The organism is Oceanobacter kriegii DSM 6294 (assembly GCF_000422845.1).
In the GTDB taxonomy this organism is placed as follows: Bacteria; Pseudomonadota; Gammaproteobacteria; order Pseudomonadales; family Oceanobacteraceae; genus Oceanobacter; species Oceanobacter kriegii.
This window is the reverse complement of sequence record NZ_AUGV01000020.1, coordinates 1-57,671: the sequence shown is the minus strand read 5'-3', so window position 1 is coordinate 57,671 and position 57,671 is coordinate 1. Positions and strand designations below refer to the sequence as shown.

Below are 57,671 nucleotides of genomic sequence, written 5' to 3'. Positions count from 1 at the left end.
CCGCCACAAGAAAACCCCACCGCAGTTCATTATTTTGTCGGGGGATGTGCATTACTCCTTTGCCTACGACATCACTCTGCGCTTCCGCAAACACAGCCCGCGCATTTTGCAGATCACCTGCAGCGGTTTGAAAAACGAATTTCCCCACAAACTGCTGGCCTGGTTCGACCGTATAAACCTGATGATTTTTGGCAGCAAGTCACCGCTGAACTTCCTCACCCGACGCCGAGATATGAAAATCGAACGCCGTCACCCCAATGGCCGCGAAAGCCGGGTGCTGCACAACCACAGTGGAGTAGGGGACCTGGCACTGGCGGATAAAATCGAAGACGTTCAGGCGATTGTGCATCAGGCGGATGGCAAGCGGGTAGTGTTTGAGGTGGAAGATTAGGTGCCAGAGGTTTAAATGACAGTGGCTTGGCTTCTAGAGGTTTAGGTCCTAGAGGTTCAGGTGCCAGAAGCTTGAAACCAAACACCCGAATAGATCGGGTGTTTGGCCGGTGTAGGTAAACAGTCGCTCAACTGTTTATAGCATCAAGCCAGCTTTTCCTTGAAAAAGCCCACCGTACGCTGCCAGGCAATTTTCGCCTGCTCCTTGTCGTAACGGGGCGTGGAATAATTGTGGAAGCCGTGACGGGTGCCCGGATACACATGCATCACGAACTCCGCCTTGGCCTTGGTTAACGCAGCCTCGTAGTCCGGCTTCATGGCATTGATACGTGGGTCTTCCTCGGCGTATTGCACCATCAAGGGAGCCTTGATGGCCGCGACGTCATTCAACGATGGCGCACGGCCATAAAACGGCACGCCAGCGTTCAGGCCGGTTCCCATATCCACTGCCAACTGGTTCACCACACCACCGCCATAGCAGAAGCCTGTGGCCCCAAGCTCGCCGGAAGACAGCTCATGCTGCTTGATGAATTTGGCACTGTTGAGCATATCGGTATACAGCCTGGCCGGGTCCAGATTGGCCTGCATCACCTTGCCTTCGTCATCATTGCCGGGATAGCCGCCGACCGGAAACAAACCATCCGGCGCCAGAGCAAGAAAACCTTCCACCGCAGCCCGGCGGGCAACATCCTTGATATACGGGTTCAAACCGCGGTTTTCATGCACCACTAAGACTGCCGGAAATGGCCCCTTGCCCTCGGGCTTCACCAGATAACCACGCATCTTGCCTGACGTACCACCGGGAGAATCGTACTCAACGTAACTGGCCTTGATGCGATCATCGGTGAACAACACCTCCTCGGCATTGGCGTAATTAGGCAGCAACGCCTGCGCCATCGCCACACCACCTGCTGTTACCACCGCAGCCTTGGCCAGAAAATCCCGGCGGCTCATACCGCTGTGGCAATACTCGTCGTACAACTCATAAATCTTCGGATCGATATGATCGCGTTCCATGGCACATCCTCGGAAAGTAGTTTGCTGGTTGTTATTGGTTAACGAACTCTGGACACGGTTACCGATAGTAGGTTCAGGCCGGAAACACAGCGATTGTTTTTTGTGCAGCGGGTGATAGAAGGGGGTTATTAATACCCCTGAAAACGAAAAAGGCTGCCAATTGGCAGCCTTTTTCGCGTTTAACACTTGGGTAATTACATCACCCGTCCTTACATGACTCGCATTCCTGGCTGGGCACCGTCGTTTGGTTCCAGCAGGTAGATTTCAGAGCCGCCAGGGCCTGCGGCCAGTACCATGCCTTCGGAGAGGCCAAACTTCATTTTACGTGGTGCCAGGTTGGCGACCATGATGGTGAGTTTGCCTTCCAGGTCTTCTGGCTGGTAGGCGGCTTTGATGCCGGAGAAGACGTTACGGGTTTCGCCGTTGCCGATGTCGAGTGTCAGTTGCAGCAGTTTGTCGGCGCCTTCGACGTGGTCGGCTTTGACGATGCGGGCAACGCGCAGGTCGACTTTGGCGAAGTCGGGGAATTCGATGGTGTCGGCGATCACTTCGTTACCGTCTTCACGCAGCTCGGGACCTTTCGACTTCTTCTTTTTCTCCTGCTTTTTGCTGTCAGCCGCTTTGGTTTCGGCAGCAGGTTTCTCGCCGTTTTCGATCGCCAGTTCGGCTTTGGTTTCTTCCAGAATGGCGGTCACCTTGTCCATTTCGGCACGAGCCAGCATCGGCTTGAACTTGTTGATTTCATGGCCCAGCAGGATATTGCTGCGGGAATCCCAGTTCATGTCGTCGAGGTTCAGGAACTCAGCGGTTTTCTCGGCGATTTCCGGCAGTACCGGTGCCAGGTAGGTGATCAGCTGACGGAACAGGTTGATGGCAACAGAGCAAACGTCGATCACTTCCTGCTCGCGGCCTTCTTCCTTGTTCATCGCCCAAGGAGCTTTTTCCTGAATGTATTCGTTGGCGCGATCGGCCAGTGCCATGATGTCTTTCATGGCTTTGCCAAATTCACGGGCTTCGTAGTGCGCGGCGATCTGGTCACCGGCATTGATGAAGTCCTGCACCATGGCTTCTTCAACGCAATTGTCGCTCAGTTTGCCACCGGCTTTTTTGATGAAGTTGGCGGTACGGCTGGCGATGTTCACCAGTTTGTTGACCAAATCCGTATTGGCGCGCTGAACGAAGTCTTCGAGGTTCAAATCGAAGTCGTCCACGCTGGAGCCCAGCTTGGCGGCGAAGTAGTAACGCAGGTAAGTCGGGTTCAGATGGTTCAGGTAAGTACGGGCCTTGATGAAGGTACCGCGGGACTTGGACATCTTGGCACCGTTCACAGTCACGAAGCCGTGAGCGTTTACTGCGGTTGGAGTGCGGAACTCGGAGGCGCTCAGCATCGCAGGCCAGAACAACGCGTGGAAGTTAACGATGTCTTTGCCGATGAAGTGGTACAGCTCGGCGTCGGAGCCCACTTTCCAGTAGTCGTCGAAGTTCAGACCGGCCGCCTGACCCTTGTCGGAGTCACACAGGTTCTTGAAGGAAGCCATGTAACCGATCGGTGCATCCAGCCATACGTAGAAGTATTTGCCTGGGGCATCCGGGATTTCAAAACCGAAGTACGGCGCGTCGCGGGAGATGTCCCATTCCTGCAGGCCAGCTTCCAGCCATTCGTTCAGCTTGTTGGCAATTTCGTTCTGCAGGGTGCCGGAGCGGGTCCAGTCTTTCAGGAAAGCGTCGAAATCCTGCAGCTTGAAGAAGTAGTGCTCGGACTCTTTCTCAACCGGAGTGGCACCGGAAATGGTGGAGTACGGGTTTTTCAGCTCGGCCGGGGTGTAGGTGGCACCACAGGCTTCGCAGTTGTCGCCGTACTGGTCGGCAGCAGAACATTTCGGGCAGTCACCCTTGATGTAACGGTCGGCCAGGAAGATTTCTTTTTCCGGGTCAAATGCCTGTTTGATGGAGCGCACAGCAATGTGGCCCTTGTCACGCAGGCGGGTGTAGATCAGCGACGACAGCTCGCGGTTTTCTTCACAGTGAGTGCTGTGGAAGTTATCAAAACCAATCTGGAAGGCGGCGAAGTCGGCTTCGTGCTCGGCTTTTACCGCAGCGATCTGTTCTTCCGGAGAGCGGCCTTCTTTCTCGGCGCGCAGCATGATGGCGGTGCCGTGAGCATCGTCGGCGCAAACGTAGGTGCACATGTGGCCGCGAGATTTCTGGAAACGTACCCAGATGTCGGTCTGAATGTATTCCAGCAGGTGGCCCAAATGGATGGAGCCGTTGGCGTATGGGAGCGCGCTGGTGACCAGGATCTTGCGTTGGCTGTTTGTCATGTTGCTACCGATTCGTTGCGATTCAATATCGTGGAAAAATCAAAGGGCGGTATTGTAGCGGGTTCGGCTGCGGCCTTCATCCAGTGGGACGGTATCAAGGGCTTTGAAAAGCGTGAAAATGACGAAATAAAAGTCAGTTCCAGGGAATCAGTAACAGCGAGGTGACCACGCAGTACATCAGCCCGGTTTGGGCGGTGCGCCCGAGCATGGGGTTGAGTGCGCGGCCGCGGGTATGGCTGATGTCTTTTGACAAGCGGGTGACGGCTTTGGTCAGCAGCAGTGGTGGCACAATGGCCAACAGCAGATTGGGCAGGCTGACCAGCACATGAATCAGCAGCGCCAATATCAAACTGGCCTGATACAGCTGCACGGTGCGGTCTGCACCCAGCCGAACTGCTAGTGTGTGTTTGCCCGTATGTTGATCGGTGGGAATGTCCCTGAGGTTATTCACCAGCAGAATCGCCACGCTGAACAGCCCAGCGCTGCTGCCATAAAGAAACGAAGTGGGTGTTAACTCACCGGTTTGCAGCCAATAGCTGCCCATTACCGCGACCCAGCCGAAAAACACCAGCACTGCTACTTCGCCAAGCCCGGCGGAAGCCAACGGTAAAGGCCCTGCGCTGTAGGCAAATACGGCGGCTATGCAGGCGAGCCCGAACCACAACAATGCCCAGTCGGTCATGGCGGCCAACATCAGTCCAGCGGCCATGGCTGCCAGGGTAAACAGCGCCAGAGCGGCCGACATAGCAGACGCTGAAATAAACCCGGAGCTGACCATGCGAGCGGGCCCCAGCCGTTCGGCAGTATCGATCCCCGCCAGACCATCGAACAGGTCGTTGGCCAGATTGACGGCAATTTGCAGCAGCACGGCGCAGGCCATGGCAAGCAGAAACAGCGGCCAGTGAATGCTTGAGGTTTGCGAGGCCAGTGCGGTGCCCAGCAATACGGGGCCAACCGATGCAGGAATGGTTCTGGGGCGAATCGCCAACAGCCAGTACTTCACCATGTTGTCCTCGCTCCCTGTGCGGATTGTCCGTTAGGAGCATGGCCGATTTGTATGACGTTTTCCATGACGTGTGCTGCACGGCTTGCAAAGAATCGGTTTGGGCTGATGTTGTACGGCCCGGGGTGGTGTTGGGTTGGGTTGGGTTGGCTCGGCTTTGGTCGAGCGGACAAAGATGGATTTTTGGTCGATAATAGAACCTTAATGGCGCTATGAATAACCCGGTGTTCGCTCTGGATAACGGGGCGTTGATCCGTCGTCACGGACGTGCAGCACAGATGCTGCCCTTCAGGTGTTGTATTGTCAGGCCGATAACGTCGGTTTTGTTGTTGGTTCAGGAGGGTTCCTGAGCCGTTGGTTGAGGAGATTAGCGATGCAGGAAGCGTTGTCTCAGGTAGTACTGCCGATTGTGCTGGCATTTATTATGTTTGCCATGGGGCTTGGATTGCGGCTGGTGCATTTCCGGGAAATCCTGCGCTCACCGCAGGCCATGTTGCTGGGCTTTGGTGCCCAGATGGTGTTTTTACCCAGCCTGGCGCTGATTCTGATTATTGCGTTGGGGCTGGATGGCCCGGTGGCGGCGGGGCTATTTTTACTGTCGTTGTGCCCGGGCGGTGCGACCTCGAACCTGTTCAGTTATCTGGCGGGCGGCAACGTTGCGCTCAGTATTGCGCTGACGGCGGTCACCAGTTTGTTGGTACCATTCACGCTGCCGCTGATGTTTGTCAGTTATCTGAATGCATCCGGCGACACGCTGGCGGCGTTTGATTTTCCGCTGGCGTTAACCATCAAGCAGTTGCTGGTGGTCACGGCGGTGCCGGTGGTGGTGGGGATGGCGATTCGTCATTGGGCGACGTCGCTGGCGAACCGGATTGAGCAACCCTGCAAGCGCTTGTCCACCATCGTTATGATGTTGCTGGTGCTTGCTTTGATGGGAACGCATTTGCCGATCATGGCCGATTTGTTTTCGATGAAGGGGCTGGCGGTGATGTTGCTGTCGGTGTTCGCGTTTGTCAGTGGCCTTACCATGGCGCGCCAGTTTGGTTGCTCGTCGGCGGACAGCCGAACCATTGCCGTTGAGGTGGGGATTCAGAACGCGGGTACGGCAATTCTGGTGGCGATGGCGTTTCTGCAACGCCCGGAACTGGCGATGATTCCACTGATGTACGGCATTCTGATGAACATCCCGGGTTTTGCGTTTATTGCCTTGCTGCGTTATCGCGATGGCCGTTCCTTACTGGGCCCTTCCTGATTTGCGGTTTCTTGATCGGTTTTCTTGAACGGCTTTTTAAGAGAAAAGCGATACGCCAGTGCAGCCAATAAACAGAGGCTGGCCGGAACCAGCAAGGCATTGAATTGCCAGTGATCAAACAGCCGGGTGGCCAGAATACCGCCGCTGATAAAGCCTGCCAGAATCAGCACAAACAACCGTGTCTTACGCTTGTCCAGTTGGCCGCTGCGGAACCAGTGGCCCAGCATAATGCCCAGGTCGGTGACGATGCCGGTAACATGGGTCGTGCGGATGATGGCACCGCTGAAAGTGGTGGCCAGGGCATTTTGCAAACCACAGGCCATCGACGCACTGAAATGACCCCAACCGGATTGTTGCTGCAACAGACAGATCGACAACAGCAGCAACCCGCCTTCCAGCAGTAGCAGCAATTCATAGGGTTTACCGGGCTGCAAGGCGCTGCTACCCAGTACCGCACCGGAAATCACGGCACCAACCAGAAAGCTCAGAAGCACGCCCAGTAAATGCCAACCGTGTGGTTGTGCCTCACTGATGCTGCTGGCCAACTGGCTGGCGGTGCCGGATAAGTGGGATATGGATTGATGGTCGAAGCCCAGCAGCCCCACCACGTTGATGTAGCCGGCAATGAAGGCTAACAAAAAGGCCCCGCATTCTGCCCATCGTGGTAAACGGGTGATCATACGGGGCCTCCGGAGTGTGATGGTGACTCAGTCAGATGGCAGGATCAGTCCTGCTGTTTGCGCTTGGAGTCCAGTGTTACGCGCACGGCTTTCACCATGTTGTCGCGGATTTCCAGAATCTCGAAACGGTACTTGTCGATGCGCAAACACACCGGCGCTTCGGGAATGTGTTCGATACTTTCTACAATCAAACCACTGATGGTTTTGGGGCCATCGGTTGGCAATTCCCAGCTCATCGACTTGTTCACATCACGAATGTAGGCGGTGCCGTCGACAATGTAGCTGCCGTCTTCCTGCGGGTGAACATCCGGCGTCGTGGCGGCGACCACGTCGGTGGTAAATTCGCCGACGATTTCCTCGAGAATGTCCTCCAGCGTACAAACACCCTGAACATCCCCGTATTCATCCACCACCAGTGCAATACGACGCTGGTTTTTCTGGAAGTTGAACAGCTGGGTGTGCAGCGGCGTGCTTTCCGGAATGAAGTAAGGCTCGCGGGTAGCGTCCTCAATGTCTTTCTTGGAAAAGCTCTCGCGGCTTAATACACGCGCCAGAGAACGGGCATGCAATACACCAATGATGTTGTTGAGGTTGCCACGGTAAATAGGCACTCGGGTGTGCTGGGCGGTACGCAGTTGCTCAATCAGGTCAGGCAGATCGTCATCAAGGTCGATACCGAATACTTCATTCTTCGGCACCATGATGTCGTTCACCGTCATTTTTTCCAGATCCAGAATGCTCAACAGCATGTGCTGGTGACGCTTTGGAATCATGGTACCGGCTTCACGTACCACGGTACGCAGTTCTTCGGTGCTGAGGTGGTCTGAGTTGGCGTTGTTCACGTCCATTTTGAACAGCTTGAGAATGCCGTTGGCAATGGTGTTCACAAACCAGACAAACGGGTGCAAGGCCCACTGCAGCCCCAACAGAATGCGCGATGCCGGGAAGGCGATTTTTTCGGGCGCAATGGCCGCCAGGGTTTTGGGCGTCAGCTCGGCAAAAATCAATACCACCAGCGTGAACAGAATGGTGTTCACAAACACCGCCAAATCCGGGTTATCAGGCCACAGGCGCTGGCTGATGATGGTTGCCAGGGCAGCCGCTGCGAAGTTCACCAGGTTGTTGCCGGTAAGAATGGTGCCGATCAGGCGATCTGGCTTATCGAGCAGTTTGGAAGCTCGTTTGGCGCCCTGATGGTCGTTCTTGGCCAGATGGCGGAGCCGGTAACGGTTCAACGACATCATGCCGGTTTCAGAGCTGGAGAAGAATCCTGAAAAGATGATCAGTACCACGAGTATGCCGAATAGCACACTTAAGGGAACCTCGTTCAAGGCGGTGTCCTTTGACTAAGAAGAAGTCGTCATCATAGGGCCAGCCGGTTTTCTGTCAACCAGACCTGTGGTCAGGGTCAATAGTTGGTCGAAAGTGAGGGGTTATTACCGTCTGTAGAGGGTGATGTTGCGGGGAATAGCTGGCAAGGGGAGTGTGGGATATCAGCGTATACAGAGGCTCATAGATGGCTCGTTAATTCCATGGGGGAAATAATGGTCAGGCTATTGATTGTTTTGTTTACCTTTGTTCTTGTTTATCTTTTGATCTAAAGGATTGTCCTACAATTTTGACACGCTTGTCAGTAGCCGACCACTTCGTGTCTGGCTTGTATTTACAACGGATGTATTCAGATGAATTTCCCAACCCGGGCGATTTTCCTGTTTTTTGGACTGTTGCTGTCGTCCCCCGCTTTTTCCTTTACTGAAGTCAATGTCAGTGCCACCAAGGATTTACCTTGTATGGCTGATAGAGACAGTAAAATCACTAACTGTACGGCCGGTGAGTTCGTGGTCAACGCGACATTCAGTGCCGCTGATAACACGCCACCGTTCTGTATGAGCGGCGAAGAATTTGAATTCGTCGTTGAGGTTGATCTGTCGGAATCCAATGCCAACCGTTACGACATCGGTTTTTTTGTGGGGCAAGAGGGCAACAGCCCGGTGGCATCAACGCCCAGCAGTATTTCCAGTACTGGTTTGGCGCAGTGTTCGGTAGCAACCTTTCCAACGTCGCTGTCACCATGGAGCGATCTTGAGACGCAAGGCAATAATAGTGATGCCTGTGGTGATTATCCCAGGAAGGCTGAAACGACCAATATCATTAACGAAATCAAGGTCATTTGCTCGGCGAACGCAGCAAGCTCTGTATCTACTTCTGCATTGGAGGTCCCATACATTCTAACGTATGTTCAGAACCGCGGTGGCCTTAATTGTTCTGGCCCGGCTGATGTTGTGGCCCTTTCACCTTCCAAATGTCAGTCCGGTGCTGGCTATGTTAATGGTGTCGTCGCTGTCGAGGTGGGTGTCTGGTTTGATATCACCAAGCAGACCACACCGGATCAGCAATCCATGACCGCCGACGGGTTTGCTCCGCAGGAATTTTCATACACTGCTACTGGCCCTGCGGGTACCAAGGTGATGGCTCTGGTAGGAGCGACATTGACGGATTCCGATGTTACAGGCGGGACGTATATTCCGGCATCTCTTGATGATGCGACAAACACCACCACGTTTACCCTGAGTGACGGTGAAACGGCACGAATATTTATGACGGTTGATGAGAATGATCAAACCATCACGGTAACTGAAGCGGCCACCACCGGTTGGGAAGACACGGCTGAAAGTATCGTTTGCAGTGGCGGTGTCGCCATCACCAGCGATACTGTCACCCGCACCATGACCGCCACTCTCGGTACCAGCGCAGTGTCTGCTGCCTGCACCATTACCAATATCAAGCAGCCGACCGTGCAGGTGGAGAAAGTCTCCGAGCAGGATGTCGGTACTTTTGAATTTACCGGCACCAACGGCTGGACCACCGAAACCATCACGACGACAACCGCCAGTACACCGGATACCGCCCCGGCGGTTGTTACTCCAACCCAGAGCACGGTGCAGTTGTTTTCAGTCGGAAATGCCATTGATATTGCCGAAACCGCAAACAGCGATTTCCGTTTCAAGGACGTCGAGTGTCTGGACTACCTGCCGACCTATTATGGTTCCAGCGCCACGAATGTCGGCACCGTGGATGCCACCAACGCTGCTCAAATTGGCCTCTCCAGCGTTGAAATGCAGGCCGGTGCGGAAATTCTTTGTACTTATACCAGTGTACGACAGCGCGACCTGTCAGTGACCAAGGTTCTGAATGACCCTTTCCAGCCTGGGCTGTTTGTGCTGAACGCTAACGGCACTGATTCTGTCGAAGGTGGCGACGGTACAACAGTCCTGGAACGGGTCGATGTGGCCAGCACCGTCACCGCTTCTGAAGTTGTGGGAACCTCCGCAATAGCGAGTGACCCCGATACTGGCGATATATTTACTGATATGGCCAATTACAATGCCAGTTTCAGCTGCGATACCGTGCCTGCAACGACCGCCGTTGCTTCCGGTTCGGGCACCAGCACCAGCTTCACCATGCCGAATAACGACATCACCTGTACCTTCACTAACGATCGCAAGAGTGCAGATCTGATTTTGACCAAACAGTGGGCGGTTGGCTTCGAAAACGATGAGGTGAGCTTAGCCAGCAGCGGCTTTGTTAATAACGCCAGTCTCGCCAGTTCGGTCTCCAGTGCTACTGGAGACAACACGGACTCTGGCGCGGCCAGCACGGTCTATGTGGGTGAAACCGCGACTCTTGCGGAGAATTGGACGACAGGTAATTCTGATTATTACAACACCAGCATCAGCTGTTCCGGAACGGATGGCCTGACGGATGCGACTCTGACGGTTGGTCAGGACGATACGGCCATCGACTGTACCTTCACTAACACCCGCAAAAGCGCCAATCTGGTGTTGCAAAAACAATGGGTCAACTCGGACAACGGATCGGTTATTCGTATCGGTGGCAGTGGTTTCAGCAACGACGCTGCGGTCACCCACACTTCGACATCGGCAGGGGATAACCTGACCACCAGTGATCCAGTCACCGTCTATATTCTGGAATCCGGCACTCTGGCTGAGAGCTGGGGGGCGGCTTCGACGACAGGCCTGGATTTATCCGACTTCGAGCAAGCGCTCAGTTGCACAGGCACCGCCGGTTTTGATGCGTCGACCAATACACTGACGATTGGCGTCGACGATACCGACATCACTTGCACCTTCACCAATGAGCAGCTGAAGCCTCGCTTGCAACTGGTCAAGACCAATCAGGTCATATGGGACCCGGTGAATGAGTCGGTGTCGCCAAAAGCCATACCGGGATCATTGGTGGAGTACACCATCGAAGTGGAAAACTCCGGTTTGGGGTCAGTGGGGCAGGACTCCATGGTGTTGACCGACGCCATACCGGACAACTTGCATTTTTATGTCTCTGGTAGCGAGGGGGGGGCAACTCCGCCGTTGCAAGTGCAGGAGGGCAGTATTAGCACCGGTTTGTCGTTGTCCGACAGTGAGGTTGAGTATTCCGTTGATAATGGGAGTAGCTGGACCGAAACGCCCACAGAAAACGTGACTCATGTGCGGGTTAGCCCTCCCGGTGTAATGGAGGGCCGAAGTGACTCAGGTAACCCGAGTTTTGAAGTGAAGTTCTGGGTGGTACTGGAGTGACGTTCGCCACCCCAGTTCCGGGCCTGTAAGAAACCAGACGAGTTACTTGATCGGAGCCTTTGCTTTCTTGCCATGCAGCCATTCGTACAGCACCGGCAGTACCAGCAGCGTCAACAGGGTCGATGACACGATGCCGCCAATCACCACGGTGGCCAGTGGCCGCTGGATTTCGGCACCGGTGCCGACGTTCAGGGCCATCGGTACGAAGCCGAGACTGGCAACCAGTGCGGTCATCAGCACCGGCCGTAGACGAATCAGCGCCCCTTCCACCACCGCATGGCGCAGGTCACCGGTTTGCTGCCACAGCTCGCGGATAAAGGCGATCATCACCAGACCGTTCAATACCGCCACGCCGGACAGGGCGATAAAGCCAACGCCAGCGGTGATCGACAGCGGCATATCGCGCAGCCACAGGGCCAGCACGCCACCGGTCAGCGCCAGTGGCACCCCGCTGAAGATGATCAGCGAGTCGCGCACCGAGCCAAAGGCGGTGATCAACAAGCCCAGAATCAGCAGCAAGGTGACGGGCACCACAATCGACAGCCGCTGGCTGGCGGATTGCAGCTGTTCAAATGTACCTCCGTAGTCGAGCCAGTAGCCGCTCGGCAGTTGCACTTCGCTGGCGATGCGTTGCTGGGTTTCTTCAACAAAACTGCCGAGGTCGCGGTTGCGCACATTCACCGATACCACGATGCGGCGTTTGCCGTTCTCGCGGCTGATCTGGGCTGGCGCGGGTTTGATCTCCAGCCGTGCCACTTCGGCCAGTGGAATCCAGCTCTGCTGCGTTTGTGACGTTCGGTTGTCATTGCTGCGGCTATTGGCTGACGTGTGCCATTGCTCGGTCAGCGCCGGGTCCAGTGGCACCGGCAGCTGGCTGAGGGCGTCGAGGTCCCGTCGCAGTGGTTCTGGCAGTCGTACTACCAGCTGGAAGCGGCGATCGCCCTGATAGATCAGCCCGGCAGATTCGCCGCCGACGGCGGTGGCCACCAGTTGTTGTACCTGTTCCAGCGTCAGGCCGTAACGGGCCAGAGCCGCGCGGTCAGGAATGACCGACAACATGGGCAAGCCGGTGACCTGTTCAACCCGGGCATCGGCAGCACCATCAATGGCTTGGACCACCGCCAGAATGCGGTTGGCGTTGGCATTGAGGGTGTCGAGGTCGTCGCCGTAGAGTTTGATGCCAAGGTCTGCACGGACACCGGAAATCAGCTCGTTAAAGCGCATTTGAATGGGCTGGGTAAACTCGTAGTTGTTGCCCGGAATTTCCTTGGCAGCAGCTTCCATCGCCGCCACCAGTTCGGCTTTTGGTAGCTTGGGGTCAGGCCATTGGTCGCGTGGCTTCAGAATCACAAAGTTATCCGCCACGTTGGGTGGCATGGGGTCGGTGGCGACTTCCGGGGTGCCGATTTTGGCGAATACCTTGTCGACCTGCGGGAACTTCTGCAGCCGTTGCTCCAGTTGCTCCTGCATGGCAACCGACTGCTCCAGTCCGGTGCCGGGAATGCGCATGGCGTGCAGGGCAATATCGCCTTCATCCAGCTGTGGAATAAATTCCGATCCCAGTGTGGTCAGTAACCACAGCGAGCCAGCCACCAGCAGGGCAGCCACCGATACCACCAGCCAACGGGCACGCAGTGCCAGTTGCAGTAACGGCCGATAGAGCGACTTGCTGACCTTGATGGCCGGGCTTTCTTTCTCGCTGACCTTACCGTTCATCAGCAAGGCGACGGCCGCGGGCACCAGGGTTAACGAGAACACCATGGCGGCCAGCAAGGCCATGACGACGGTCGCGGCCATCGGGTGGAACATTTTTCCTTCGACGCCGGTAAGCGAAAAAATCGGCAGGTACACCACGGTAATAATGGCAACACCAAACAGGCTGGGGCGAATGACCTCGCTGGTGGCTTCGTACACCAGTTGCAGACGTTCTTTGAGTGGCAAGCGGTAGCTGCCATCCTTGCCATTTATGTGAGCACTGGCGTGTTGGGCTTCGGCCAGGCGGCGGATGCAGTTTTCAACAATGATCACTGCGCCGTCGACGATCAGACCAAAATCCAGCGCCCCCAGGCTCATCAGGTTGGCGGACACACCAAACTGCACCATGCCGGTGACGGTTGCCAGCATCGAAAGGGGAATGACGGCGGCTGTAATCAGTGCCGCGCGAATATTGCCCAGCAGCAGGAACAGCACCACGATGACCAGTAATGCCCCTTCCAGCAGGTTTTTCTGCACCGTTTGGATGGTTTTTTCCACCAGTGTGGTGCGGTTGTACACCGCTTCAACCACTACACCTTCGGGCAGGCTGGTTTGAATGCTGGCGAGCTTTTCGGCCAAGGCATTGGCGACGGTTTTCGGGGTTTCCCCCACCAGCATCATGGCGGTGCCCATCACGGTTTCACGGCCATCGCGGGTGGCCGCGCCGGTGCGCAGGGCCTTGCCAATCGCTACCTCGGCAACGTCGCTGACTTTCACCGGCACGCCATCACGCAGACCAATCACCAGTTCGGCGATGTCATCGATGCCGCTCAGCTGGCCGGGGGAGCGCACCAGCAATTGTTCGCCGTGGCGTTCAATGTAGCCCGCCCCCTGATTGCTGTTGTTGCGGCGCAAGGCTTCGCCCAGCTCCGGCAAACTGATGCCGAAGGCCAGCAGTTTGGCCGGGTCCGGGGTGACGTGAAACTGCTTGTCGAAGCCCCCCATGGTGTTGATTTCTACCACGCCCGGCACCTGGGCCAGCTGCGGTTTGATCACCCAGTCCTGCAATTCTCGCAGCGCGGTGGGCGTGTACTGCTGTTCATAACCTTCGGCAGCCGCCACGGTATAGGTGAAGATTTCTCCCAGCCCGGTGGATACCGGTCCCATTTCTGGTTGCAGCCCTTCGGGCAGTTCCGACTGGATGCTGGCCAGCTGGTTGCTGATCAGGTTGCGGGCAAAGTACAGGTCGGTGCCTTCTTCAAAGACAACGGTGACTTGCGATAGCCCATAGCGGGAAATCGAACGGGTATGGTCGAGGTTTGGCAAACCATACAGCGCGGTTTCAACCGGGAAGGTAATGCGTTGCTCGGCTTCCAACGGTGAATAGCCGGGGGCTTCCGTGTTGATTTGCACCTGCACATTGGTGATGTCGGGCACGGCGTCAATCGGCAGCTTCTGGTAGCTCCAGATGCCGGTGCCGATCACCAGCAGCATCAGGCTCAGCACCAGCCAGCGGCGTTGTATTGAAAAATGAAGAATGCTTTCAATCATGGTGATGGCCTCAGTGTTCGTGGGCGGCACCGGCTTTGCCGATGTCTGCCTTGATCAGGAAGCTGTTGTTCACCACATAGCGCTCACCGGCTTGCAGGCCGTCCAGCACTTCCAGCTGACCATGCAGGCTGCGGCCAATGCGTACCGGGCGGGCCTGGTATTCGTCGCCGTTTTGCACAAACACCACGGTGTTGCCCTCGAGGGTTTGCAGGGCTTGTTGGTCGATGACCACGGCGGCTTGTTCGCTGCTTACCAGAATCTCACTGTTGAGCAATTCGCCGGGCAGCAGTTGCTGGCTGGCGGGCAGTTCGCGGTTATTCACAACGACGCGGGCAATGGCCCATGGGGCCCCGTTGCTGTTTGGCAAGATGGACTCGACTTTGCCGATAACAGGGCCATCAGCGCTTGCCAGGTTATGGGCTGCTGCGCCAGAGGTGCGCGACAGCGACACGGTTTGTCCGGGCATTACCTGTCCACGCTGGGCCGGAAATACCGGGATTTCGACCCACAGCTGGTCGGTGTTCTGGATTTCGAACAAGGGCTGGTCGTTGGCGAATTCGCCATTGCTGGCCAGTCGCTGTTGTACCACGCCGTCGATAGGGCTGGTGATGGAGTAGCGTTGCAGACTTTGGTTAGCTTCGACGACCGCCAGCACGTCACCGCGTTTGACCTGGTCGCCGGTGGCGACGGCCATGCGGGTAATCAGGCCGGGGAAGCGGGCCACCACATGGGCTTGCTGGTGGTGTGGCATTACAACGCGGCCATAACCGGATACTCGGGTGCCGGTTTCGCCGGGTCCTGCGGTGGCGATGACTATGCCGGAAGCGACGGCCATATCGGCGTCGATGCGGGTGCTGTCGCTGTGTTCTTCAGCGTGTTCATGTTCTTGGGGATGTTCCTCATGGCCATCTTCTTCGTGGTCGTCTTCTTCGTGATCTGAGTGTTCGTGATCCGCTTCTTCATCATGCTCATCAGCATGATCATCGTGGTCGTGCTCTTCTTCATGACCCTCTTCGTGACCCTCTTCGTGATCGTCATGCTCGTTGTCATGATCATGCTCGCTGGCATGGCTATGGCCATGGTCGTCTGTAGCTTGCAAATTGGTGGCGGCCACAGATGGCATGGTGATGGTCAGGCAGCCAAACAGGGTGGCGCTGGCCAGCCAGCCAAGCTGCAAAGGCAATTTCTGTACAGTATTCATGGTTGGGTTCCCGTGTGTGTTTGGCGAATGGCGGACGAAGGGAGAGTGTTGTTGGACATCTCGAAGGGCGCTGCGGTCAGCTGTTCCAGCCAGCTGCGGGCAATGGCCAGATCCAACGCATGGGCAATGCGCTGTTGTTGGGCGTCGAACAGGCTTTGTTGCGCTTGTTGCCAGGCGCTGTAGTCGTAGCGGCCTTGTTGGTAGCCGGTGCGGATGTCATTCAGTGCCTGTTGCAGACGCGGAATAACGCCTTGCTGGTATTGCTGCCAGCCTATCTGGGCACTGAGATAACCTTGCCAAGCCTGATAAAGGGCCTGCTGTTGCTGTTGGGCCGCGGTTTGTTGCTGGTTGTGCAGGGCACCCAACTCAGCTTGCTGTTGCTGCAATTGGCTGATGTTGCGGCTGCGTCTACCCAGCGGAACGCTAACCCCGAGGCTGAATGCGACGTCCCCTGTCGCGTTAAAGTGCGTGGCCCCCATATTCCAGCCAATGGCGCTGTCGGCGCTGGCGCGGGTTTCATCAATGCGGGCCTGTTGCACCCGCTGTTGTTGTTGCATCAGCAGTGCGGCGGGTGACTGCTGCCACTGTTGCAGCAGCGTTTGCCACTGGCCGCCGTTAGCAGATGCATTGTTGGATGTATCGACGGCTACCAGTTGCCCTTGCAGCGGCCTGTCGGTGGATTCTGCCAGTGGCTGAATCTGGCTGGCAGGGCGGCTTGGATAAACCAGGCTGAACACCTGATAGCGGGCTTGCCACAACTGCCGTTGGGCCAAATCGGCGGCCAGCTTCAAGCGCACGAGTTCGGCCTCGGCCTGCAATACATCGGCCTCGGCAACCGCACCCTGGGAGTGCTTGCGTTGAATAATGGCCAGGCTGTCCGCGGCTTGCTGCTGTTGGCGGTTCGCCAGTTGCAGTTGCTGCTGCTGCGCCAGTGCTTCAGCAAACTGCCGGGTCAGCTGGCCCAGTAGTGCCAGTTGGCGCTCTTGTTGTTGCAAGGCCCATTGCTGCTGGCGGGCATCCACGCTGGCAATGCGGCGTTGGCGTTGTTGTCCCAGTTCCAGCATTGAGGACAGGCCAATGGCCAGTTCGGTTTCGCTGGTGTCGGTGTATTCGCCGCTGCCGGTGAGGTTGTCGGCGGCCAGTTCCAGTGACAGAGCAGGTGTCAGTGCCGCCTGTTGGCGGGCCGCCTGATTGGCCTGCTGACGCCACTGGAAGACTTCCAGCTCGGGGTTGCCTTGCAGCATCAGCTGACTGGCCTGTTGCAGAGTCAGTGGCGACGTTTGTGGTTTGACCGCACTGTTCAGCTGGCTGGTCTGGGCTTGAGCCAGTCTGTTCTGGGCTTGTCTGGTCTGGTTTTGCTCAGACTCTGCATGGCTGTTCAGGCTGACGGTAGCCGTCAGTACAAACAGCACTGACAACGCCAGGACCTGACCAGCACGCAGGCATGACGGTGCCTGATGAAAATCGGGTTTCATGGGTTTTCCTGTGATTAACGAAATATCGCCCCGGCGCAGCGTTGGCTGGCCTATGGGGTGTGAAGTCGGGTCGTTAACTCAACAGGCGGGGAGGGCGGAACAAGGTGGTGGGCTGACCGATTGGAGCCTGCTGCAAGCGGGCAAGTGGCGATGAATAGCGGCCATTGGCCAGTAATTCGGGCAGCAAGGTCAGGGAAAATACGTGGGAGCCGTGGCAGTGACAGCAGTTGTCACAAGTTTCAGCAGAAGCTTCCGGGTGAGCGGCTGAGGCTTCTGGTGTAACGGAAAGGCTTGCATCCAACGGATCGACCGTCAGTGCAGCGGTGACTTGGCTATGGTGATGATCGCCAGCGTTGCTCAGCAGGCTGACCGATTCCATGCTGGCAGCCACGGACTGGCCCAGCGTGATGACGAGCATCAGGCCGACAGTCAGTAATGTGCGCAAGCGATGGAAGGTATTCATAACCGGTGTGTTGTTCAGCCTTTGATGAGATTGCTTTGGCAGCGCGCCAGTGTGACCAGAATGAGAAATTTTCTCAATGGCTATCTGTCTGGTCGTGTCGGTGCTTCTACTCTGTTTTTTACCTACGCGCTGGTTTCACAGCGTGCATTTATCTATCTGGTAGAGACAACGATAAACCTTGCAGTGGCTATAAGGTCAAGCGGGGCAAGGTCTATTGGGGTAAGGTCAAGCAGGCTCACTGATCGCAGCGGTCGACTGTCGCACCACCACGCTGGATTGCAGTTGCAGCTGCTGCACCGGCGGCTGTTTGGTTTTCAGGCTCTGCAACAGAATATCAGCGGCGGCAGCGGCCATTTCGGCCACCGGCTGACGCACTGTGGTCATGGCAGGCCAGCAGTGGGTAGCGAGGTCGTTGTCGTCAAAGCCGGCAACGGAAAGCTGCGCAGGAATGGCAATTCCCATTTCATGGGCGGTGCTGATGGCACCGGTGGCCATTTCGTCGTTGCCCGCAAAAATAGCGGTTGGACGCTGGGGGGCTTGCAGCAGCTGACGAGCGCATTCGGCACCGGTTTCAAACGAGCTGTAGCCCTGACAGGTGCTCGGGGTCAGGCCGTTTCTATGCATCGCATCTTCATAGCCTAGCTGACGCTGGCCCACCGCCAGGTGGTCCGGTCGGCCGGCAATAAAGGCAATCTGGCGGTGTCCCTGATCGATCAGATGCTGGGTCATTTCGTCGGCGACCTGACGGTCGTCGGTGTAGACGCAAGAGGCATCGCCGTTACAGGTGGCCGGTGAGATACGAACGAAGGGTTTGCCCAGGGTTTTCAGGGCATCGATCAATTTGGGGTCGTCAGACAGTGGCGGTGTCAGCATCAGACCATCGATGCCAGAGGCATTGATGAAACGTTCGATTTCTTCAATCAGGTTGGGCGCCTGATAGTTCAGCGGGTGAATCAGCAGTTCGTAGCCTTCCTGTCGGCAACGTTCAATTACGCCGCACTGCAAATTAACCACGTAGGCAGAGGCTGCCAGAAAGTTATCGTACAACAGGCTGACCAGATACGAGCGTTTGCTGGCCAGACTGCGGGCGGATAGATTGGGTTTGTAGCCCAGCTCGTCGATGGCCGCCTGCACCTTGTCGCGGGTCTGCTGTTTGACGTTGGGTTCCTGATTGACCACCCGGGATACGGTCTTGATGGATACGCCCGCCAGTTGGGCTACGTTATCAATGGTCGGATTGGCCACAGCAGAGTCTCTTGAGGTGTCGTCGGTCGTTATTGTCGTTGGTCTGTCTTTGTTACAGGCGAAGTATCTCACACTGCAGCAAAGTCATGGAAATCAGTCACTTGCCGTTTGCTGCCCGAGGCTGCGCAAGGGTTTGTTACAAACTCGTTGCGGTTATTGTTTGACAGCGTTGTCATAAATGGACAGTATGCGCGGCAATTTTGCTCGATGCTACATTTCAGGCCAACTCCGGATTGAGTGAGGCGGTGTGGCGAAGGTGAAAGGACAAACCAAACCGAGTTAATAACGATAAAACTGCTGCAAGAGGACCCCGTCATGGGCACAACTCCCGGTATCGGTTCACAGCCAAGCGCGGCTGAAGGCCAAGGCAATTTCCGTTTTGCGCTGGTGGCGCTGACGTCTCTGTTCTTCATGTGGGGCTTTATTACCAGCCTCAATGACATTCTGATTCCACACCTGAAAAACGTCTTCGACCTGACCTTTACCCAGGCCATGTTGGTGCAGTTCTGTTTCTTCGGTGCTTACTTTGTGATGTCGGTTCCTGCCGGCAAGCTGGTTCACCAACTGGGCTACAAAATGGGCGCGGTTGTTGGTCTGGTGGTTGCGGGCGTGGGTGCCTTGCTGTTTATCCCGGCGGCCAGCATGCAGGTGTATGGCTTGTTCCTGGCGGCGTTGTTTGTACTGGCCAGCGGCGTGACCCTGTTGCAGGTATCGGCGAACCCGTACGTAACCGTACTGGGCTCTGCCAAGACCGCTTCCAGCCGTCTGAACCTGACCCAGGCGTTCAACTCCTTGGGTACAACGGTGGCTCCGGCGTTTGGTGCGCTGTTGATTCTGGCCGCTGTGCCAGAAGCGTCCGATGCGGTTTCTGAAGCCGTACACGAAGCCGAAACCGTCAAGGTGCCTTACTTGATCATCGCAGGCGCGTTGTTTGTGCTGGCGGCAATTTTCACCATGCTGAAGCTGCCACGCCTGTCTGACGATGCCACCACTGATACTTCTGCGGATGTTGCCAAGGGCTCCCGTGATTCTGCCTGGCAGTACCCGCACCTGGTGCTGGGTGCCGTTGCCATCTTTATGTACGTCGGTGGTGAGGTTGCGATTGGTTCCTTCCTGGTGAACTTCCTCGGCGAAAGCCACATCGCAGGCTTGGCCGAGCACGAAGCAGCACACTACGTTGCTTACTACTGGGGCGGTGCCATGGTCGGTCGTTTCATCGGCTCTGCGGTGATGACCAAGGTGAACCCATCCAAGGTTCTGGCGTTCAATGCCACGGCGGCGGTGCTGATGATCCTGCTGGCGACCTTCAGCTCTGGCAAGCTGGCGATGTTCGCCATCCTGCTGGTGGGTCTGTGTAACTCGGTGATGTTCCCGACCATTTTCTCGCTGGGCGTTCGTGCACTGGGTGCTCACACTTCCCAGGGTTCCGGCATCCTGTGTATGGCGATTGTGGGTGGTGCTTTGGTGCCGCTGGTACAAGGTGTGGTGGCTGACTCTATAGGTCTGCAAATCTCCTTCATCGTACCGGCCATCTGTTACCTGTACATCGTCTTCTACGGTTTGAAAGGCTCTGAGCTGAAGTAAGTTCTGCTTTCAAAACCGTATCGCAAGACACAAAAAACCGGCCATGCAGTGACTGCATGGCCGGTTTTTTTATATCTCGTTGGTGCGTGTTCCAAGCAATGCCATCAGTCCGTTGGCGAGGTTGTTGCGCCATTGCAGCGAATCATGGTTGCCCGAAAATTCTTCATACACCACATCGTAGCCCTTGGCCTGCAGTACGGTACGCAAATGGCGATTGGACTCAAGAATGTCGATCGAAGCAAAACCGGTCTCGAACCGCCCAGCGTTGAGGTAGAAGCGTGATGTACCGGTTGCTGAGTTAGCCAGTTGGCGCGTCAGCCACTCGGGTTCCTTGCCGTTCGCTGGCCACCAGAAAGAGCCGGATTGGCTCAGTGCCAGACCAAAAACATCCGGATGTTTCCAGCTGCTGAACACCGCCGCCAAGCCGCCGTAGCTGGCTCCCGCCAGCAGGGTGTTTTCGGCGTCAAACTCCAATCCCGTGGTTTGCCGTAGCCATGGCATCAGTTCAAACGCCAGCATGTCAGCGAAGTGATCGTTGGCTGGCAGCTCGGTATTGCGTGCCTGCCGACTGGGGTTGTTGATAAACACGCACAGAGTGGCAGGAATCTCACCAGCGTCGATCAGGTTCTGGACGATATTGGCCGCCGGAATGGTGGACTGATGGGCTCGGCCGTCGAAGAAAATGGCGACGGCCGTAGGACGTTGTCCCTCGGCAAGGCTGGGCCAGGCAATGCTGACCCTGCGTTCGTTGTTCAGCCGCTGGCTGGTAAAGCGGTGGTGCTCGACGTGCGGTGGTGTCAGTGGCGCGTTTAACCAGGGAGACAGCGCGGCGTCCCTGAGCGCCAGCACAGACTCGGTATTGAACACATCGGCGTATTGGCTGGTGGTTCGTTGCATCGGGTTCATGGGGTCTTGCCGGGCGCTGGCCAGTAATACATTTGGCCCTGGCAGGTGCTTTAAACGGGTCGGGGTATCCGGTGCCAGTTGATAAGACAGCAGGGTATCGCTGGGCACATCAAAGCTTTTGAACCAGATAGCGGAGTTGGCCAGTTGGTCGAGAAACTCGTGGGTTCCTGATGGACCTCGCATCAGTTTGACGTTGTGCCGGGCACCACGGTACAGAAAGGTGACCCGGTCGGTGTTGCTATCGATAGCTTCTACACTTGGTACGCCGTTGGCCGTCAGTTGTTGCCATGCGGCTTGCTCATCCCGGTGTTGCAGGTAGTGCGAGAGTGCCTGTTTGACTTTGTCACTGAGGATTATGTCGCTGGGGCTTATGTCGCTGAAGGTTGTGTCAGTGGCAGGCGGCAATTCGGAAATAACCTTGCCGGCTGGTTGAAAGTAGTTGATGGCAACGGGCTGACGAATGCTCAGGGTCGCTTTGCCAGCAACGGGGCTGATGATGTTCAGCTGATAGCGACCCGTGGCAGGCACGGTGAAGATAAAGTCCGCTGAAGGGTATTCGCCGGTAAGCAACCAGCGTAGATGTTCGCCCTTAGAGGTTAATGACAGACGGGTGCCTTCAGGGCCGGTTAATAGTCCGGTTACGATATGGTTTGCGGGAAGCGATAGCTCTTGCGTAAGGACCTGCTGCGCTTCTAACGGCTGTTCCGTTTGCAGCAGCCATTCTTGTGCCTGACCCGACTGAGATAGAAAGATCGCCAGCGTGGTGAGCAGTTGCTGCCAAATGGTATGGCAAAGTCTTTTTTTCATGATGTGCTCTGATGGTGTGATCTGATGAGGTGGGAATGAACCTGGCTGAGCCAGCCGCAGCGCATCCATCCTTGATGGCGCTGCGGCTGCTCCCGTTGTGGATAAATCAGTAGGCCAGATCGACCGTCAGACCGATGGTGCGAGGGCCACCGACGTTGGCCTGGTTGTACTGGGTCTTGCGGTACACCACTTCTTCGTTGGTCAGGTTTTTGATGTAGGGCGACAGGCTCAGTTGCGGAATGACCTGCCACTGGGCATTCACCGCGATGGTGGTGTAGCCATCCAGTTTCAGATCGTCGTCGTTGCTGGCATCGGAGTAATAGCTGCTGACGTAATGGGCGTTGGCCGCAATGCTCAGGTCATCACCAATCTGCTGCTGGATTCCCAGACTGGCGGTAGCTTTGGGGGCGTAGCCGAATTCATTGCCTTCCAGCTCTTCGTAGCCTTCTCCGGCATCGGTGATGTCTGTTTTCAGCAAGCCCACAGAGCCAGACAGCAAGGTGGATTCAGACACTGCCGCGCGGATTTCCAGCTCAAGACCGGTGCTGGTGGCCTCTTCAAGGTTGGTGAAGCGTGGCATGACGTAGGCCAGATAACCGTCAAAGCGGTTGTGGAACACGGTGGTATTCAGCTCCAGCCGCTGCTGCCACAGTGACGAACGCAGACTGGCTTCAAAGGTCGTCACGCGCTCTTCATCAAAGGTGTAGAACTCGCTGCTGATCCAGTCGAGGGCGCCACCGCCAGCGTTGTACCCCTTGCGTGCGGTCAGGCTTAGGCTGGTGTGATCGTTGGCGGCATACATCACCCCCAGTTTCGGCAGGTAGATGGTCTTGGCGTGGTCGAGATCGACAATGCCCTGCCAGCTGGTGCCCGGCCAGGCGACGATGTCGCGTACCTGATGCTCGCGTTCGACACGGCCACCAGCAATGATCGACAGGGTATCCGTCACGGCAATATTGCCTTCGCCGTACAGCGCCCAGGTATCGATGTCGTCGGTGCCTTCAAAACCGCCATCCCAGATACGAATGTCTTCGGAGCGGTCGTAATAGTAGAGGCCTACCATGCCGTTGCTGGCACTGCCCATGGGCTCGTACACCAGACGAGCGTCCAGCGTCACGCTGTCTTCATCAAGATCCATGTAAAAGGTGGATGGCGACTGCACAAATTCCGAGTGATAGCTCTGGCTGCCCAGCAGGACTTTGGCAGACCAATCGTTGTTGATGGCGTAGTCGAGGTCGAGACTGATGGAGGTCTCGTTGGAATCCTGCAAGCGAGTGTTGTTGTCGTCGCCATCAAAGTCGTAGTCGCTGTAGTCCGGGCCGTTGATGTAGTTCAGGTATTCACCTTCGGCTTCGCGGTGACTGATGGTCAGTTTGGCGCTGAGCTGCTCAATCGAAGCGGGTTGCCACAACAGCTTGCCGCGCAGGCTGGTGGACTCTGAATGGCCCGGGTCGTCGGACCAGTCGCCGGTTTCTTCATCGTCGATGTGGTAGTCGATGTAGCTGTCACCTTGCAGGTGCTCGGCGGCCAGTCGGTAGGCCAATTGGTCTTCGACCAGTGGACCGGATACCACGCCAGCCAACTGATATTTGGCGTCCTGATTCTCATAACCCGCGCGCAGTTTCGCTTCCGGTTGCCAGTTTGGGTCGGCGGTGGTCATCACCACGGCGCCGCCCATGGTGTTACGTCCCTGAGTGGTGGATTGAGGGCCGCGCAGCACCTCAACCTGTTCGCTGTCCCAGACATCGGTGCTGATGTAGCGTTGGCCGGTCCAGGTTTCTGCCAGTCCATCGACCACGGTACTGACTCGCGGGCGGCCGCCGGAAATAAACGAGAACACGCCTTGGGCAGCCCCTGCGCCATCGACACCACGGATGCTGGGAACACCGAACGGATGTTCGATGGTGTTAGGCACCTGTTCGATGACTTCGTTGATTTCACGGTAATGCGCTTGCTGCATGGCGTCCCCATCCACCACGGTGACGGCGGTGGCGGTGTCCTGCAGGGAGCGTTTAACCTTCTCAGCCGTGACGGTGACCGGTGGCAGGGTGATCATGCCGTGGCTGTCTTCAGCGCTGAGGGTGATCTGTTTCGGGCCGCTGAATTCATACACCAGGCCGCTGCCGTTCAGCAGCTCTTGCAGGGCTGTGCGGGTGCTGTAGCTACCTTGCACGCCAGCGGTTGTTTTACTGCGGGTAAGGCGGGCATCAACGCTGATAAAGACCCCGGCTTGCTGGGCAAACTGGTTCAATGCCGGTGCCAGTGCTCCCGCTTCGATGTTGAAGCGCGTTTGCTGGCTGGCTTCCGCATGGACGGTTTGGCTGAACAGCAGCGGGCTTGCCAGCGTTGCAAACAGACAGCTTTGCCACAGCAGGTTGCTGGCGAAACAAAGTTGGCGACTTTTGGTGAGGGTTTGGTTCTTCAAGGCAGTCATGTCAGGACCTGTATTTTTGGAATAATCAGTCCCTTAACGGTTGAGCGCAGAAAAAGGGAAAGGCAAAAACAGGATTTATTCGGTTTCGAGCTCGAAGGTGCGCCACCAGGGCAGCGTGGTTTTGAGCCGGATTGGCAATGACAGGCTCAACATCCGGATGACCTGTTCCGGCTGTTGGAGCGGGAAAGTACCGACGACCTTGATGGACGCCGCAGCATCGGATACGCCCAAATGGCCACGAACATGAGGCTGAAGCTGCTCCAGCAGTTGCTGCAAGGGCATGTTCTCGGCCACCAGCAAGCCATCTCGCCAAAGCTCCCGGTTGATGTCGACGGGCTGTTCGGTCATGTCTCCCGAAGGTTGGATAACCAAGCCTCTGCGGGTGTTCACTATGCGGGTTTGACCATTGCTGAGAGTCACCTGCACTCGCCCATCAAACACATTCAGTTGCAAACCGGATGGCTGACTGGTGACGGAAAAACGGGTACCCAAGGCCCGGAACCGGATGCCCTGACTGACGACTTGCAGTGGGCGAGGGTCTTTCTTCTGACTGCTGGCAACATACACCTCGCCGCACAGCAGGTGGATTTGTCGCTGCCGAATGCCATAAGCCAGATTGACGGCGGATTCCGCGTTTATCCACAGTTGGCTGCCATCGCTGAGCTGATGCTGTAACGGTGTGCCGGAACGAGTACTGAAGTCTGCAACCAGTGCAGCCGGTGACCACAGACTTGGCTGCTGCCAGAGATAACGACCCAGTAGAGCCGTGCCAATTCCGGCAATGGACCAACTGAGCAAACGCCGACGTTGAGCACCAATACTGCGGCCTGCTTCCAGAATCTGGCGACTGCTGCCAGCCCCGGCGATTTGACCCAGGCCATGAAAGCGGGCGTTGGTGACCTCGACATAGTGCCAGGCCTTACGGTGATGACTGTCGGCAGCCAGCCACTCTTGCCACTGACGAGTGTCCTGTTCCGACACGGCTTCATCGGCCAGGGTGACGTACCACTCGGCGGCTTGTTGCAGTACCGGGTAGGGAATGTCTTTTTTCATGCTGGTGCCAGCACCTGATCCAGCTCGGCTTCGACTTCAATGCAAGCCAGCATGGCTTTGGCCATCCAGTTTTTCACCGTACGCTCCGTGACGTTTTGCTGTTCGGCAATGGCGCGATAACCCAGTCCCTCAAATTTATGGGCAATAAAAGCGTTGGCGATGTGGTCGGGCAGTGCCCGCAGGCGGCGGTCCAGATCGAGGAACGACTCGATGATCATGGTTTGGGTTTCGGGAGAAATATCCACGGCTTCCGGCTGTTGCTGGATGCTTTCCAGCCATGCCTGCTCGAGTGCCCGGCGTCGCCACATATCAATGCAAAGGCGGTCTGCCACCACTTTGAGGTACTTGCGTTCGGCTGCCGCTTGCTCAAACGTTGGCTGCTTGCAAAGCACTTTTACAAAGGTGTCCTGTGCCAGATCGGCCGCTTGTTCGTTACAGCCGGTCCGTTCCATCAGCCAACGCTTTAGCCAGCTGTGATGGTCTGCAAAAACATCGGCAATGCTGCGTTCGCGCGTTAACTCGGTCAAAGCCCGTACTCCATGGCTGATGAACAGTCGTGGTTATTTTCAAGAATGATAATTATTTTTATTTTATGGGTGGAACTTTGCCAAGTGCAAGTCGAGCCATGAACGGGGGCAAACAGGGGGCATTAACAGGGGGGAAATTGCCTTTAAGGGAAGGCAGTGGCAGGCCCGCAGACGCGGGCTGTGGGCAACCGCTGAAGATCAGCGGTTGTAAGGTTTGTTCGATGTCAGGTTTGCCAGACCCTTGACCAGTCTGAAAATGCTCCAGACAAAGGTCCCCAACAGAATCAGCCAGCCAATGAAAATAAAGGTGGTCACCATGCCGATGATGGTCAGACCAAGACCCCACCAGAACACGCTGATGATGTTGGCGTAGTGGTCTTCAAACTGGGTGCCACGGTAATCGCTGATTTTGACGATGGCCCAGATGCCACCAATAAACCAGCAGATACCGGTGAAGTACCCCAGCCCCATCATGATATAGGCGAACAGGGCGTTGGTTTTGGCGCTGTCGTCGCGGGCAGAAAGGGGCTGATAGTTACTGTCAGTGGTGTTGCTGTCGTGATCAAAGTCGGCCATGTCGTCTCCGTTGTCTGGCATCCATAGGGTTTGACCCCGTTCAGATGCAGAATACTCAAAAGCGGTGCTGATGTCTGGCTCGGGTGTCGGGAGTAGAGGGAGCGTGTAGGAGCAGGCTTGCCTGCGATGTTGCAGTTGGTGCGGGTAGTGCAGACTGTGTAGAGGGAGGGTGGGCACGAGTGCCCACCCTGCTGGTTGTAGGAGGTAGCTTGCTGCCGATGGTTTATCGAGAGCAAGCTCTCTCCCACAGTATTGTCCAGACCCCAGACCCCAGACCCCAGACCCCAGACCCCAGACCCCAGACGCTTCAGGAGTACGCCGCTTCGCTTTGTTGCTTCTGTTGCTGCTTACGCTGGCTGGCAACTCGCGCCTTGCGTTTGCGCCACCAGATGATCACGCCGGTCACTGACAGCATGGCCACCACCAGCCCCATAAACGAAATCAGGATGCGCCCCGGCAAGCCCAGAATGCGGCCCGAGTGCAGCGGGAATTGCGCTTGTACAAACAGGTCGGCGACGGTGCCTTGCCATGGAATGCGCTTGCCCAGAATCTCGCCGCTGTAGGCGTCTACAAACAGTTCTTTATGACCCGCACCAGCGGTGCCGTGGTCGTCTTCCGGGTGGTAAAGCTTGATGTCGTAGAAGCCAAACTGACGGGCGTAGAACACTGCATTGGCGGGTTCTTCCCAGCCCAGTTGTTCGGCTCGTTCGGAGGCAATGTCGATGGCTTGTTGCATGCTCAGCTGAGGTGGTTTGACCTCGTGCAGCTCAACGTAAGGGCGTTCGTCGTACGGCGTTGGGGTGACGTCGGAAATCGCTGACAGTGCCGGGAAAAACACTTCGCGGTACAGGTTCAGCGAGAACGCGGTGAAGGCAACAATCAACAACAGGCCCCAGGTCCACAGGCTGACCGCCTGATGCAGGTCGAAGTTGAGTTTGTAGCTGCCGCCGTTCCAACGGATGCCAAAGCGCTTGAACCAGTTGGAGAACCAGTTACGGGTCTTCTGGCTAGCGTTCTCTCCGCGTTGGGTTTTGGTTTTCGGGAAGGTCAGCACGATGCCGAAGAAGCAGTCCAGCGTCCAGATCATGGCAATGATGCCCAGTAACCATACGCCCCATTCATTGATGCCCCACATTTCCGGCAGGTGCAGGCTGTAGTGCAGTTTGTAGAGGAAGGAGACAAAGGTTTCAGTGCTGATTGGCCATACCGCTCCCCATTCGCGGGTGCCCAGTTCGTCGCCACTGACGGGGTCGACAAACACCTGATTGAAGTCGGCGTCGTAGGGTTTGTTGGTGTCCGGGTTCAGTCGTGGGGCAACGTAGAAACTGTAGGAGTGGCCCGGTTCCGAGGTGAGCGAGGTGTACAGCACCTGCATGGTCGGGTGACGTTGTTCAACCTGCTCAATCAGTTGCATCACCGGCTGTGGTTGGTGCTCAGCGGTGATGGGAGTTGTCGCGTCCAGCAAATGGCCATTCAGCCATTCATCCAGCTCGTGATCCCAGGAGATTACAGCTCCGGTCAGGCCGGTAATAAACAAAAACAGGGCGGTGGTCAGGCCGGCCCAGCGGTGCAGCAGTACAAAGGTTGCGCGCATCTTGTTCTCTCTTGAGTCGGTGATCAATTCGGGTTGCTGATGGTGATTTGCCGGGCTGTAAGCCCTTGGCTAAGTTGTAAAACAGCCCCGCTCATCGTCAGGTGAGCGAGGCTGGTTGTGCCCTGCCTTGGCAGGGTGCCCCTCTGACGGGGGCTTGATTGGCGTTGGCTCAGAAGCTGTAGCTGACCGCCAGATTCAGTTTGCGTGGCGCGCCGTAGCGGTAAATACCACTGCCAACCTGGCTGAAGTATTTCTTGTCGGTCAGGTTGGCAACGTTGAACTGGGTCGAGAATTGCGGCGTGATCTGATAACGAGCCATCAGGTTCACCAGTGCATAGGCTTCTTGCTCCAGGTCGCCGTTGTAGGTGCGGCCTTGCCAGTCGACACCACCGCCCACGGTCAGGTCGGCCATTTCATAGGTGGTGAACAGGTTGAAGGTTTCGCGAGCCTGATTGCTGTTTACGTCACCACCGTCTTTGTCTTCGGCGGTGAAGTGGGTGTAACCAGTGTGCAGCTTCCAGCTTTCGCTCAGGTCACCAACGACTTCCAGTTCGTAGCCCTGTGTGACTGTGCCGTCGGCTGAATAGCTGGCCTGACCACGATCCGTGTCACCATTGATGTAAACGATACCGCCACTTTCATCGGTCAGGTCTTGTGCAAGGTTGTCCTGATCGATTCGGAAGGCGGTAATGGTGGTGTGCAGTTGGTCGTTCAGCCAGCTGCTCTTCAGGCCAATTTCCTTGTTGCTACCTTCCAGTGGGTCCAGCTGGTCGCCGTTCGCTTCGAACGCGTTTTGCGGCATAAAGATGGTGGTGTAGCTGGCGTACAGGCGGTGCTGCTCATTGAGGTCGTACAGTACGCCGGCGTAAGGGATAAATACGCCGTTGTCGCCAAAGTTAGTATCTGCGCCCCAGCTATTACCGGAGCGATTCCAGCTGGCGATACGACCGCCAACAATGGTTTTCCACTCGTCAGTGATGTTGAAACGTACTGCTGCGTAGGCTCCTGTCTGGATGGTGCGCATGTTGAGTTTTTCGGTTGCAGTATCAGCCCAGTCGGGTTCCGTTACATTGCCATCCCACTCGTAGAAATTACCCGTGGTAGGGGTATCTTCTGGTTCGTCATATTCCCAGGTCTGGGCTTTCTGGATCGAACGCTGAATGCCCATGGTGAACTCGTGGTAGTTGCCACCCAGTTCAAAATCGCCTTGCAGCTGCAGATTGACGGTGTCCAGACGGCTGTAGCCGTAGGAGTTGATTGGAGAGGTGACCAGACCAGTACCAGTCTCTTTGTCGAGGCTGCCGTAGAGATACAGCAGTTTGGTGTCCTTGTCGTAAATCAGACGGTTGGCGTTGGCCTTGACCAACCAGCCATTGTCCAGCGTGTGCTCGACGTTCAGGAACAGGTTGGTGCCCTTGGTTTCCCACTTGGTCCAGTCGGCAGAGGTGGTTTTGGAACGGTCCCAGTCGGTCTGGCTACCGTCGCTGAAGTTGCTTGGCAGAGCACCCCAGGTCACGCCAGTTGGTTCGTGGTGGTCCATGCTGGCACCAATGCGTACCAGGGTGCTGTCGCTGATGTCAGCTTCGGCTGTGCCGTACAACACAGTGCGGTCTTCATGGTAAAGATCCTGCCAGGAATCCTTGCTGCCACGCTTGGCGACCAGACGGCCACGGATAGAACCGGATTCGTTCAAACCGCCACCAACATCAACGGACACTTCTTTCTTGTTCCAGCTACCCACGGAGGCATCGATGGTGGCGTGGAATTCGTCGCTGTCAGCGTGCTTGCGAACAAAGTTGATCGACGCTGACGGGTTACCGGCACCGGTCAGCAGGCCAGTGGCACCACGAACAAATTCAACGCGCTCGTACATGGAGACATCGGCAATGGTTTCACCGGAATCGCCGCCCAGCGACCAGGACAATGGCAGGCCATCGACCTGGTAGTTGGATACTTCAAAACCACGGGAAGAGAAGGTGTTTCGAACGGTGTCGGTATCGGTGCTGGTCAGACCGATGGTGCTGCTGATCACGTCCTGAATGGTTTCCAGCTGCTGGTCTTTCAGACGCTGGGCTGTGAATACGGTAACGGACTGAGGGGTTTCAATCGGCTTCAGACCCAGACCGGTGGCGGTGTCCAGTTGTTCACGCTCAATGTAACCACCCACGGCGAACACTTCTTCCAGCGGCTGATCAACGTAGCTGTACGGTTGCACTGGTGCTTCAACGACGTAGCTGTTGTTGCCAACCTTGCGTACGGTCAGTTCGGTATCTTGCAGCAAGGTCTGCAACGCCTGTTCAACGCTGTAGTTACCCTGAATGGCCGGAGCCTGAACACTCGGCAGGTCGACGCTGCTGGCGCTGATTTGAGTGCGCGTTTGAATGGCCAGCTGGTTCAGAGCCTGATCCAGTGGCTGAGCGGCGATGTTGATAGACTGGGTGCTGGCAGAGGCCGGAGAAGCCGCGGCTGCATTAGCTGGCAGGCTGCTAACGGCAACAGGGGACAACAAGGCGGCGCTGATGGCGAGGGATAACAACTGGCGTTGGGCATATACCGGGCGTTGCAAGGGGGGCTCCTTTGATACCTGAATGTGATTTTATGTAAATAAGAATCACAATTAATAACGAATAAAAGGAAGACGCAGCCGCCGCAGAAAACCCGTAAAAAAGTTTTTTAAAAGATATGTCAGTGGGATGGGGGCGGGGTGTATGTGGGGCGAGAGCGATAGCTTCTTGCTGGTGATGATGAGTTGCGTGTTGCAGCAGGACGTTGATTCCCGATGGGGCACCGGGAATCAATTTGGGAATGTCTTCGGGAATAAATTCCCTCCTACAGCCTGTTGGTTTCCGGCCTCAACGCCCAAGGCGAGCGCGCAGTACCAGCCGTGGGCCATCAATGCCGTTGCGCATGTCGGCCCGCAAATTGAACAGCTGCATCAGCGAGCGCACGGCTTCGTCGGTGCGGCTGATGAAGTAGGTGGCGCTGACCGGCGCTTCGGGGTTAGGCAGGAAGCGGGTATCAATCTGGTATTGGGTGTAGCGATTGATTTCGTCCAGTACGTCGGCCAGTGGTTGGCCGTCGAAAATCATCGAGCCCTGCTGCCAGGCAGTGGCTTGCAGGTTGGCCGAGGGGCTGACTGCGCCAGTTTGGCCATCGGTCACGGCGACTTTTTCGCTGGCATTCACCAGTGTGGTGGAGCGTGAGCTGCCGGTGACTGCGACGGTGCCTTCGGTGACCGCAATACGGGTTTTTCCGCTGTCGGCGCGTACATTGAAGGCGGTGCCAACGGCGCGCGCTCGGGCCTGTCCGGCACTGACAATAAAGGGTCGGCTGGTGTCGTGAGCCACTTCAAAATACGCCTCGCCCCGAATCAGGGTCAGCGAGCGTTGGCCGGCGCTGAAATTCACCGCCACTTCACTGTCCCAGTTCAGCGACACGGTGCTGCCGTCCGGCAGCGTGCGGGTGACGATTTCGCCGTACACCGACTGCAAGCGGGTTTGGTAATTGAGGTCCTGCTGGCGGTTGGCCTGACTGCTGGCTATGTTGGCGCTGCCAGTAGTTGCATCCGTGTTCCAGAATGACGGCACCAGAATGGCCAGCATCAGGATCACGGCAAATGCCGACCCGGCCTGCATCAGTCGAACGGGTGTCAGCCATTGGGCCAGCCAGCTGGCTTCTGCCTTGTGGGTGTATGGCGGGCGCTCTGCCACCTGGGACAATGCGCCCATCAGGTGCCATTCTTCACTGGCTTGTTCCATCGCCAAGCGATGTTGCTCGGATTGCTGGCACCAGGTTTCCATGTGCTGTTTGGTTACGGCGGCGGCACCATCGGTGTCGGCATCGTAGTAATCCCGGATCATCGCAAAGGCTTCATCGGCCAGGGCGTCGGGACAGGTTGCGTTATCCATGTGCTAATCGGTCTGCTATCGGTTGGCCGGGCGCGTGTCTGTCTGACGCAGACTTTGTCGCATGGTGCTGGTGGCATTGGCCAGGTGTTTTTCGACGGTAGAGAGGCTCACATCCAGAGCCTCGGCGATGTCTTTCTGACGTTGACCGTCGATCCGGTAGCGCCAGAAAATCTCCTGGGTCAGTGGCGGCAGCTGTTTCAGGGTGGTGTTCAGTTGCTGCACTTTCTGACGGGCCAGGGCGGCTTCCTCGACATTGTAGCTGTCGTTGCTGGCGCTGGTTTCCATGTAGTCGTGTTCGTAGCGGGCACGACTTTGTTCACTGCGAAAATGACTGATCACTTCGTTTCTGGCTGCCCTGTAGAGGTAGGCGGTTTCGTTATCGACCGGTTTGTCACTGGGTTGTTCTTTGCGTAACAGCTTTTCGGCCAGTTGCTGAAACAAATCGGCGGCGGTGTCCCGACAGCCGACTTTGCTGGTCAGAAAATACAGCAGGGAATCTTCCTGTTGACGCAAGGTGGCCAGCAACGAGTTAAACGGCTTCATGAATGGAGTCAGTTGGCGGTGAATAATGAAAACTGTTCTCATTATTCTATTAAATGAACAGCTTGTCAGCTAGCGCTGTGATCTAACGGCCGCAATACTTTGTTGCGCAATTAAGGTGCTTTTCAGACGCTTTGTTGATTTTGTTGCTGAATCAGCGCCAGCCAGTCGTCAATGCTGAGTGGTTTCGAGAATAGATAGCCCTGGGCGTTGGGACAGTTCAGCTCTTTCAGTTTTTCGGCTTGTTCGCGGCATTCGATGCCTTCGGCAACGGTGCCTAGCTTCAGTTCGCTGGTGAGTGTCAGCACTGAGCGGACAATGGCCAAATCCCGTTCGCTGGAAGCAATGTCCTGAATAAAACTGCGGTCCAGTTTGATGGTGTTGACCGGCAGGTTTTTCAGCAGTGCCAGTGACGAGTGGCCGGTGCCGAAGTCGTCGATGGCAATGCGGTAGCCTTTTTCGCGCAGCCGTTTGATGGTGGCGGCGCTGGTGTCGATGGACGACATCACATCCCGCTCGGTAATTTCCAGCACTAGCTGTTCCGGCTTGCAGTCGGTGGTGGAAATCATGTCGGTTAACTGTTCGACCAGCTTTTCATCGAGGAATTTGCGGCCCGAGAAGTTGATGGCAAATTTCAGACCCTCGAGGCAGATGCCCTGTCGTTGCCATTCGGTAATCAGGCTTGTCATCTGACGGAATACCCAGTCGTCGATGAGGTTGATCAAGCCGGTTTTCTCGGCAACGGCGAGGAACGACATCGGCCCCAGATAGCCGTGCTCCGGATGGTTCCAGCGGATCAGGGCTTCGGCACCAATAATGGTTTCAGTGCTGAGTCGGTATTGCGGCTGGAACACCAGTTCCAGTTCGCCATTGTTGATGGCGCGGTGCAAACCGGCACTGACGTCGATATGGTCCTTGGCTTCCAGAGTCATGTCGTCGTTGTAAACACAATACTGGTCGCGGCCGCGCCGCTTGGCGTGGTACATGGCGGTGTCGGCGTTGCGCACCAGGGTATCGGCCTGGTTACCGTGCTGCGGGAACATGCAGAGGCCAATGCTGGCAGATACAAAGACGGTTTTGTCTTCCAGAAAGTAGGGACGGCGCAGGTTGCTGTTGATGCTGGCGGCAATGTCTTCGGCTTCTTGCTGGTCGCGGATATCCGGCAACAGCACCATGAACTCGTCACCGCCCATACGCGCCACCGTGCCGAGTTCGTGAATCTCGCTGGACAGCACATCGGCAATGTCGATCAGCAGCTTGTCACCGGCGCCATGGCCGAGGGAGTCGTTGATGGTTTTGAATTCATCAATATCCATATACAGCAGGGCAAAATGGCTTTGCTTGCCGTCCTTGGCCAGTTCGATTTGCTGGTTGAGGTATTTGTTGATGAACAGCCGGTTGGACAGCTTGGTCAGCGGGTCGTGGTGCGCCAGGAAGTCGAAGTTTTTCTTTTCCTGATTGATCTGGCCATAGCTTTGCTGCAAGCGGTCGGCCATTTTATTGAAAGCCCGTTCGATGCGGTCCCACTCGTCATTGCGGTGCAGTGAAATACGCTGGGAAAACTCCGAGGCTTCAAACTGACGCAGGCCTTCGCTGATTTTTTCCAGTGGCTCCCGCACGTGGCGGCGTACCACGTAGCTGATCATAAACAGGCTGATAAACAGCACAATGATGGCCAGTGCCATAAAGATCAGCCGCGATTGGCGGATGTCGTTTTGCAGTCGGTACTTCAGACCCAGTGCGCTGTTCTGAACGTTGGCTTCGGTGCTTTCTACCAGTGTCAGTAATTCGTTCTGGGAATTCATCAACGCATTCATGACGTTCCAGCGCTGGTCCAGATTGGCCTGCATTTTTCTCAGTGCCGTCATGTAGCGATGCACCGAGCGATCCATGGCCTGCTGGTGGGAGGCCATATTGTGGTTGCTGAGGGCCAGGTTGGCCAGGTGCAGCTGGAAGATATCCAGCTCTTTTTGCACTTCGATAATGCCGACTTTCTCGGTTTCGGGCGTGATGCGGCTACGAATGCTGCCGACCATTTTGCCGGTGTCGAGAAAGGTTTCGCGCAGCATGTGGATCAGGTCGCGGTCGTGGCTGAGATCATCACCAACGACGGAGTCCGGTTGCGCCAGATGCTGATTGGCAATCATCAGGTCGAGCTGGTCAATTTGCTCGGCGAGGGTTTCGTCGATTTCCTTGGTTTCCCGGATGATGTGGTTCAGCGCCAGCGAATTACCGAGAAAGCGGTGAAAGTCTTCAATGAAGCGGTCCATCTTGGTGGTGAAGGCGGCGTCGGCCGACAGGTCGCGCATGCGCAACAACTGTTGGTCGATGTTAAAGCCTTCCTGAGTCAGTACCGATTCGTTGTACAGAAACGCCTGTTCCAGCAATTGCACCCGGGTAGTCAGCTCAAATACCTGACGGCTGACAACGGAGTTGGTGGTCAGCAGGTCGATGTGTTCGCTGGATTCGGAGTCGAGGATGTTTTCAAAGGCATCCAGTGAGCGCACCGCAAACAAAAACCCGGCCGCGCCCAAAGCTACCAGAACCATTACGGTCAGCATCAGACGAGTGGCAATGGACATCGGTAGCAGCTTCACTGAAGACTCCAGATGGCTCGGTAGGCGTCACGGTAACGATTGATGGGATCGTAGACGTCGTAACGTTTGCCCAGCTTACCAATATTGTCGCGGGTTACCAGATGCACAGGAGCGCTGTAGCCACTTGGAGGGGCTTGATTGAACGCTCTGTTAAGTTCATCAACAATTTGCCAACCCTGCATCGTCAGGGGCTCTGGCACTGTGGCGCGCTGATACAGTCCCTGGCGAATACGACGATACGACGCCCGACTGCCATCGCCGGCGGAAATGGTTTGCGGAATCGGTTGATCGTTTTCGTGGCGACGCTCGAGGGTGGGCACCGCAAAGTCGATGTACAGGTCGTTGATCACCAACAGGTGGGTAATGCCTTGCGGATATTCCTGCATCAGGGTTTCCAGCTCGTCAGGCATCCGGTCGGCAATCTGATCCAGCGGCACTTCCTTGACCTCCAGCACGTCGCAGCCTTTGCAGTCATGCAGTACGGCGGCCATGCGCTCGGCCTTGAGTTTGGCAATCTGGTAGCGGGAGTCGGTAAAAATCACCGCTCTTACCTGCCCGGCGCTGTCGCTGATGGCCAGCAGGGCGGCAATTTCGGCGACCTTGATCGGATCGGTGGTGATGTTGGTAAACAGGTGGCTTTCCGGCCGAGGGCCTGCCTGATCGGCGGCATGCCAGCCTACAACGGTGATGCCTCGTTGTTTGGCCAGCGCCAGTACGTCTTTGTGCTGGTTGGCATCCAGACCACAGAGGACAATGCCATCGGGGTTGGCGGCAATGGCCTTGCGGATGGCAATGCCCTGACGCAAGGGCGAGCCCATGCCATCCAGAAAGCCGAGGTTCCAGTCGGTGCCGGTCAGGGCTTCGGACATGCCTTTGGCAACGGCGTTAACACCGCCATTGCGAAGATCGGAGGCCACCAGAATAATCTGGCGCTGCTGTTTCAGGGCGGGGCCTGTGGTTGGTCCATCCCATGAGGATTCGTTCTGAATGGCTAGCTGAACACGCTGGCTGGTATCGGTGGCGTGTTCATGCTCCGTTCCTTGAGCTGACTGAACCAGACTGAGCAACATCATGAGCTTCAGTAACTTCAAGGTCGACATACTGCTGCGGCACAAATTGTTATTTGCTATGTATTATAGGCATGTTGTTGTGCTTTATCGATTGGGGTTTGATGCGATGCGCTTGCCTGTGACCATAACCACCCGCCTGTTCCTGAAACTTTCCACATTGGTGTTGGCGGCTGCGGCGCATGCGTCGACAGGGCCGGTGCCGGCGTCAAAGACCGAGTCGGTGACTGACCCTGCGTCGGAAAACACGGTTGAGCGTGCTTTCCAGCAGGTGGTCAGCGCCCCAAGCCAGCCACCGGCACTGGAGCAAAACAGCCCGGTTTCGATCGCCTTGATTTACCCAAATGCCGACATATCGGACTTCTGGGACCGTAACTTTGTGGCCATGAAATCGCGTTTGGACGAGCTGAACATTGACTACAACATCACCGAGTTCAGCTCTGCCCAGCTGGAGCATTCGTTGCAGGATCGGCATACCGACGAGGTGTTGAAACGTGCTGACGAATTCGACTTTGTGATTTTGGGCCCTACCGAACTGCAAGTGCAGGCATCCAACATTCAGCGCTTGTCAGCAGAGCAACAGTTCAGCACCTTTATCTGGGCGTTTCATACCCCGGATGAGGAGTGGTCCCACAAGCCAGCGGCCTGGTTCGACTTTTCCAGTTCGCAGGGGGCGCAGGCCATGTGTGATTTTCTGCTGCAAGAACTGGGGCCGGATTTGTACTTTGGCATGAACCGGGGGATTCCCGGGGTTACCGATCAGCAGCGTTCGCAGGAGTTCAAGGACTGTGTCGAGTCGGAAGGTCACTGGATCAATCTGTACGAACATTTTGGCCAGTATCAGAAGGCCGGTGGTGCCGATGGTGCGGCGCTGATTCTGAAAAACTTCCCGGAAATCTACGTGCTGCATAACGCCAATACAGCGATGACCATGGGCGCTATTGAAGAAGCAGACCGCCGTGATGCCCATCACGACCTGTACATTACCGGTTGGGGCGGCACCCGCAGGGAAATTCAGAAGATTCGTGAAGGCAAGCTCGACGCCACACCGATGCGCATGAGCGACGACGTGGGCGTGGCTACCGCCGAAGCCGTTCGCTATTACCTGCAAGGTCGGCAAGACGAAGTGCCCGAGATTTACCTCGGGCGCATCACGGTGGTGAACAACCACATGACCGGAGACGAGATCGACCGGCTGATGAAAGAAGCTTTTCGCTACTCCGGTCTGAAAGAGTTACAACGCTGATCAACCAGCGGGCTGCTGTGGCTGACCGCGTTGACCGGCAATCGCTTCGGTTTTGTTGATCTTGCCGTTACGAATGAACTCCAGCTGGATGCGGTCGCCCGGGCGCAAAGCGGCAATCTGATTCATGGACGCGCGGGCATCGCTGGCATCCTGCTCGTTAATCTTGACGATGATATCGCCCACGGTCAGGCCGGAACGGTCGGCCGGGCCTTCTTCATAAATCCCCGTCACAATCAAACCTTCCAGCGCGTCGGGTAAGGCCAACGCAGACAGCAGCTTGGGCGTGGCTTCCTGTACTTCGATGCCAAGCCAGCCGCGAATGGCGACGCCGTGTTCGGAAATGTCTTTCAGGGTACGTTGAGCCACGTCGACCGGAATGGCAAAGCCAATGCCTTCACTGCCGCCGCTTTGGGAGTAAATTGCGGTGTTGATGCCTACCAACTCGCCCCAGGCGTTTACCAACGCGCCGCCCGAGTTGCCCGGGTTAATCGCTGCGTCGGTCTGAATGTAGTTTTCGTAGGTGTTCAGACCCAACTGGTTGCGCCCGGTTGCCGACACAATGCCCTGGGTGACGGTCTGGCCAACACCAAACGGATTACCAATGGCCAGCACGACGTCACCAACCCGCATCTTGTGTGAACCGGCCGGGGTAATGTGCGGCAGCTTTTCTAACGTGATTTTCAACAGCGCCAGATCGGCTTCGGGGTCGGTACCAATCAGTGATGCCTTGGCTTCACGACCGTCGTGCAACGCCACCACAATCTGGTCGGCATCCTTTACCACGTGGTTGTTGGTCAGGATGTAGCCGTCAGAGGTCATGATGACGCCAGACCCCAGGCTCGACTGAATGCGTTCGCTCGGCTCCGGGTTCGATTCCAGATAGCGTTTGAAAATCGGGTCGTTGTAGAGCGGATGCGCGGTACGACGAATCACCTTGCTGGTGTAAATATTCACAACCGCAGGGGCGGCGCGCTCAACGGCGTTGGCGTAGCTGGCCACAAACGGCATGGCTTCGGTTGCTGGAGCGGCTGTTTCAACGTCGTCGACAATGGCCGGCAGCGGCGTTACGTCGGCCGGTTGTTCGGTATCGGTTACTGGTGCAGGTGGCAGCGGGCTGGTGGTTGCGGTTTCGCCGGTTATCCACTGGGGTGCCCAAAGCAAGATCATCAAAGCAACGCACAAGCCAACCAGTGCTGGAACCAGCAATGAGTGTACGAAGGAATATCTTGCCATCCGATAGAGTCTCCTTGAGGAAGCAGGCCAATGCCAAATACGCGGCGGTAACCGGTAGCGTGCGGCAGGCCATTTAAAAACAGGGGTAATAGCGGGTATTCTGCCAGTCTGTCGCCATAACGAAAATAGTCTGGAAGCATCATGTTGGAAACGGCCATCGATCGAAAGCAATTACTGACGCATCTTGAAAATTTGCTGCAATCCCGCCGCACCCGGGACTACTGCCCCAATGGTTTGCAAGTGGAAGGCCGCGAGCGCATTCATCACATCGTGACGGGCGTGACCGCCAGTCAGGCATTGATTGAAGAAGCCATTGAACTGGGTGCCGATACCTTGCTGGTACACCATGGCTATTTCTGGAAAGGCGAAGACCAGCGGGTGGTCGGGATAAAAAAAGAACGCCTGAAAGCGCTGCTGCAGCACGACATTAACCTGATCGCTTACCACTTGCCGCTGGATGTTCACCCGGAGCTGGGCAACAACGCGCAGCTGGCCGATCTGCTGGAATTGGAAACCACCGGACCGATTGACCCGCTTGACCCATCGACACCGGGCTCTATTGGTAAACTACCCAAAGCCATGACCGCCGCTGAATTCAGCCAGTGGATTGCGTCAAAGCTCGACCGCGAGCCGCTGCACATTGGCGAAAACGAAGACATCGTTGAAACCGTGGCCTGGTGTACGGGGGGCGCACAAGGGTATTTGCAACTGGCGGTGGACGCCGGTGTGGATGCCTTTATTACCGGCGAAATCAACGAACCGGCAGTACACCTTGCCCGCGAAACCGGCACCCACTTCTACAGCGCTGGCCACCACGCCACCGAACGCTATGGTGCCCGGGCGCTGGGCCAGCATCTGGAAACCGAATTCGGCGTGAAAGTGACCTTTGTGGATATTGATAATCCGGTGTGAGGATAGCCTGGGGTCTGTGTTTCGCGAATAAATTCGCTCCTACAACGTACTGCTCATATCAGGTGAATCTCGTAGGTTTGATAAAGGCGCGAAGCGACTGCCATCTGACATTACGGTTTGACCCTCGCAGCATGGCATATTCGTAGGTTGGGCCCCGCCCAACGATTGCTGGGCAGGGCCCAGCCTACGACGGTTCTGATGACATCCGACATCCGACATCCGACATCCGACATCCGACATCCGACATCCGACATCCGACATCCGACATCCGACATCCGACATCCGACGTTTTTACCAAATCGGCGCAATCGACAGCGCTACCAGCACCAGTACAGAGCCTGTGGTGGCATCCAGAATTTGCCAATGACGGGCCGAGGTCAGGTAAGGGCGCAGCTTCTTGGCGCCGGTCACCAGCGTACAGAACCACAAGGTAGACCCCATAGCAGCGCCAATCACAAACACGCCGGGGTGGGATTGTTGTGCACCAACGCTGCCAATCAATACCACGGTATCCAGATAAACGTGTGGGTTAATCAGTGACAGGGCCATCACCTGACCAGCGCTTTTCCATGGACTGACCGCTTCAGCTGGTCCCGCAGCCACCAGTCCATCGCCGCTTTGCATGGCTCGCCCGAAGGCTTGAAAGGCCAACCACAGCAGCAGGGCAACGCCCATCCAGGTTAACACCGGCACCAGTCCCGGAATCAGGCCCTGAATGTAATCCAGTCCAAACACACCCACCGACACCAGCACCACATCCAGCGCAATGCACACACTGGCGATGGTCCACGGGTTTTCGCCACGCAGGCTCTTTTGCAAAATCCAGGCATTCTGGGCGCCAATCGCCACGATCAGGCCCATGGTAATGGCAAAGCCGGTCAGCGCAGGTTGGATGTGAATCAGTAAATCAGACATGGTGGTTCTTCTTCTAAAACGTGGAGGTTCAGCGATTGTTTTCTTGGCATCGTTGCGCAGGCGATGCCGTGATAAATCTGGCGCAGAAACCGCAGTGGCATCAGCGACTGGGTGGAAGATTAGTGATCAGACTGATATAAGTCCAAATCATAAATCTAATGGGATATAAGGTTGGCTTATGATCGACTATCGCGCGTTACAGGCTCTGGCAGCGGTGATTGAAGCCCGTGGTTTTGAACGTGCGGCGCAGCGTTTGAACGTCAGTCAATCGGCGGTCAGCCAGCGCATTCGCCAGCTGGAATTCAAACTCGGCCAGCCGGTACTGCTCAGAACCACGCCCCCAAAACCGACCGAACTGGGCCAAAAACTTGCCAACCATTTGCAGCAGGTGCAGCAATTGGAGCAAGGCTTGCTGTTGCCGGATGAAGAAACCGGCAGCTTACGAGTGCGCTTGGCGGTGAACGCCGATTCCCTCGACACCTGGTTACCCGCGGCACTGGCACAGGCGGAGCAAGCCGAACGAATGGATTTCGAGCTGCTGGTGGAAGATCAGGACGTGGGCTTGCGCCGTATGAAAAACGGCGAAGTGATGGCCTGTATTTGTGCCGAAGCACACCCGGTGAATGGCGGCTTGGCCGAACCGATGGGAATTTTGCGATATCGGGCGCTGGCCAGTCCTGGGTTTGTTGAACGCCACCAGTGCGGCCAACCGTTGGGGCAACCACAACCACCGCTGGGGGAGCTGCCCAGTCTGATCTTTAACCAAGACGACCAACTGCAACACCGTTTTTTGCGCACCGTTGCACCTCATACACCGCACCCGCAAACACCGGAGCCTCAGCGTTACCACATTTGCCCATCGGCGGGAGGGTTTATTCGTATGGCCGCAGCCGGGTTGGGTTACGGCATGATGCCGCAAATACAGGTGCAGGATTTACTCGACAGCGGCGCGCTGGTGGATGTGGTGCCGGGCTATCACCTCGACGTGCCGCTGTATTGGCACTACTGGCAAACCGAAAGCCCGGCCATGCGCGGTTTGCGCGAGGCCGTCGTCAAAGCCGCCGCCGATGTGTTGGTGACGTCCTAGGCTATTCGAGAGCAAGCTCTCTCCCACAGTATATGATCGCCGAATGTTTGTGGTAGCCAGCTGCTTTTTGTGAAATACAGCTTGCTGCCGATGGGCTATTTCACCTTACTCAAACGCCATACCCCAAACACCACCAATGCCATACCTGCAACGCTGAACAGCGACATCGGCTCGTCCAGCAACCATACCGCCATCAGGGTGGTGGCAACCGGCCCAAGGGTGCCGCTCATGCTGGTTTTCTCTGGGCCGATACGGCCAATGGCGGTGCTGACCAGAAACGACGGCACGACGGTGGCAAAGACCGCAAGACCAATAATTCCCAGCCAAACGTCCAGCGAATAGTCCGGCAGTAACACCATAGGCTCGCCGGTGATCCAACCGCTGACACTGTTGTGTATCAGGGTGGCAAACGTAGCCGAGGTCATGGCGATGCTGGTGAACAACACGCTGCCGAGTTGTTGAATACAGGGTTTGCTGTACACAAGGTAGAAGGCAAACGATAAGGCGCTGCCCAGTACCAGCAAGCTGCCGATCAATAATTCATTGGAATCTGAGGCAAAGGCTGCCTGTTCACTGCTGGCCGACAGCATGGTCAGGTCATTGCCGTACATAAACAGCAGCCCGGCATAGGTTAAAAGCAGCGGCAATACGATCGCTTTGTTAAAGGCTTTGCCGAACAGCACAATGCCCAGCACCACGACGATGGACGGGTAGGCGTACAACACCAGTCGCTCCAGCTGGGCGCTGACGTACTGAAGTCCTAACAAGTCGAGCAGTGATGCCAGGTAGTAGCCCAGCAAACCAACGGCCATGGCTTTGACGACCGCTGCGACGGTTACCGGCACAGTGCGTTTGCGAAACGCTAGCCAGCCGATCACCAGATAAAAGGGCAGGGCGATGGAAAGTCGCAGCCACATCAAGGGCAAGGTATCGACGCCTTCGGCATACAGCCACTTGATAATGATGGGCTTGGTGGAAAACAGGGTAGCGGCACAGAGCGCCAGTAACAGGCCAAAGCGCTGATCGCTGTTGGCGGTGCTAGTGTCAGAGCCGGTGTTTTCGGAGTCTTTTGACTCCGTTCGTGCGGTTGCCGTGTTCATTTACGTATCCTTTGTGATGAACAGCCCGGCTGTACGTAACAGCCTTAGGGCTCAATGGCAGAAAGGGGCTGACGAAAAAAGATGAGAGAAGCAGGGGGATTTTTACAAACTTCGTAGGGGTATCCGGGCCTGCAACGCTCAAACGTCAGACCCGTGAAATCAATCAGGCCTGACGCGTTTTTACCCGCCACGCAGTTAGCCAGCCAGACAGCTCAACAGACAAGCACGCAGACGATCGAGATCCCGCCGTGCTGATGCAGGCGTCAGAGTCTACGCTGTTGATACTGGCAAAAACCTTCACGTGAGTGTCCGGAGTCAGGTTGCTGTAGTGGTCGATAGCTATGTTGGCGGACAGAAATTCAGTTAATTCCCGCCTGAAGTGCAATTTAGCAAATTATCATGACTTTCTTCGCCTGAACAAGGCCAAAGAATTTTACGGTCTTTGTCGACTCTGGTATCCTGCCCTCCCATCTCTAGTGAAGGTTCTTCTTGCCTTCCATTTGATCTATCACCTCTTTTCGCGGACCTTCTATGACACGTTTTATCTTTGTCACAGGTGGTGTTGTTTCTTCGTTGGGGAAAGGCATCGCTTCTGCATCTTTGGCTGCCATTCTGGAAGCCCGTGGCCTCAAGGTCACCATGCTCAAGCTGGACCCGTACATCAACGTCGATCCAGGCACCATGAGCCCTTTCCAGCACGGTGAGGTGTTTGTGACAGAAGATGGCGCTGAAACTGACCTGGACCTGGGTCACTATGAGCGTTTTATTCGCACCACCATGTCACGTCGTAACAACTTCACCACCGGTCGAATCTACACCGACGTTCTGGCCAAGGAGCGCCGCGGCGACTACCTCGGCGGTACCGTTCAGGTAATTCCTCACATCACCGACGAAATCAAACGTCGTGTGCTGGAAGGTGCTGAAGGTTCAGACGTCGCGCTGGTTGAAATTGGCGGTACTGTGGGCGACATCGAGTCCCAGCCGTTCCTGGAAGCCGTACGTCAGATGAAAGTAGAGCTGGGTAGCCGTCGCGCGCTGTCCATGCACCTGACACTGGTTCCTTACATCGCCACTGCTGGCGAAACCAAAACCAAGCCAACCCAGCACTCGGTAAAAGAGCTGCGTACCATTGGCTTGCAGCCTGACGTTCTGCTGTGTCGCTCCGATCACAAGATCGAAGCCTCTGCACTGCGCAAAATCGCGTTGTTCACCAACGTGGAAGAGCGTGCGGTAATTCCACTGGAAGATGCCGACACCATCTACAAGATTCCACGCCACTTGCACGAAGCCGGTCTGGACGATCTGATCGTTGAGAAATTCGACCTCAACTGCAAGGAAGCCGATCTGACCGAATGGGACGACGTGGCCGACGCCAAGCTGAACCCGGAGAAAACCGTGAACATTGCCATGGTTGGCAAGTACATGGATCTGCTGGACGCTTACAAGTCACTGATCGAAGCCATTGACCACGCCGGTATTCACCACCGCGCCAAGGTTAATATCCGCTACATCGACGCCGAAGACATCGAGCGCAAAGGCACCGATATCCTCGACGACATGGATGCCATTCTGGTACCTGGCGGTTTTGGTAACCGTGGTGTTGAAGGCAAGATCCGTACGGTTCAGTACGCTCGTGAGAACAAGGTTCCATACCTGGGCATTTGTCTGGGCATGCAGGTTGCCGTGATCGAGTTTGCCCGTAACGTGGCTGGCTGGACCGACGCGCACTCTTCCGAATTCAGCAACGACACCAAACACCCGGTAGTCGGCCTGATTACCGAATGGAAAGACGCCTCCGGTAACGTGGAAACCCGTACCGAAGAATCCGATCTGGGCGGCACCATGCGTCTGGGCGGCCAGGAATGTGTCCTGACCCCGGGCTCCAATACCGCCAAAGCCTACGACGCTGATGTGATTGTTGAACGTCACCGTCACCGCTACGAAGTGAACTCTTCACTGGTACCTGGCCTGGAAGACGCTGGCCTGGTTATCGCAGGTCGCTCTGTCGACGGCGAGCTGGTGGAAGTGGTTGAAGTACCAGACCACCCATGGTTCGTTGGCTGTCAGTTCCACCCTGAATTTACCTCCACGCCTCGTGACGGACATGGACTGTTTGCGTCCTTCATCAAGGCGGCTATGGATCACCAGACAAAACAATAATTGACCGGCAAGACTGCTCGCCTCCTCGTCTGACCAACGAGGGCGCGGGCCAGAGCACCTTATTGCCAACTATTACTTATGGAGAAATCTCATGGCGAAGATTGTTGATATCAAAGCGCGCGAAGTGCTGGATTCCCGTGGTAACCCGACGATTGAAGCGGACGTTACCCTGGAAGGTGGCTTCTTCGGTACTGCTTGTGCCCCATCCGGCGCATCTACCGGTACCCGCGAAGCACTGGAACTGCGCGACGGTGACAAGAGCCGTTACCTGGGCAAAGGCGTTCTGACCGCTGTTGCCAATGTCAACGACATCATCAAGCCAGCCCTGCTGGGTCTGGATGCCACTGACCAGCGTGCCGTTGACGGCAAAATGCTGGAGCTGGATGGCACCGACAACAAGTCCAAGCTGGGCGCCAACGCCATTCTGGCGGTGTCTCTGGCTAACGCCAAAGCCGCTGCTGCTGCCAAAGGCGTTGAACTGTACGAGCACATTGCCGACCTGAACGGCACTGCTGGCGTGTACTCCATGCCAGTACCTATGATGAACATCATCAACGGTGGCGAGCACGCCGACAACAACGTTGATATCCAGGAGTTCATGGTTCAGCCAGTTGGCGCTCCTAACTTCGCAGAAGCCCTGCGTTGTGGCGCTGAAATCTTCCACAGCCTGAAGAAAGTTCTGTCTACTAAAGGCCTGAACACTGCGGTTGGTGACGAAGGTGGTTTCGCCCCTGACCTAGCTTCCAACGCTGACGCTCTGGCTGCTATTAAAGAAGCCGTTGCCAACGCCGGTTACGAGCTGGGTGGCAACGTTACTCTGGCGCTGGACTGTGCCTCTTCCGAATTCTACAAAGACGGCAAGTACGACCTGTCCGGCGAAGGCAAGGTGTTCACTTCCGAACAGTTCTCGGACTTCCTGGCCGAGCTGTGCGACCAGTACCCGATCGTTTCTATTGAAGACGGTCAGGACGAGTCTGACTGGGATGGCTGGAAGTACCAGACCGAAAAACTGGGTGCCAAGGTACAGCTGGTCGGTGACGACCTGTTCGTAACCAACACCAAGATCCTGTCCGAAGGCATCGAAAAGGGCATTGGTAACTCCATCCTGATCAAGTTCAACCAGATCGGTTCCCTGACCGAAACTCTGGAAGCCATCAAAATGGCCAAGGACGCAGGTTACACCGCTGTGATCTCTCACCGTTCCGGTGAAACCGAAGACGCTACCATTGCCGACCTGGCAGTAGGTACTGCGGCTGGTCAGATCAAGACCGGTTCCCTGTGCCGTTCTGACCGTGTTGCCAAGTACAACCGTCTGCTGCGCATCGAAGAGCAGTTGGGTGAAAAAGCACCGTACAACGGTCTGAAAGAGATCAAAGGTCAGGCATAATCGTCTAACCTTGATTAACAAAACCGGGCACTGACCCGGTTTTGTTGTGTCTGAGCCCTCTGAATAACCCGTCACCGTTCGGGTTGCCGGAGCTTCCCAACGACCATTCATGCATTCGGACTTCAACATGACCCTGCTGACCCAACGTATTCTGCTGACCATTGGTGTGCTGTTATTGCTGATCTTGCAATACCGCATCTGGTGGGACGACAGCGGCGTACTGGCCAGCAAGCAGCTGGGCCGTCAGATCGAACGCATTGCGGAAGACATTCGGGTACTCGACGACAGCAACACCCAGATGCATCTGGAAGTGGCCGACCTGCGTCACGGCACTGCCATTCTGGAAGAAAAAGCCCGCGAAGACCTTGGGCTGGTTGAAGACGGTGAAACCCTGATTCTGTTTGTAGAGCCTGGTAAATGACAATCTGGCCTTTGGTGGTCGCTGCGGGCGTTGGTTCCCGTATGCAAGCCGACCGCCCCAAGCAATACCTTTCCCTTAATCAGCGTTTGCTGATTGATCATACACTCGAAACCCTGCTGGCTTACCCGGCGTTCCGGCAACTGGTTCTGGTGTTGTCCGATCAGGACCCGTACTGGCCAAACTCCGAATTTGCCAACGACGAACGCATTGTGCGCGCCAGTGGCGGCCCGGAGCGTTACTTTTCTGTATTGAACGGCCTCAAGTGCATCGCTGAATTTGGCCAGCCAGATGACTGGGTGCTGGTACACGACGTTGCCCGTCCATGCCTTGCTCACAGCGATCTCGACACCCTGATTGCTCAGTTGAGCTTCCCCGGCGCGATTCTGGCCAGTCCCACCCGCGATACCATGAAGCGTGGCATCACCAATGCGGCGGGCGATACGGTCATCGACCATACAGTCGAACGCGAACAGCTCTGGCATGCCCTGACCCCACAGGTTTTCCCGCTGGGATTACTCACGCAAGCCATCGAGCAGAGCCTCGCAGACGGCTTTGGCGTGACCGACGAAGCCTCGGCGATAGAGCATCTTGGCCATCAGCCGCGTCTGGTTGCGGGCCGTGCCGACAACATCAAGGTCACCCGACCGGAAGATCTTGCCCTTGCCGAGCTGTTCTTGCAGCAAAAGCGGACCTAAAACCGTTACACTACAGCCCCTGAATCATTGCTTGTCCCGGCGCTACTATTACCAGCGCTCGGGATGTTCATAACGGAGTGAGTAACGCCATGCGAATCGGACACGGTTTTGATGTACACGCCTTTGACGAAGGCGACTTTATTACGCTGGGCGGCATACAAATTCCTCATACCCACGGCCTCAAGGCGCACTCGGACGGCGATGTGGCACTGCACGCACTGGCCGATGCCTTGCTGGGCGCTGCCGCGCTGGGCGATATTGGCCAGCATTTCCCGGATACCGATGAGCAGTGGAAGGGGGCCGACAGCCGCATGTTGTTGCGTCATGTGGTCAGCCTGATTGCTGACAAAGGCTATGTGGTAGGAAATGTTGATGTCACCATCATTGCCCAGGCGCCGAAAATGGCACCGCACATCAGCAATATGCGTCAGGCCATTGCCGCTGACCTTAACGTGCGCCTTGATGACGTCAACGTGAAAGCCACCACCACCGAAAAGCTGGGCTATGTGGGGCGCAAGGAAGGCATCTCTGTGCACGCGGTCGCACTGATCGTCGCGTCTTCCAATTAACACCGGCGCAGGCTCGGCGAGCCTGCGCTCTATCGAACGTATTGTCTGTCGGAAACACACCTTGACTGAAGCCAACACCCAAAACGAATCATCCCGATCTCCTTCGGCGCCTGCGGAAGACAAGCCGGTGGCCGCACAGCCGTTGCCACAATGGCCAGCCTGGTGGCCGTCGGGTTTGCCACAAACCGATGGTCGAGGCACGCTGAAACAGGCGGTAGAGGATTTTCTGGTCGATGAATTGCCGCTGGGCATGCCCTGCGGCGAAGGCGAGCACGTCTGGATGTGGGTGGAAAAGACTGGCGCCAACACCGCTTTTGTAGCAGCTGAAATTGCCCGTTTTGCCGGTGTCCGTGACCTCGACGTGGGCTTTGCTGGCCTCAAGGATCGCCATTCGGTGTCCAAACAGTGGTTCAGTGTGTATCTGCCCAAAGGCGAAACGCCGGACTTTACCTCGATCCAGCATGACGAATTCAAGGTGCTGAGCCAGGCCCGCCACAACAAAAAACTGCGCCGTGGCGATCTGCTGGGCAACCGCTTTGTGATTACCCTGCGCAACGTCACTGGCGATCGCGAGGCGATGGAGCACAACCTGCAACAGGTTCAGCAGGGCGGCTACCCGAACTACTTTGGTGATCAGCGTTTTGGCCATGACGGCGGCAACATTGAAGCGGGCATCAAAATGCTGCGCCGTGAAATGCGCGTTCGTAACGCCAACAAGAAAAGCATTTACCTGTCGGCGGTTCGGTCTTACCTATTCAATGAAGTGCTGGCAGCACGGGTGGCTTGTGGCCATTGGAATCGTCCGCTGGCACACGATGCGGCCGAGCAAATGCTCGACGACAAAGGCTTGCCTACCGGCCCGATGTGGGGCCGTGGCCGTTCACTGGTGAGCGGTGAGCTGGGCGGTTTTGAAGCGGGCGTGCTGTTCCGTTACAAGGACGTACTGGATGCGCTGGAGCACAGTGGCCTCAGTCAGGAGCGCCGTTCTCTGGTGGTGATGCCGGAAGCCATGAGCTGGACCTGGTTGGCAGAAGCCGACAATTCCCTCTCCCTGAAGGTCTGTTTTTGCCTCGGGGCCGGTTATTATGCAACTTCATTGTTGAAGGAAATTCTGGTCGCCGAAGAACCACAACGGGAGCTGGCTCCAGCCCCGACAGCACCGGAATGACAGGAGACAAATCGTGACGCATGTGATGCTATCGAACGACGACGGTGCCCAGGCGCCGGGCCTGAAAATGCTCGCCGAGACATTGCAGTCCAACGGCTATCAGGTGTCGGTGATTGCGCCCGACCGCGATCGCAGCGGTGCCAGTAATTCTCTGACGCTGGATCGCCCGTTGTTGCCAACCACCCTGGACAACGGCTTTGTCAGTGTCAGCGGTACGCCGACTGACTGTGTGCATCTGGGCATTAACTCGCTGTTTGAAGGACAATGCGAGCGGGTAGTATCGGGCATTAACGCAGGCGCAAACCTGGGCGATGACGTGCTTTATTCCGGCACCGTTGCCGCGGCGATGGAAGGCCGCTTTCTGGCCAAAACGCCGGTGGCGGTTTCGCTGGTCGGCAAACAGCATTTTGAAACTGCTGCCCGGGTTATTATTGAGCTGCTGCCAAAGCTCGAACGTTTGCAGTTGCCAGTCAACAGCGTCATCAATATCAACGTGCCGGATGTTCCTTATGAACAACTGGCCGGCCACAAAATTACCCGGCTGGGCCACAGACTCAAGTCTGATAACCCGGTACTGACCACCAACCCCCGCGGTAAACAGCTGTACTGGATTGCCGGGGTTGGAGAGGTTGCAGACGCCGGGCCAGGAACCGATTTTCATGCCATTGAACACGGCTACGTATCCATTACGCCGATTCAGATGGACATGACACACCACACTGCGCTGGAACACTTGCAGGTGGTTTTGGGGTAAACGAGGAGAACAACAAGGTGACAACCCAGCTGGTCAGCGGCATTGGCATGACCTCACAACGAACCCGTGACAGACTGGTGCAACGATTGCGCGATGCCGGTATCAAGAACGAACAGGTTCTGGCGGTGATGGCGTCGATCCCACGGCACCTGTTTGTGGATGAAGCCCTTTCTCACCGTGCTTACGAAGACACGCCATTGCCGATTGGTCATGGCCAAACCATCAGTCAGCCTTACACCGTGGCGCGCATGACAGAAATTCTGTTGGGTGAGCAGCCACGTCTGGGGCGGGTATTGGAAGTGGGCACCGGCTGCGGTTATCAATCGGCCGTGCTTTCGCAGTTTGTTGATCAGGTGTATTCGGTCGAACGCATCGAGCCGCTCTACGCCAAGGCCCGCAACCGCCTGTACGACCTCAAGTACCGCAATGTGTCCTGCTCGCTGTCCGATGGCAGCTGGGGATTGCCGGAAAAAGGCCCGTTTGAAGGCATTCTGGTTGCCGCAGCACCCGAGCAGGTTCCACAAGCGTTGAAGGAACAACTGGCCGACGGCGGCCGACTGGTGATGCCGGTGGGTGGCCGCAAACAACAACGACTGGTGCTGATCACCCGCCACGGCGACAATTTTGTCACCAAAGAGCTGGAAGATGCCTGGTTCGTACCTTTCTTATCCGGCGTGCAACGCTAATTTTCCAATCTCTTTCTCAGGCAAGGACGTTCCATGCAATTCCTGTGGTTGTTTCTTAAAGGCATCGCGATGGGCGCTGCCGATGTGGTGCCCGGCGTTTCCGGTGGCACCATCGCATTCGTAACCGGTATTTACGACACCCTGTTGGGCTCCATTCGCAAGGTCGACGCCAAGGCCGTGAAGCTTTTGTTCTCGGAAGGGCCCGCAGCCGCATGGCGCTACATTAATGGCACCTTCTTGCTGGTATTGGGTAGCGGCATTCTGGTGGCGCTGCTGTCGCTGGCCAAAGGACTGCATTATTTACTGATTCATTACCCGATCTGGTTGTGGGCCTTCTTCTTTGGTTTGATCATCGCCTCGGTATTTCATGTCGGCCGCGAGATCACACAGTGGAATCCACAACGCATGGTGCTATTGGTATTGGGGGCCTTGATTGCCGGTGGCATCAGTGCAGCGTCACCTACTTCGGTTGAAGCAACACCACTGATTGTGTTCCTGGCAGGCAGCGTTGCCATTTGTGCCATGATTTTGCCGGGCATATCCGGCAGCTTTATTCTGTTGTTGATGGGACTGTACGAGCCCATTCTGGGAGCGCTGAAAAGTTTCGATCTGGCCATCATGGCGTTGTTTGGCGCTGGTGCAGTGATTGGCCTGATGAGCTTCTCCCGTTTTCTGACCTGGTTGCTGGCTGGCTGGAAAGAAGCGACCTTTGCGGTGCTGACAGGCTTTATGGTGGGCTCACTGGTGAAGGTGTGGCCATGGAAAGAAACCCTGACGACTCGAATCAACAGCAAAGGCGAGACGGTGCCGGTTAACCAGATGAACGTGTTGCCGGACATGGGAACGGATTTGATGCTGGCGATTCTATTAATGATTGCCGGTGCCGCGCTGGTGCTGGGGCTGGAGTGGATCGCCGCTCGGGGCAATTCAGAAAAAAATGTTAAAGAATAGTGGGGTTTGGTCGGTCACGTTGATGTCCGACCGTTCATTGGTGGCCTGATAAAAAAATTCTGGTAACTGCTCCTCTTTTTTATACTTAATAAGCATAAACAATGGAATTTTAATTCACCTTGTATAAATTGGTTCAGGGATGCGCCTGTTAACGGAAACCTGTCACTTCAAGGTGTCAAAATTTACCCGACCCGGAAAAATCATGAATCGCCTGTACGCTGTCACGATAGTCACAATAGCCACTTTGACGACGGCATGCTCCGGAACCGGCGGCTTTATCTCTGTTGAGGAGAAATTTGGTGATTCTGAACGAGTGGTCTATAAACAAAGAGGGACAGCGCAAAGTTCATCTGGTTATTACACCGTAGCCAAGGGTGACACTTTGTACTCCATTGCCTGGCGTTATGGGGTCGACCATATGGATCTGGCCCGCAACAACGGTATTCCAAGCCCTTACACCATTTATCCTGGTCAGAAAATTGACGTACGGAAATCCGGCACTTCCCGCCGAGTGGTCAAAAAACCAGCAGTTTCAAGTCCTGTCAGCAAACCGTCAATTTCTGCGTCAAAACCTTCACCTTCTTCCAGTGAGATTTCTGCGAGTGGTCAAAAGCCGCCAGTGGTTGCTGACGGTAGCGAACCTCTGGTTTGGCAATGGCCTTCTCAAGGCAACTTAAAGGCTCAATTCTCGACCTCTAAGCCAATCAACAAGGGGATTGATCTGTCCGGGGCGCTGGGGGAATCTGTAATGGCAGCAGCGGCGGGAACTGTGGTGTACGCCGGGCAAGGGCTCAGGGGATATGGGAACCTGGTCATCATCAAACACGATGACACCTACCTCAGCGCCTACGCCCACGCCAGTCGGATTCTGGTCAGCGAGAAAGAAGTTGTTAAAGCTGGACAGACAATTGCCGAAACAGGTTCTACCGGAACCAACGAAGTGAAACTCCACTTCGAGATCCGGAAGAACGGTAAACCGGTTGATCCGCTGCTCTACCTGCCACAACGGTAGTCCACCTGGATTGATTTTCAACCGTTCTGGCATGGTTCCTGTATCTACCCAATGAGAGGTGATGCAGGACAAAAAAAACCATAGGCGGGGGAATGATCATGGCACTTCAACAGCGCAACCTGAATGAAGAGATCTTCGACGAACAAGAAGCAATGAAAACCGAGGCTCAAGAACAACAGGCCGAGGAAACACCAGAACGCTTCGCTGCGGACACTTCCTACAAGGAAATGGACGCAACCCAACTTTACCTGAACGAGATTGGCTTCTCGCCATTACTGTCTGCCGAGGAAGAGGTGCACTACGCACGTCTGGCCCGCAAAGGTGATGAGATGGGCCGTCGTCGTATGATCGAGAGTAACCTGCGTCTGGTGGTGAAAATCTCCCGACGTTACATCAATCGCGGTCTGGCGCTGCTGGATCTGATTGAAGAAGGTAATCTCGGCCTGATCCGTGCGGTTGAAAAGTTCGATCCTGAACGCGGCTTCCGCTTCTCTACCTACGCAACCTGGTGGATTCGTCAGACCATCGAACGTGCGATCATGAATCAGACCCGTACCATCCGTCTGCCGATTCATGTGGTCAAGGAACTGAATGTATACCTGCGAGCGGCCCGTGAGCTGACCCAGAAATTGGATCATGAGCCATCCGCGGAAGAAATCGCAGAACTGCTGGAAAAGCCGGTGGAAGACGTAAAACGCATGCTTAAACTGAATGAGCGCGTGACGTCTGTAGATACCCCGCTGGGTAACTCCTCCGACAAATCCATTCTGGATACCATCGCAGATGAGCGCTCTTCAGACCCAAGCGAAGAGCTGCAAAGCAACGACATCCAGAGCAATCTGGAACACTGGATCGACGAGCTGCCTGAAAAGCAGCGCGAAGTACTGGCTCGCCGCTTTGGTCTGCGCGGCCATGAGGTAAGCACGCTGGAAGATGTGGGTCGTGAAATTGGCCTGACCCGTGAGCGTGTGCGCCAGATTCAGGTCGAAGCACTGAAGCGTCTGCGTGAAATTATGGAAGGCCAGGGTTTGACTGCTGAAACCCTGTTTGGTGAAGCCTGAACAGGCTCACTCTTGTCATCGTGTCGGTGACGATTGAACGACACCTTCTGAGGGGGAGGTGACCGTTCAGCACTCTCTGTCCGGTCAGGCGCCGCCTGCCTGACCGGATGTTTCCCAATCAGGCGGCACGTTATCAAACCGGCTAAAGCGCCGGTTCACATCCGATTAACGCTCAAGCAGCTCGATCTTGTTTTCCTTGCCATCCCACTCTTCGGCGTCTGGCAGCGGGTCTTTGCGCTCGGTGATGTTGTTGCCAGCCCATTCTTCAGCCAGGTCAGCATTCAGCTCGATGAACTGCTCCTGACCAGCTGGTACTTCGTCTTCCGAGTAAATGGCTTCGGCAGGACATTCCGGCTCACACAGGGCGCAGTCGATACACTCATCCGGGTGAATCACCAGAAAGTTAGGGCCTTCGTAGAAGCAGTCAACCGGGCAGACGTCGACACAGTCAGTGTATTTGCACTTGATGCAGTTGTCGGTGACAACAAACGGCATGGGATCTCTCCTGAAAGAATTCGTTTGCGTGCCGGGATCGGCACATAGCTAATCAGTTATTTACCCGAGTTCTTTGCTCGGGTTTATTGGGTGCAATTCTAGGTAGTGATGGCCAGCTTCACAAGCGACGGTCGGTTGAATGTCGCTTGTGATGGCAGAACGGCGGGTTACAGCAGGCCTTTCAGTTCGTACAGCAGGTTCAGCGCTTCGCGTGGCGTCAGATCATCCGGCTGCAGTTCTTTCAAGCGGGTTTCTGCTGCCGATGGCAGGCTGGCAAACATATCATTCTGATACGGAGGCTGTTCCGGCTGTGAGAAGTTCTGGCTGGTTGGTGGCAGGCTGCCTTGTTCCAGTTTGCTGAGCTGAGCACGGGCACCGTTGATCACATTGGCTGGAACTCCGGCCAACTGAGCCACTTGCAAACCGTAACTCTGGCTGGCTGGGCCTTGTTCCACCGAATGCAGGAAGATGATTTTGTCGTCGTGCTCGGTGGCCTTCAAATGCACGTTGACGACGTTGTCGTGATTTTCCGGCAGGGCTGTCATTTCAAAGTAGTGCGTTGCGAACAAGGTGTAGGCACCAATGTTCTCGGCCAGGTGAGCAGCGCTGGCCCACGCCAGTGACAAACCGTCGAAGGTACTGGTGCCTCGTCCCACTTCATCCATCAACACCAGGCTGTTACTGGTGGCGTTGTGCAGAATGTTCGCGGTTTCGGTCATTTCCACCATAAAGGTAGAACGGCCACCGGCAACATCATCGGCAGAACCCATACGAGTGAAGATGCGGTCAACACTGGCCAGGCGGCAAACATCCGCAGGCACGTAGCTGCCGATATGTGCCAGCAATACGATCAGGGCAACCTGACGCATGTAGGTCGATTTACCGCCCATGTTCGGACCGGTGATAATCTGCATGCGTTGTTGGGTATCCAGACGAGTGTCATTGGCTACGAACGGATCATCAATCAACGACTCGACCACCGGGTGGCGGCCTTGTTGAATATCCACAACCGCTTCGTCGGTAAATTGTGGACGGCTGAAGCGCAAAGTGTCGGCACGTTCCGTCAGGTTAACCAGAACATCCAACTCGGCAACGGCGGCGGCGCTGGTTTGCAGAGCAGGCAAGTCCATGCCCAGATCAATCACCAGCTGTTCGTACAAATGCTTTTCGCGGCTCAGTGCACGGGATTTGGCCGACAGTGCCTTGTCTTCGAATTCTTTCAGTTCAGGCGTGATAAAACGCTCGGCGTTTTTGAGCGTCTGGCGACGAATGTACTCGGTAGGGGCTTCGCCGGACTGGGCCTTGCTGATTTCAATATAGTAGCCGTGTACCCGGTTGTAACCGACCTTCAGGGTCGAGATGCCGGTACGCTCACGCTCGCGGGTTTCCAGTTGCACCAGGAAGTCACCGGCGTTTTCACTCAGGCCTCGCAACTCATCCAGCTCTTCATCGTAACCGGGGGCAATGACACCGCCATCCCGAATCACTACCGGTGGGTTTTCAATAATGGCGGCCTGCAGGCGTTCAACCCACTGCGGGAATTCCTGTACATCGGTCCACAGTTGTTTGGCTTGCTGGCAGTCGATGGTTTCCAGATCGCGACGCAGATCCGGAAGTACGGTGTAAGCATCACGCAGACGCGCAAGGTCACGCGGGCGGGCAGAGCCCAATGCAACACGGGACAGGATACGTTCAATATCACCAATGTTACGCAGCAGTGGCTGAATGTCCTGCCACAGACCTGAGTCGAGCAGCTCGCTGATGAATTGCTGACGTTGCTCCAACAGGTGACGATGACGTACCGGGCGGTTCAGCCAGCGCTTCAGCAAACGGCTGCCCATAGCGGTGGACGTTTTATCCATTACCCACGCCAGTGTGTGACTGGTATCGCCCTGCTGGTTAATGTCGATTTCCAGATTACGGCGTGACGCAGGATCGATAATGATGGCATCGTCCGGCAGTTCGACTTGCAGTGATCTAACGTGCGGCAGATCGTTGCGCTGGGTATCGCGTGCGTAGTGCAGCAGAGCACCAGCGGCGCGAACAGCCTGGGTCATGCCTTCGCAACCAAAGCCACGCAAGTCCTTGGTCTTCAACTGCTGGGTCAACAGTCTGAAACAGGTGTCAGATTCAAAATGCCATGGGGCCTGACTGCGCACACCGGCTCGTTCTGCCAATGCTTCCGGCAGAGATTGGTCATCGCTATACAATACTTCCGCTGGGCGCAGACGTTCGATCTCGGCCAGAAGCTCTTCTTCAGTAGCAACTTCCATAACAGAAAAACGGCCAGAGCTGACTTCCAACACGGCAATACCGGCAACGCCTGCGGCGATGGTGCCCTTTTCTCCACAGATACACGCCAGCAAGTTATCGGAACGCTCATCCAGGTAGGCTTCGTCGGTCAGTGTGCCCGGGGTAATGACACGAACCACTTTACGTTCAACCGGTCCTTTGCTGGTCGCCGGGTCACCAACCTGTTCGGCAATGGCGATCGACTCACCGTACTTCACCAAGCGGGCAATGTAGTTATCTGCCGAGTGATAGGGAACACCCGCCATTGGAATCGGCTGGCCGTCGCTCTTGCCACGAGCAGTCAGGGTGATGTCCAGCAAATGGGCTGCTTTCCTGGCGTCGTCATAAAACAGCTCGTAGAAGTCACCCATACGGTAGAAAAGAATGGTGTCGGGGAATTCTGCTTTGATCTTGAAGTACTGCTGCATCATTGGGGTGTGTGACGATGTCGCAGAAGAAGCGTTCTTGGCCATGAAAGCGGTTTACCGGTACAGATTGAAAACAATAGAAGAAGAGGCTGCTGCGTCGTTCTTTATCCGTCGATAAAAACGAGTCGCAACAAACAGTGGGCGTAGGTTATCAAACAGCGCTAACTGAAGATACCGAGCCGCTATTGCCTGCTTTTTATACGAATACACATGAAATTGTTCATCTATCAGGCAGCCAATGACTAATTCACGGAATTGTCATAAAAACCGTTGACTCAAAATGTCACACCGGTATTATGCGCGCCTCTTCGCTGCTCAGGCAGAGAAGAGCAAGGAAAACAGCGTGTTTAGCCGCTGCGGTCCTTGAAATAAATCTTCACTAAGGTGTTGACCGCTTCGGTTAATCGCGTATTATTCGCCGCCTTCGTTCGAGGTGCTCGGTTTTGTTGCTGAGCGTTTCGATTGTAAGTGATTGTTTTTAAATGACTTTTATCGAGTTGCTTGAAAATGATTGCTTGACAAGAAGATTCGGCGCTCTATAATGCGCCGCACGATTTGAGAGGTTGTTGTTTCGCTTCTTGAGTTGGTTGAGAAGTTCGATTTGGTTGCTGTTTAACT

Annotated in this window: 44 protein-coding genes (1 of these 44 running past the window's edge); 18 read left to right on the top strand and 26 right to left on the bottom strand. The window is 55.9% G+C overall.

The annotated features are described in order from the left end of the window. Positions 1–391: the 3' portion of an alkaline phosphatase D family protein gene (locus G516_RS0111365; RefSeq protein ID WP_211225102.1), read on the top strand. It extends 1,499 nt beyond the left edge of the window; the window shows 391 of its 1,890 coding nt (coding positions 1,500–1,890); its start codon lies beyond the left edge, outside the window; the stop codon is at positions 389–391. Positions 392–534: 143 nt separating this feature from the next. Here G516_RS0111365 and G516_RS0111360 read toward each other — a convergent pair whose 3' ends face one another. From G516_RS0111360 to G516_RS0111350, 3 genes are all read right to left on the bottom strand, one after another. Further along, on the bottom strand, positions 535–1,407 hold the full coding sequence (locus G516_RS0111360) for a dienelactone hydrolase family protein (RefSeq protein WP_028293764.1): 873 nt from the start codon (positions 1,405–1,407) through the stop codon (positions 535–537). Between the two features lie 209 nt (positions 1,408–1,616). Next, positions 1,617–3,728, bottom strand: coding sequence for a methionine--tRNA ligase (metG, locus tag G516_RS0111355; protein ID WP_028293763.1), 2,112 nt, complete (start codon positions 3,726–3,728; stop codon positions 1,617–1,619). A gap of 133 nt (positions 3,729–3,861) precedes the next feature. Beyond that, complete coding sequence (locus tag G516_RS0111350) at positions 3,862–4,734, bottom strand: 1,4-dihydroxy-2-naphthoate polyprenyltransferase (RefSeq protein ID WP_036536046.1); 873 nt, start codon at positions 4,732–4,734, stop codon at positions 3,862–3,864. A gap of 370 nt (positions 4,735–5,104) precedes the next feature. On the opposite strand from G516_RS0111350, the gene G516_RS0111345 reads away from it, so the two are divergent. Then, positions 5,105–5,983: a bile acid:sodium symporter family protein gene (locus tag G516_RS0111345; protein WP_028293761.1), complete on the top strand. Its 879-nt coding sequence runs from the start codon at positions 5,105–5,107 to the stop codon at positions 5,981–5,983. On the opposite strand, the gene G516_RS22125 is transcribed toward G516_RS0111345, so the two are convergent. Beyond that, on the bottom strand, positions 5,947–6,663 hold the full coding sequence (locus G516_RS22125) for a YoaK family protein (protein WP_051219314.1): 717 nt from the start codon (positions 6,661–6,663) through the stop codon (positions 5,947–5,949). The genes G516_RS0111345 and G516_RS22125 overlap by 37 nt on opposite strands. A 44-nt stretch (positions 6,664–6,707) precedes the next feature. Next, entirely contained in the window at positions 6,708–7,994 is a 1,287-nt protein-coding gene (locus G516_RS0111335) for an HlyC/CorC family transporter (protein ID WP_028293760.1), read from the bottom strand. Between the two features lie 459 nt (positions 7,995–8,453). Here G516_RS0111335 and G516_RS0111330 point away from each other — a divergent pair, with 459 nt between their 5' ends. Further along, on the top strand, positions 8,454–11,258 hold the full coding sequence (locus G516_RS0111330; RefSeq protein WP_169449529.1) for a prealbumin-like fold domain-containing protein: 2,805 nt from the start codon (positions 8,454–8,456) through the stop codon (positions 11,256–11,258). A 42-nt stretch (positions 11,259–11,300) separates the two neighbouring features. Here G516_RS0111330 and G516_RS0111325 read toward each other — a convergent pair whose 3' ends face one another. The 5 genes from G516_RS0111325 to G516_RS0111305 form a co-directional block, all read right to left on the bottom strand. Next, on the bottom strand, positions 11,301–14,504 hold the full coding sequence (locus G516_RS0111325) for an efflux RND transporter permease subunit (RefSeq protein ID WP_028293758.1): 3,204 nt from the start codon (positions 14,502–14,504) through the stop codon (positions 11,301–11,303). A gap of 10 nt (positions 14,505–14,514) precedes the next feature. Then, positions 14,515–15,705: an efflux RND transporter periplasmic adaptor subunit gene (locus G516_RS0111320; RefSeq protein WP_051219312.1), complete on the bottom strand. Its 1,191-nt coding sequence runs from the start codon at positions 15,703–15,705 to the stop codon at positions 14,515–14,517. Then, positions 15,702–17,180 carry a TolC family protein gene (locus G516_RS0111315; RefSeq protein WP_028293756.1) on the bottom strand — a complete coding sequence of 493 codons (1,479 nt, stop codon included), beginning with the start codon at positions 17,178–17,180 and terminating at the stop codon, positions 15,702–15,704. The genes G516_RS0111320 and G516_RS0111315 overlap by 4 nt, the downstream gene beginning before the upstream one ends. 73 nt (positions 17,181–17,253) lie before the next feature. Continuing rightward, positions 17,254–17,643 (bottom strand): hypothetical protein, encoded by a 390-nt coding sequence (locus tag G516_RS0111310; RefSeq protein ID WP_028293755.1) that lies wholly within the window; start codon positions 17,641–17,643, stop codon positions 17,254–17,256. Between the two features lie 225 nt (positions 17,644–17,868). After that, positions 17,869–18,888, bottom strand: a complete 1,020-nt coding sequence (locus G516_RS0111305) for a LacI family DNA-binding transcriptional regulator (protein WP_036536043.1) — start codon at positions 18,886–18,888, stop codon at positions 17,869–17,871. 315 nt (positions 18,889–19,203) lie between these two features. Between G516_RS0111305 and G516_RS0111300 the strand changes: the two genes are divergently transcribed. After that, the gene (locus G516_RS0111300; RefSeq protein WP_028293753.1) at positions 19,204–20,472 is read left to right on the top strand and encodes a sugar MFS transporter; all 1,269 of its coding nucleotides are present in this window, start codon (positions 19,204–19,206) and stop codon (positions 20,470–20,472) included. A 69-nt stretch (positions 20,473–20,541) separates the two neighbouring features. On the opposite strand, the gene G516_RS22120 is transcribed toward G516_RS0111300, so the two are convergent. From G516_RS22120 to G516_RS0111245, 11 genes are all read right to left on the bottom strand, one after another. Then, the gene (locus G516_RS22120) at positions 20,542–22,185 is read right to left on the bottom strand and encodes an alpha/beta hydrolase-fold protein (RefSeq protein ID WP_169449528.1); all 1,644 of its coding nucleotides are present in this window, start codon (positions 22,183–22,185) and stop codon (positions 20,542–20,544) included. 106 nt (positions 22,186–22,291) lie between these two features. Next, positions 22,292–24,619: a TonB-dependent receptor domain-containing protein gene (locus G516_RS0111290; protein WP_028293752.1), complete on the bottom strand. Its 2,328-nt coding sequence runs from the start codon at positions 24,617–24,619 to the stop codon at positions 22,292–22,294. Positions 24,620–24,694: 75 nt separating this feature from the next. Beyond that, entirely contained in the window at positions 24,695–25,672 is a 978-nt protein-coding gene (locus tag G516_RS0111285) for a FecR domain-containing protein (protein WP_028293751.1), read from the bottom strand. Then, positions 25,669–26,199 carry a sigma-70 family RNA polymerase sigma factor gene (locus G516_RS0111280; RefSeq protein ID WP_036536038.1) on the bottom strand — a complete coding sequence of 177 codons (531 nt, stop codon included), beginning with the start codon at positions 26,197–26,199 and terminating at the stop codon, positions 25,669–25,671. Before G516_RS0111280 ends, G516_RS0111285 begins: the two co-directional genes overlap by 4 nt. Positions 26,200–26,397: 198 nt before the next feature. Continuing rightward, positions 26,398–26,775, bottom strand: a complete 378-nt coding sequence (locus G516_RS0111275) for a DUF4870 family protein (RefSeq protein WP_028293749.1) — start codon at positions 26,773–26,775, stop codon at positions 26,398–26,400. Positions 26,776–27,082: 307 nt separating this feature from the next. Next, entirely contained in the window at positions 27,083–28,369 is a 1,287-nt protein-coding gene (locus tag G516_RS22115; protein ID WP_036536036.1) for a PepSY-associated TM helix domain-containing protein, read from the bottom strand. A 169-nt stretch (positions 28,370–28,538) separates the two neighbouring features. Continuing rightward, the gene (locus G516_RS0111265; protein WP_156879023.1) at positions 28,539–30,935 is read right to left on the bottom strand and encodes a TonB-dependent siderophore receptor; all 2,397 of its coding nucleotides are present in this window, start codon (positions 30,933–30,935) and stop codon (positions 28,539–28,541) included. Positions 30,936–31,221: 286 nt separating this feature from the next. Continuing rightward, on the bottom strand, positions 31,222–32,277 hold the full coding sequence (locus G516_RS23940) for a FecR family protein (RefSeq protein WP_051219308.1): 1,056 nt from the start codon (positions 32,275–32,277) through the stop codon (positions 31,222–31,224). A gap of 15 nt (positions 32,278–32,292) precedes the next feature. Continuing rightward, the gene (locus G516_RS0111255) at positions 32,293–32,820 is read right to left on the bottom strand and encodes an RNA polymerase sigma factor (protein WP_028293747.1); all 528 of its coding nucleotides are present in this window, start codon (positions 32,818–32,820) and stop codon (positions 32,293–32,295) included. 122 nt (positions 32,821–32,942) lie between these two features. Further along, positions 32,943–35,414, bottom strand: a complete 2,472-nt coding sequence (locus G516_RS0111250; protein WP_028293746.1) for a putative bifunctional diguanylate cyclase/phosphodiesterase — start codon at positions 35,412–35,414, stop codon at positions 32,943–32,945. Next, entirely contained in the window at positions 35,411–36,514 is a 1,104-nt protein-coding gene (locus G516_RS0111245) for a substrate-binding domain-containing protein (protein WP_028293745.1), read from the bottom strand. Before G516_RS0111245 ends, G516_RS0111250 begins: the two co-directional genes overlap by 4 nt. Before the next feature lie 88 nt (positions 36,515–36,602). On the opposite strand from G516_RS0111245, the gene G516_RS0111240 reads away from it, so the two are divergent. Beyond that, positions 36,603–37,727, top strand: coding sequence for a substrate-binding domain-containing protein (locus G516_RS0111240; RefSeq protein WP_245582659.1), 1,125 nt, complete (start codon positions 36,603–36,605; stop codon positions 37,725–37,727). Here G516_RS0111240 and G516_RS0111235 read toward each other — a convergent pair whose 3' ends face one another. After that, the gene (locus G516_RS0111235) at positions 37,728–38,960 is read right to left on the bottom strand and encodes a trypsin-like peptidase domain-containing protein (protein WP_051219306.1); all 1,233 of its coding nucleotides are present in this window, start codon (positions 38,958–38,960) and stop codon (positions 37,728–37,730) included. 141 nt (positions 38,961–39,101) lie between these two features. On the opposite strand from G516_RS0111235, the gene G516_RS0111230 reads away from it, so the two are divergent. Next, a complete protein-coding gene (locus tag G516_RS0111230; RefSeq protein ID WP_036536032.1) occupies positions 39,102–39,872 on the top strand; it encodes a Nif3-like dinuclear metal center hexameric protein in 771 nt (256 codons plus the stop codon). Between the two features lie 291 nt (positions 39,873–40,163). Here G516_RS0111230 and G516_RS0111225 read toward each other — a convergent pair whose 3' ends face one another. Next, the gene (locus G516_RS0111225) at positions 40,164–40,787 is read right to left on the bottom strand and encodes a LysE/ArgO family amino acid transporter (protein WP_036536022.1); all 624 of its coding nucleotides are present in this window, start codon (positions 40,785–40,787) and stop codon (positions 40,164–40,166) included. 178 nt (positions 40,788–40,965) lie between these two features. On the opposite strand from G516_RS0111225, the gene G516_RS0111220 reads away from it, so the two are divergent. Next, the gene (locus tag G516_RS0111220; protein ID WP_028293740.1) at positions 40,966–41,874 is read left to right on the top strand and encodes a LysR family transcriptional regulator ArgP; all 909 of its coding nucleotides are present in this window, start codon (positions 40,966–40,968) and stop codon (positions 41,872–41,874) included. A 95-nt stretch (positions 41,875–41,969) separates the two neighbouring features. Here the strand turns inward: G516_RS0111220 and G516_RS22105 are convergent, their stop codons facing one another. Then, positions 41,970–42,974, bottom strand: coding sequence for a DMT family transporter (locus tag G516_RS22105; RefSeq protein ID WP_084645005.1), 1,005 nt, complete (start codon positions 42,972–42,974; stop codon positions 41,970–41,972). Positions 42,975–43,505: 531 nt separating this feature from the next. On the opposite strand from G516_RS22105, the gene G516_RS0111210 reads away from it, so the two are divergent. From G516_RS0111210 to rpoS, 11 genes are all read left to right on the top strand, one after another. Next, positions 43,506–45,134 carry a CTP synthase gene (locus tag G516_RS0111210; RefSeq protein ID WP_028293739.1) on the top strand — a complete coding sequence of 543 codons (1,629 nt, stop codon included), beginning with the start codon at positions 43,506–43,508 and terminating at the stop codon, positions 45,132–45,134. A 91-nt stretch (positions 45,135–45,225) separates the two neighbouring features. Next, a complete protein-coding gene (eno, locus tag G516_RS0111205; RefSeq protein WP_028293738.1) occupies positions 45,226–46,521 on the top strand; it encodes a phosphopyruvate hydratase in 1,296 nt (431 codons plus the stop codon). A gap of 127 nt (positions 46,522–46,648) precedes the next feature. Next, a complete protein-coding gene (locus G516_RS0111200) occupies positions 46,649–46,942 on the top strand; it encodes an FtsB family cell division protein (protein ID WP_028293737.1) in 294 nt (97 codons plus the stop codon). Then, positions 46,939–47,637 (top strand): 2-C-methyl-D-erythritol 4-phosphate cytidylyltransferase, encoded by a 699-nt coding sequence (gene ispD / locus G516_RS0111195; protein ID WP_028293736.1) that lies wholly within the window; start codon positions 46,939–46,941, stop codon positions 47,635–47,637. Before G516_RS0111200 ends, ispD begins: the two co-directional genes overlap by 4 nt. Before the next feature lie 89 nt (positions 47,638–47,726). Next, complete coding sequence (ispF, locus tag G516_RS0111190) at positions 47,727–48,206, top strand: 2-C-methyl-D-erythritol 2,4-cyclodiphosphate synthase (protein WP_028293735.1); 480 nt, start codon at positions 47,727–47,729, stop codon at positions 48,204–48,206. Positions 48,207–48,267: 61 nt separating this feature from the next. Further along, on the top strand, positions 48,268–49,374 hold the full coding sequence (truD, locus tag G516_RS22100; protein WP_051219302.1) for a tRNA pseudouridine(13) synthase TruD: 1,107 nt from the start codon (positions 48,268–48,270) through the stop codon (positions 49,372–49,374). Positions 49,375–49,387: 13 nt separating this feature from the next. Then, positions 49,388–50,128, top strand: coding sequence for a 5'/3'-nucleotidase SurE (surE, locus tag G516_RS0111180; protein ID WP_245582658.1), 741 nt, complete (start codon positions 49,388–49,390; stop codon positions 50,126–50,128). A 47-nt stretch (positions 50,129–50,175) separates the two neighbouring features. After that, a complete protein-coding gene (locus tag G516_RS0111175) occupies positions 50,176–50,814 on the top strand; it encodes a protein-L-isoaspartate(D-aspartate) O-methyltransferase (protein WP_084645012.1) in 639 nt (212 codons plus the stop codon). 33 nt (positions 50,815–50,847) lie between these two features. Next, positions 50,848–51,765 (top strand): DUF368 domain-containing protein, encoded by a 918-nt coding sequence (locus tag G516_RS0111170; protein ID WP_028293732.1) that lies wholly within the window; start codon positions 50,848–50,850, stop codon positions 51,763–51,765. A 202-nt stretch (positions 51,766–51,967) separates the two neighbouring features. Next, positions 51,968–52,777, top strand: coding sequence for a peptidoglycan DD-metalloendopeptidase family protein (locus G516_RS0111165; protein ID WP_051219300.1), 810 nt, complete (start codon positions 51,968–51,970; stop codon positions 52,775–52,777). Between the two features lie 98 nt (positions 52,778–52,875). Next, positions 52,876–53,838 (top strand): RNA polymerase sigma factor RpoS, encoded by a 963-nt coding sequence (gene rpoS, locus G516_RS0111160; RefSeq protein ID WP_028293730.1) that lies wholly within the window; start codon positions 52,876–52,878, stop codon positions 53,836–53,838. A gap of 165 nt (positions 53,839–54,003) precedes the next feature. Here the strand turns inward: rpoS and fdxA are convergent, their stop codons facing one another. Together fdxA and mutS are read right to left on the bottom strand one after the other, a co-directional pair. Continuing rightward, positions 54,004–54,333, bottom strand: coding sequence for a ferredoxin FdxA (gene fdxA, locus G516_RS0111155; RefSeq protein ID WP_028293729.1), 330 nt, complete (start codon positions 54,331–54,333; stop codon positions 54,004–54,006). Positions 54,334–54,500: 167 nt separating this feature from the next. After that, the gene (gene mutS / locus G516_RS0111150; RefSeq protein ID WP_028293728.1) at positions 54,501–57,098 is read right to left on the bottom strand and encodes a DNA mismatch repair protein MutS; all 2,598 of its coding nucleotides are present in this window, start codon (positions 57,096–57,098) and stop codon (positions 54,501–54,503) included. Positions 57,099–57,671: the final 573 nt, after the last annotated feature.

Excerpts from the sequence above, each read along its gene's own strand:
- G516_RS0111350 (WP_036536046.1), bottom strand. The coding sequence starts at position 4,734 with ATGGTGAAGTACTGGCTGTTGGCGATTCGCCCCAGAACCATTCCTGCA.
- G516_RS0111345 (WP_028293761.1), top strand. The coding sequence starts at position 5,105 with ATGCAGGAAGCGTTGTCTCAGGTAGTACTGCCGATTGTGCTGGCATTT.
- G516_RS22120 (WP_169449528.1), bottom strand. The coding sequence starts at position 22,185 with ATGAAAAAAAGACTTTGCCATACCATTTGGCAGCAACTGCTCACCACG.
- G516_RS0111330 (WP_169449529.1), top strand. The coding sequence starts at position 8,454 with ATGGCTGATAGAGACAGTAAAATCACTAACTGTACGGCCGGTGAGTTC.
- eno (WP_028293738.1), top strand. The coding sequence starts at position 45,226 with ATGGCGAAGATTGTTGATATCAAAGCGCGCGAAGTGCTGGATTCCCGT.
- G516_RS0111310 (WP_028293755.1), bottom strand. The coding sequence starts at position 17,643 with ATGAATACCTTCCATCGCTTGCGCACATTACTGACTGTCGGCCTGATG.
- metG (WP_028293763.1), bottom strand. The coding sequence starts at position 3,728 with ATGACAAACAGCCAACGCAAGATCCTGGTCACCAGCGCGCTCCCATAC.
- G516_RS0111275 (WP_028293749.1), bottom strand. The coding sequence starts at position 26,775 with ATGGCCGACTTTGATCACGACAGCAACACCACTGACAGTAACTATCAG.
- rpoS (WP_028293730.1), top strand. The coding sequence starts at position 52,876 with ATGGCACTTCAACAGCGCAACCTGAATGAAGAGATCTTCGACGAACAA.
- G516_RS0111255 (WP_028293747.1), bottom strand. The coding sequence starts at position 32,820 with ATGAAGCCGTTTAACTCGTTGCTGGCCACCTTGCGTCAACAGGAAGAT.
- G516_RS23940 (WP_051219308.1), bottom strand. The coding sequence starts at position 32,277 with ATGGATAACGCAACCTGTCCCGACGCCCTGGCCGATGAAGCCTTTGCG.
- G516_RS0111235 (WP_051219306.1), bottom strand. The coding sequence starts at position 38,960 with ATGGCAAGATATTCCTTCGTACACTCATTGCTGGTTCCAGCACTGGTT.
- G516_RS0111325 (WP_028293758.1), bottom strand. The coding sequence starts at position 14,504 with ATGATTGAAAGCATTCTTCATTTTTCAATACAACGCCGCTGGCTGGTG.
- G516_RS0111210 (WP_028293739.1), top strand. The coding sequence starts at position 43,506 with ATGACACGTTTTATCTTTGTCACAGGTGGTGTTGTTTCTTCGTTGGGG.
- G516_RS0111285 (WP_028293751.1), bottom strand. The coding sequence starts at position 25,672 with ATGAAAAAAGACATTCCCTACCCGGTACTGCAACAAGCCGCCGAGTGG.
- G516_RS0111245 (WP_028293745.1), bottom strand. The coding sequence starts at position 36,514 with ATGTCGACCTTGAAGTTACTGAAGCTCATGATGTTGCTCAGTCTGGTT.
- G516_RS0111320 (WP_051219312.1), bottom strand. The coding sequence starts at position 15,705 with ATGAATACTGTACAGAAATTGCCTTTGCAGCTTGGCTGGCTGGCCAGC.
- mutS (WP_028293728.1), bottom strand. The coding sequence starts at position 57,098 with ATGGCCAAGAACGCTTCTTCTGCGACATCGTCACACACCCCAATGATG.
- G516_RS0111220 (WP_028293740.1), top strand. The coding sequence starts at position 40,966 with ATGATCGACTATCGCGCGTTACAGGCTCTGGCAGCGGTGATTGAAGCC.
- ispD (WP_028293736.1), top strand. The coding sequence starts at position 46,939 with ATGACAATCTGGCCTTTGGTGGTCGCTGCGGGCGTTGGTTCCCGTATG.
- G516_RS0111175 (WP_084645012.1), top strand. The coding sequence starts at position 50,176 with ATGACCTCACAACGAACCCGTGACAGACTGGTGCAACGATTGCGCGAT.
- G516_RS0111225 (WP_036536022.1), bottom strand. The coding sequence starts at position 40,787 with ATGTCTGATTTACTGATTCACATCCAACCTGCGCTGACCGGCTTTGCC.
- G516_RS22125 (WP_051219314.1), bottom strand. The coding sequence starts at position 6,663 with ATGATCACCCGTTTACCACGATGGGCAGAATGCGGGGCCTTTTTGTTA.
- G516_RS0111315 (WP_028293756.1), bottom strand. The coding sequence starts at position 17,180 with ATGAAACCCGATTTTCATCAGGCACCGTCATGCCTGCGTGCTGGTCAG.
- ispF (WP_028293735.1), top strand. The coding sequence starts at position 47,727 with ATGCGAATCGGACACGGTTTTGATGTACACGCCTTTGACGAAGGCGAC.
- G516_RS0111165 (WP_051219300.1), top strand. The coding sequence starts at position 51,968 with ATGAATCGCCTGTACGCTGTCACGATAGTCACAATAGCCACTTTGACG.
- G516_RS0111170 (WP_028293732.1), top strand. The coding sequence starts at position 50,848 with ATGCAATTCCTGTGGTTGTTTCTTAAAGGCATCGCGATGGGCGCTGCC.
- G516_RS0111300 (WP_028293753.1), top strand. The coding sequence starts at position 19,204 with ATGGGCACAACTCCCGGTATCGGTTCACAGCCAAGCGCGGCTGAAGGC.
- G516_RS0111290 (WP_028293752.1), bottom strand. The coding sequence starts at position 24,619 with ATGACTGCCTTGAAGAACCAAACCCTCACCAAAAGTCGCCAACTTTGT.
- fdxA (WP_028293729.1), bottom strand. The coding sequence starts at position 54,333 with ATGCCGTTTGTTGTCACCGACAACTGCATCAAGTGCAAATACACTGAC.
- G516_RS0111200 (WP_028293737.1), top strand. The coding sequence starts at position 46,649 with ATGACCCTGCTGACCCAACGTATTCTGCTGACCATTGGTGTGCTGTTA.
- G516_RS0111230 (WP_036536032.1), top strand. The coding sequence starts at position 39,102 with ATGTTGGAAACGGCCATCGATCGAAAGCAATTACTGACGCATCTTGAA.
- G516_RS0111360 (WP_028293764.1), bottom strand. The coding sequence starts at position 1,407 with ATGGAACGCGATCATATCGATCCGAAGATTTATGAGTTGTACGACGAG.
- G516_RS22115 (WP_036536036.1), bottom strand. The coding sequence starts at position 28,369 with ATGCGCGCAACCTTTGTACTGCTGCACCGCTGGGCCGGCCTGACCACC.
- G516_RS22105 (WP_084645005.1), bottom strand. The coding sequence starts at position 42,974 with ATGAACACGGCAACCGCACGAACGGAGTCAAAAGACTCCGAAAACACC.